Here is a 53,840-nt window from a genome sequence, read left to right as displayed (position 1 = left end):
GGACGAGGTCTCCCAGGCCGCCAACGCCCTGCTCGAACTCGGCGTCCGCAAGGGCGACCGCGTCGCCGTCTACCTCCCGATGATCGCCGAAGCCGTCGTCGCGATCCTCGCCTGCGCCCGCATCGGCGCCACCCACTCCGTGGTCTTCGGCGGCTTCTCCGCCGACGCCGTCGCCTCCCGCATCCAGGACGCCCAGGCCAAGCTGGTCATCACCGCCGACGGCGGCTACCGCCGCGGCAAGCCCTCCGCGCTCAAGCCCGCCATCGACGAGGCGCTCACCAAGGTCGAGGGCGTCGAGCACGTCCTGGTCATCCGCCGCACCGGGCAGGAGATCGCCTGGACCGAGGGCCGCGACGTGTGGTGGCACGAGATCACCGCCCGCCAGTCCACCGACCACACCCCCCAGGCGCACGAGGCCGAGCACCCGCTGTTCATCCTCTACACCTCGGGCACCACCGGTAAGCCCAAGGGCATCCTGCACACCTCCGGCGGCTACCTCACCCAGGCCGCCTACACCCACCACGCCGTCTTCGACCTCAAGCCCGAGACCGACGTCTACTGGTGCACCGCCGACATCGGCTGGGTCACCGGACACTCCTACATCGTCTACGGCCCGCTCGCCAACGGCGCCACCCAGGTCATCTACGAAGGCACCCCGGACACCCCCCACCAGGGCCGCTTCTGGGAGATCGTCCAGAAGTACGGCGTGACCATCCTCTACACCGCGCCCACCGCGATCCGCACCTTCATGAAGTGGGGCGACGACATCCCCGCCAAGTTCGACCTGTCCTCACTGCGGGTGCTGGGCAGCGTCGGCGAGCCGATCAACCCCGAGGCGTGGATCTGGTACCGCGAGCACATCGGCGCCGGCAAGGCCCCGATCGTCGACACCTGGTGGCAGACCGAGACCGGCGCCATGATGATCAGCCCGCTGCCGGGCGTCACCGAGACCAAGCCGGGTTCGGCCCAGCGCGCCCTGCCGGGCATCGCGGCCACCGTGGTGGACGACGAGGCCAACGAGGTGCCCAACGGCTCCGGCGGCTACCTCGTGCTCACCGAGCCGTGGCCGTCCATGCTCCGCACCATCTGGGGCGACGACCAGCGCTACATCGACACCTACTGGTCCCGCTTCGAAGGCCGTTACTTCGCAGGCGACGGCGCGAAGAAGGACGAGGACGGCGACATCTGGCTGCTCGGCCGGGTCGACGACGTCATGCTCGTCTCCGGCCACAACATCTCCACCACCGAGGTCGAGTCCGCCCTGGTCGGACACCCCTCCGTCGCCGAATCCGCCGTCGTCGGCGCCACCGACGCCACCACCGGCCAGGCCATCGTCGCCTTCGTCATCCTGCGCGGCGGCATCACCGAGACCCCCGAACTCGTCGACGAACTGCGCGCCCACGTCGGCCGCACCCTCGGCCCGATCGCCAAGCCCAAGCAGATCAAGGTCGTCGGCGAACTCCCCAAGACCCGCTCCGGCAAGATCATGCGCCGCCTCCTGCGCGACATCGCCGAAGGCCGTGAGGTCGGTGACACCACCACCCTCGCCGACAGTTCGGTGATGAGCCAGATCCAGGCCCAGCTGCCGGCCGCGGACAGCGGCAAGGGCGACAGCAACGGCTGAGCGCACCGAACGGGCTGCGCGGACCCAACGGGCAGCGCTGGCTGAAACGGCGGCTGTGCCCCGGGCGATGGTCATCGCCCGGGGCGCAGCCGTCTCGTCGTCGCGGTCCCGGCATCACGCCACCACGGCGCCCGCGACCGACCGCCGGCTACTGGTCACCTGCGGCAGGCGACCGGCACGGGTTCACCCGAATGCATGCGGCCGAGCCCGTCCGAGGGCCGGATCACTGCTCCTCCGGAGTGCGGAACCGCCTCGCAGGGCTTAAGTCCTTTAACAGGACAATCCGGATGTCACCCAAACGTCCCGTTAGACTGCTAAAGACGCGTAAAGATCCTCGGCCGGGGATCCGGGCGTCACAGGGCGCGCCGGGAAGTCTGGTCGGCAACTACACCACCCGTGTATCCGTTGCCGCTCCCAGCCCCTCAGGAGGTCCCTCCGTGACCGACCAGCCGCCCGTCCACGAGCCGACGACCCGCCGCCGGCAGTTCCTCGGCCGGCTGTCACTGCCCGAGCGCACCTTCATCACCGACGCCCTGCGCACCGAAACGGTCGGCGGCATACTGCTGCTGGGCGCCGCCGTCATCGCGCTGATCTGGGCCAACGTCTGGCCGCAGGCGTACGAGAGCATGCTCGACTACACCATCGGGCCGTCCGGGCCGCTGCACCTCGACCTCTCCCTGTCCACCTGGGCCAAGGACGGGCTGCTGACGATCTTCTTCTTCGTCGCCGGGATCGAGCTCAAGCGCGAGTTCGTCGCGGGCGAGCTGCGCACGCCGCGCGCCGCGCTGCTGCCCGTCATCGCCGCCGTCTGCGGGGTCGCGCTGCCCGCGATCCTGTTCGCCCTGGTGAACTCCGGGAGCGGCGGGCACCCCGGCGGCTGGGCGATCCCGACCGCCACCGACATCGCCTTCGCCCTCGGCGTGCTGGCCGTGGTCGGCAGCCACCTGCCCTCGCCGCTGCGCGCCTTCCTGCTCACCCTGGCCGTCGTCGACGACCTGATCGCGATCCTGATCATCGCGGTCTTCTACAGCTCCGGCATCAAGTTCTGGGCGCTCGGGCTGGCCTTCGCCGGGCTGGCGCTGTTCTGGTTCCTGCACCGACGCGGGGTGCACGGCTGGTACCTGTTCGTGCCGCTGGCCCTGGTCACCTGGGCGCTGATGCACGAGAGCGGCATCCACGCCACGGTGGCGGGCGTCGCGATGGGCCTGATGCTGCGTTGTCACCGGGAGGGCGACGAGCAGCACTCCCCGGGCGAGCACATCGAGCACCTGGTCCGCCCGCTCTCGGCCGGTCTGGCCGTCCCGCTGTTCGCACTGCTCTCGGCCGGGGTGACGCTCTCCGGTTCGGCACTGCGCGAGGTGTTCACCCAGGCCACCCCGATCGGCATCGTGATCGGCCTGCTGGTCGGCAAGTCGGTGGGCGTCTTCGGCGGCACCTGGCTGATCGCCCGATTCACCCGGGCCGAGCTGAACCCGCAGCTCAAGTGGGCCGACATGGTCGCCGTCTCGGTGCTCGCGGGCATCGGCTTCACCGTCTCGCTGCTCATCAGCGAGCTGGCTTTCCCGGACGACCAGGCGCTCGCGGACCGCTCCAAGACGGCCGTCCTGATCGGCTCGCTGCTCTGCGCGATGGTCGCCACCGTGCTGCTGAAGCTGCGCAACCGGCACTACCGCGCGCTGTGCGAGGAGGAGGACCGGGACCTGGACGAGGACGGCATCCCGGACGTCTACCAGCAGGACGACCCGGCATGGCAGGCCCGGGTCGCGGAGCGGGCCCGAATCACCGAGGCGGCCGAGCCGCTGCCCGGCGGGGAGCCCGAGACCCCCGGGAACGCCGGGACCTCGGGCAGCTCCGAAGCCTCCGGGGACCCCGGGAACCCCGAGGCCTCCGGGACGGGCCGCTGACAGTCCCTCCGGGGAACTCCGCGCAACCGGCCCGGGAGCCCCGTCCGCGCCCCGTCCGCGCCCCGTCCGCGCCCCGTCCACGAACCCGTCCGAGCCCCGTCCACGAACCCGTCCGCGAACCCACCCCGGAGAGCCCGTCCCGCAGCCCGCCCGCGAGCCCCCGGAGGCCTTCCGCGGCCAGGACACGTCCCACCGGCAGGGCCCCGGAGTGGTGTCCGACTGACCGGTAGGGGCATGATCTGAGCTGTCGACAATCCACTGACGCCTCCGGACCCCCCACCGGCCCGGACCCGCAGACCCGCGGTGGCGTCATGCCGTACAGCCGCAGAGGAGAACCGCTGATGCCCGCAGGAGCCGCAGACCCGTCCAGCAACGGCCGGGCGCCCTACGAGGGCGAGCGTTCGGTGGGGCAGCTGTTCGCGGCGGCTACCGCCGACCTGTCCGCGCTGGTCCACGACGAGATCGCGCTCGCCAAGGCCGAGATCCGGGCGGACGTCAAGCGCGGCGTCTCCGGCGGCGTCTCGCTGCTGGTCGCCGGCGTGGTGGCGCTGTTCTCGATCCCGATGCTGAGCGCCGCCGCGGCCTACGGCATCCACGCGCTGGGCCTGTCGCTGGGCTGGTCCTTCCTCATCGTGGCCGGTGCCTACCTGCTGCTCGCGGTGCTGCTCGGCGTGCTGGCGTACCGCTCCTTCAAGAAGATCGAGCCGCCCCACCGCACCATCGAGGGCGCCCAGAAGACCGCCGACGTGCTGAAGAACGCCCGGCCGCGCCCGGCCACCCAGGAGGAGATCGACCGGGCGCTGGGCCGCATCCCGTAAGCGGTCGCGCCAGTGGTCGCGCCAGTGGTCCCGTCAGTGGTCCCGTCAGTGGTCCCGTCAGCGGTCGCGCCAGCGCTCCCGCCGACGGCCCCGGTGGCCCTGGCGGCGGGCCGTCAACGGACCCGCCGACAGTGAGTGCCGGGCACGTATCGGGCGCGCGGATGTGACACGCTCTCGGTATGCCGCTTGACCAGAAGCCCGTGCCCGCGCAGCCGTCCGCCGTTTCCGGCCCCGACTCCGGCCCCGGCCTCGTCCCGGGGGGCTCCGGCCCGGTCTCCGAGCAGGGGCCCGTCGGGGCGACCACCGGGGCGACCGCGACGGTGCCGGCCGAGGCGTGGAGCATCCGGCAGGCCGGCCCGTGGACGCACCGCGACCTCGCGGCCAACGGCGCCCGCTTCCACATCGCCGAACTGGGCTCGGGACCGCTGGTGCTGCTGGTGCACGGCTGGCCCGAGTACTGGTGGGCCTGGCGCCACCAGCTGACCGCGCTCGCCGAGGCCGGCTACCGGGCGGTGGCGCTCGACCTGCGGGGCATCGGCGGCAGCGACCGGACCCCGCGCGGGTACGACCCGGGCAACCTCGCCCTGGACATCACCGGGGTGATCCGCTCGCTCGGCGAGCGCCGGGCCCACCTGGTCGGGCACGCCTCCGGCGGCACCCTGGCCTGGGTGGCGGCGGTGATGCGCCCGTCCGTCATCCAGAGCCTGACCGTGGTCTCCGCCGCGCACCCGAGGGACCTGCGCCGGGCGCTGCTGACCGACCGCCGCCAGTTCGCCGCCTTCGAGCACGTGCTGGGATTCCAGCGGCCGTGGATACCGGAACGCCGGCTGGTGGCCGACGATGCCGAACTGGTCGGCCGCTACCTGAACTCCTGGACCGGCCCGAACGGCCTGGACGAGGCCGCGGTGCACGCGTACCGGCAGGCGATCCAGATCCCCAGCACCGCGCACTGCTCGATCGAGCCGTACCGCTGGCTGCTGCGGTCGCTGGCGCGGCCGGACGGCATCCAGTTCGCCCGGCGGATGAAGAAGCCGATCACCGCGCCGACCCTGCACGTCCAGGGCGCGGCGGACCCGGTGCTGCTGTCGCACACGGCGCTCGGCGGCGGCGAGTACGTGGCGGCGCCGTACCGCTGGCGGCTGCTGCCGGGGGTCGGGCACTTCCCGCACGAGGAGGCGCCGGAGGAGTTCACCGCCGAGCTGCTGGACTGGGTCGGACGTCACAAGGAGTGACACCTGGTGGTCCCCGAGGAGGCCCCGGGCCCGGAGGGGCCGAGCGTGTCATGTCACGGAAGAGTCCTTGGGCCCAACTCCCTTGACACTTCGCTCATATGACAAGCGCATAGGCCAATTTCGGCACACCCCGGGCGATTACCTCCACCGGCCCAGGGGCATCCATTCCGGTATGAGTTGGATGCCCGATCGCGGCGCCGCCCCGCACGGCCGACGCCAGAAGAGCCCGCAGCGTTCCGCCCACCGCCCCGACCGGGCGGACGACCTCGGCTTCGACGGTTTCGACGGCCTCGACGGCCGTCTGCGCGCGGAGCGACGGCAGCTCGGCATCCCGCGCATCCTCGGCCGACGCGCCCGCTGGGTCGGCGCACGACTGCGGCGCGAGACCTGAGGCCTCGCGCCGCGTGAGTCCGGTGGCGTGCTCCGCCGGAGCGTGCCACCGCAGTGCACCGCCGCGACGCGCAGCCGCAGCGGCGCGCCGCTCAGTTCGTGATCGGCGACAGCGCGGTGAACCAGAGCAGGACGAAGGTCGCCACCGACATGATCGGCACCAGCACCTTGGTCTCGACGTCGTTGCCGCTGCGCTTGATCAGCACGACCTCGTAGCGCTCCTTGTGCGGCCAGAGCAGCGGCGCGCCCTTCTTGGTCAGGCAGTCCCCCAGCAGGTGCGCCAGCGTGCCCAGCGCCACCGCGTACGGCAGCCAGCCGGGCGAGTTGGGCATCCAGGTGTTCATCCCGAAGGTGCCCAGCGCGGACAGCCCGATGATGGTGATCCAGGTCTGCGGACCGTCGCCCGGCGGGCAGAGCCGCAGCGCCCTGATCGCGAGCGCCAGCAGGAAGAACGTCAGCGCGAGCGTGAAGTTGCGGCCCAGGAAGGTGACCCCGGCCCAGGTGCCGCCGCCCATCAGCCCGACGAACAGCAGCGAGTGGGTGGCGTGCCGGTGCCCGCCGGAGGCCCAGGCCACGAAGCGGCAGAGCGCCTTGGAGACCGGGCCGAGGAAGTTGGCGATCGAGCCGTCGTGGTGGTCGAGGTCCGGCAGCAGGGCCGCACCCGCGCACAGCACCGTGCCCATCAGTATGTCCGCCGGCTGCAGCGTGGTGTGCAGCAGCAGCGGGGGCAGGAAGGGAGCCGATGCCGCGTACAGCATCGCCCCGCTCACCGCGTGCGAATGACCCATCATCGGACTGCCACGACCTCCCGTCGGGCCCACGCCGGGACGGCGCCCGGTTGAGCCGAACGGGTGAGCGCGGCCGAGGCTACCAGGGCGGACTGACGGCACGACGGATCTCGGACGGCCCGGCCCGGCGCGTCCCGGTCCGACGCACCCGGGCCGGGCCCGCCGCACCACCGGATGCCGGGCCCGCCGCACCACCGGATGCCGGGCCCGCCGCACCACCGGATGCCGGGCCCGCCGAACCTACCGGCCCCGGGACCCGCCGCACCTGCCGAGCACCGAGCACCGAGCCCGCCGGACCTACCGGCCCCCAGCCCTACCAGGCCCGCGCCCCGCCGGTCGGGGCGTCCCCGTCAGAGCGCGCAGCCCTGGGTGTCCACCCGGGTGGTCGCGGCGCCGCCCTGCTGGGCGTCCTCGCGCACCTCGGCCGCGGTCAGCACGTAGCCGGTGTCGGCGCTGTCCAGGGACTTGGCGAACACCACGCCGTACACCTGGCCGTCCGGGGTGAGCAGCGGCCCGCCGCTGTTGCCCTGGCGGACCACCGAGCGCACCGAGTAGACGTCGCGCACCACCTGGCCGCGGTGGTAGATGTCCGGGCCGTTGGCCTGGATCCGGCCGCGGATGCGGGCCGGCTGGACGTTGAAGGCGCCGTTCTCCGGGAAGCCGGCCACGATCGCGCTGTCGTTGGTCTTCGCCTCGCCCGCGAAGTTCAGCGCCGGCGCGTTCAGCTTGGGCACGTCCAGGACCGCGATGTCGCGCTGCCAGTCGTAGCGGACCACCGTCGCGTCGTACAGCTGCCCGACGCCGCCGATCTGCACGGTCGGCTCGTTGACCCCGCCCACCACGTGGGCGTTGGTCATCACCCGGTGCGGGGCGAAGACGAAGCCGCTGCCCTCCAGGGTCTTGCCGCAGGAGGTCGCCGTGCCGACCACCTTGACCAGGCTCTGCCTGGCCCGCGCGACCGCCGGGCTGGCGGCCAGCGCCGGGTCCGGGGTGTCGACCTGGGTGATCGGCTCGTGCTCGAAGGGGTTGAAGACCTGCGGGAAACCGTTGCGGGCGAGCACCTTGGAGAAGTCCGAGAACCAGTTCGGTGCGTCGGCGGGCAGCGCGTTCTGTACCCCGCCGAGGACCGCCGAGGAACGGACCTGCTTGGAGACCGTCGGCAGCGAGGCCCCGGCCAGCGCCGAGCCGATCAGCCAGGCCACCAGCAGCATCGAGACCACGTTCACCACCGCGCCGCCGGCCGCGTCCAGCACCCGGGCCGGACGGCGGTCGATGTGGCCGCGCAGCTTCCAGCCGAAGTGCGCGGTGACCGCCTGGCCGATCGCGGCGAAGACGATCACCACCACGACGGCCACCACCGAGGCCGTGGTGCCGGGGCTCAGGTGGTCGAGCAGCAGCGGAAGCAGCTCGACCGCCAGCAGGCCGCCGCCGAGGAAGCCGACCAGCGACAGGACACCGACCACGAAGCCCTGCCGGTAGCCCGACACGGCGAAGCCCACGGCAGCGGCGATCAGCAGCACATCCAGCACGTTCACTCCGACACCCTCCCACGGTCCGGCGGCCGGTCGTGCCGACGGCCGGTCACGAGGCTCCGGCGTCGCCGCCCGGCAGCGCGCGGGAGTGTTCGAGGTCTCCCTGGACCAGCGCCAGCGCGTCGTCCGAGAGCGCGACGACCCGGGACGGGTCCCAGGGCAGCTCCAGTCCGCTGTGGTGCAGCACCCGGTCGATCACCCCGGCGGTGAAGCCCCAGACCAGCCGTCCGGCGACCGCGAAGGCCGGGCCGATGTGCCCGGACGGGTGCCGCAGCCGCACCCGGTTCGCCGGATCGGCCAGGTCGGCGATCGAGACCCGGAACACCGCGCCGGTCTCGCCCCGGTCCACCGGGTGCACCGGCGACTCCTCGCGCCACCAGCCGAGCACCGGCGTCACCACGAAGCTGCTCACCGGGATGTACAGCCGAGGCAGCGCCGCGAACACCTGCACCCCGGCCGGGTCCAGCCCGGTCTCCTCCCAGGCCTCGCGCAGCGCCGCCGCGATCGGGCCCGGGCCCTCCGGGTCGCCGTCCTCCGGGTCCAGCGCACCGCCCGGGAAGGACGGCTGGCCGGCGTGCGAGCGCAGCGAGCGGGCCCGCTCGATCAGCAGCAGGTCCGGCCCCTCCGGGCCCTCGCCGAACAAGATCAGCACGGCCGCCGCCCGGCCGCCCTCGACCGGCGGCAGGAAGCGGCTCAGCTGCTCCGGCAGCACCCGCTCGGCCGCCTCCCGGACCGGCTCCAGCCACGTCGGCAGGTCGTCCCGCTCGATTCCGCGAACGATCATTGCGCCACCGCCAGGTCCGCGACCTGCCCGCGGTGCGCGGCGGCGTCGGCCCGGGCGGCCGCCTCGCCGGGGAAGTCCGCCGGGGGCCTCAGCCGTTGCCCGGGCTGCCCGCCCATCTCGTACTTGAGCAGCTTGCGCGCCTTCTCCGGGTCGGTCACACCCTCGCCGTACGCGGGGCAGAGCGGCGCGATCGGGCAGGCGCCGCAGGCCGGGTTCCGGGAGTGGCAGATCCGGCGGCCGTGGAAGACCACGCGGTGCGAGAGCATCGTCCACTCCGACTTCGGGAAGATCTCGGCGACGGCCGCCTCGACCTTCACCGGGTCCTCCTCGGCGGTCCAGCCGAACCGCCGGGCCAGACGGCCGAAGTGGGTGTCCACGGTGATCCCGGGGACTCCGAAGGCATTGCCCAGCACGACGTTGGCGGTCTTGCGGCCGACGCCCGGCAGGGTCACCAGATCGGCCAGGCGGCCCGGGACCTCACCGCCGAACTCGTCGCGCAGCGCGATCGAGAGGCCGATCAGCGACTTCGCCTTGTTCCGGAAGAAGCCGGTCGGGCGGATGACCTCCTCCAGCTCCTCCGGGTTCGCCGCCGCCATGTCCTCCGGCGTCGGGTACTTCGCGAACAGCGCGGGGGTGGTCTGGTTCACCCGCAGGTCGGTGGTCTGCGCCGACAGCACGGTGGCCACCAGCAGTTGGAAGGGGTTCTCGAAGTCCAGCTCCGGATGCGCGTACGGGTACAGCTCCGCCAACTCGCGGTTGATCCGCCGGGCCCGCCGCACCATCGCCAGGTGCGACTCGGGCTTCCTCGGCTTCACGGCGGGCTTCTTCGCCGCCTTCGTCACCGCCGGCTCGGCCTTCGGCGCCGCCGCGTTCCGGACCTTGCTCTCTGCCATGCACGAAGGCTACGCCGACCGGCGGGCGGGGTGGGAGCGATCAAGCACGGAAAGGGGCTTGGGCCAGGGCGTGTTGTCCGATGGGGGCCTCCGTGCGGCGGTCGCCTGGTAGGGGGTGCGGGTGGTCGGGGTCCGGCCGGCCGAGGCCATGAGCAGGGGCTCGGGTCGAGCGCCGGGGTCGAGCGCCGGGGTCGAGCGGCTGGAAGAAGTTTCGGCGGGAGCGATGAGTTCTGCGGTGAAGTCCGGTCTATCTCTGTGACCGACTCGAACGACGGACCGAAGGAACACCCCATGAGCACCGTGGTCTCCGCCGATGGCACCCTCCTCACCTGCACCGTCACCGGGTCCGGGCCGGCCGTCGTCCTGGTGGACGGGGCGATCACCCACCGCGCCTTCGACCCGGGCGTCGCGGTCGCCGAGCGGCTCTCGGCCCGCCACACCGTGTGGGCCTACGACCGGCGCGGTCGCGGGGGCAGCGGGGACACCGCGCCGTTCGCCGTGGAGCGCGAGGTCGAGGACCTGGCCGCCGTGGTCACGGCGGCCGGCGGTTCGGCGGCCGTGTTCGGCATCTCCTCGGGTGCCGCGCTCGCGTTGCGGGCCGCCGCGGCGGGCGTCCCCATGGCCCGACTGGCCGTCTACGAGCCGCCGTTCAGCACCGAGGCCGGGCAGAGCGCCCGCTTCGTCGGGTACGTGACCGAGCTGGAGGCGGCACTCGCCGAGGGGCGGCGCGGGGACGCCGTCGCGGCCTTCATGACCTTCGTCGGGATGCCCGCGGAGATGGTGGACGGGATGCGCGCCGCGCCGGTGTGGCCGCTGTTCGAGGCGGTCGCGCCGACCCTGGCCTACGACGCGGCGGCGCTCGGGGCGCGGACCGGCGCGACCGTCCCGGTCGACCTCCTGGCCCGGATCGCCGTGCCGACCCTGGTGCTGGACGGCGGCGCCAGCCCGGAGCTGCTGCGGGCCCCGTCCGCCGCGGTGGCCGCGGCCGTGCCGGGCGCCGGGTACCGGACGCTGGCCGGCCAGACCCACGAGGTGGCGGCCGAGGTGCTGGTGCCGGAGCTGGTGACGTTCGTCGCCTGACCCCCCGGCGCCTGAGCCCCCGGCGCCGGCACCCCGGTGGTGGCCGACGGCTGAAGGCCGCCCCCCCCCCGGCGTGGCCGTCAGCCCCGGTAGAGCCCGTCCAGCTCCCCGAAGCCGAGCGCCCCGTCGAGTTCCGTCAGCGTCCCGGCGCCGAGCAGTTCGGCGGCGGCGCGGCGGGCCGCGGTGTACGCGAGCTGGGCGAGGCCGGTGCCGAGGCTGATCCGCCGCACCCCCGTGGCGGCGAGTTCGGCGACGGTCGGCCCGCCCGGGACGGCCATCGCGTTCACCGGCAGCGCCGAGCGCTCGCACAGCTCGGTGAGGACGTCGAGGTCCAGCAGCCCGGGGACGAAGAGGCCGTCGGCGCCCGCCCCGGCGTAGGCCTCGGCCCGGGCCAGCACGTCGTCGAGCCCGCCCAGCCCGAACAGGAAGACGTCGGTGCGGGCGTTGACCACCAGCTCGGGCAGCCCGGCCGCGGCCGCCGCCGTACGGGCCGCGCGCAGCCGCTCGGCCTGCGCGGCGACCGGGAAGAGCGGGCCGCCGACGGCCGTCGAGTCCTCCAGGTTGACGCCGACCGCGCCCACGCCGACCAGGGCGGTCACGGTCTCCGCCACGTCGGCGGGCAGCGGCCCGTATCCGCCCTCGGCGTCGACGGTGACCGGCAGGTCCACCGCCGCGACGATCCGGCGGGCCGCCTCGACCGCCGCCGCCCGGTCGAGCCGCTGGCCGTCGCCGTGCCCGAGCGACCAGGAGACGCCGCCGCTGGTGGTGGCGACCGCTCGGGCGCCGGCCGAGGCGATCACGGCCGCGCTGCCCGCGTCCCAGGCGTTGGGCAGCACGAGCGCGCCGTCCGCGACCAGTGCGCGCAGTCGCAGCGCCCGCTCGCGGGACTCGGGGGTGGTGGACATGGGTGTCACCGGCTTTCGTACGGATCGGTGGGGACGGAGGCATCCTGCGCCCGGCGCACCCGCCCGGACCAGTGATTAAGCTGGGACTGAATCTTCCGCGGAGGGGGCCCGCTTGCGAACCGAACTGCACTTCTCCGCCCAGGACTTGGCGCTGACCCGGTTCGCCGTCTCCCCGATGCAGGAGGTGGTGACCAGCCTGCGCGCCCTCGCCGGCTCCCCCGTCCCGGCGCTGCACCGCCGCTGGGCCGGGGAGGTCCGCGGGCGGCTGGCCGCCGCCGGGCCCGCCCTGGAACGGCTGACCGCGCTGGTACCGCCCACCGGCCACCTGCCGGACTTCCTCGACCCCGCCCCGGCTGGCTTCTCCCCGACGCTCACCGAGGAGCTGGCCGCGATCACCGCCACCGGCACCGAACAGGTCCGGGCCGACCTCGACATCCTGGCCGCCGAGGCCGGCGGCCGGCTGCCGGCCGTCCTCGCACCGCTGCACCGCGACCCGGCCGGGCAGCTGCCCCGGCTGGCCGCCGACCTCGCGGCGTACTGGGAACTGGCGCTCGCCCCGTACTGGGCCCGGATCCGGGCCCTGCTCACGGCGGACGTCTTCCACCGCTCCCGGCAGGCCGCCGAGCACGGCACCGCGCGGATGCTGGGCGAGCTGCACGACACCGTCCGCTGGGACGGCACCGCGCTGCTGCTGGAACAGCGGCACTGCGCGGTCGCCCGGCTGACCGCCGGGGCCGGGCTGCTGCTCCTGCCCTCGGCCTTCGCCTGGCCCCGGGTGCTCACCCGGGTGCTGCCGCCCGACCCGCCACAGCTGATCTACCCGGCCCGCGGCACGGCCACCCTGTGGGAGCGCCGGCCGGACGCGGCGGCCCGCACCGACGCGCTGGCCGGCGTCCTCGGCCGCTCCCGCGCCCGGCTGCTGGCCGAGCTGGACTCCCCGGCCTCGACCACCGAGCTGGCCCACCGCACCGGACTGTCCCCGGCGGGCGCCTCGCAGCACCTCACCGCGCTGCGCACGGCGGGCCTGACCAGCGCCCACCGCGCGGGCCACACCGTCCTGCACGCCCGCACGGCGGTCGGCGATTCGCTGTTCGACCGGGGCGGACCGGCCTTCGGCTAGCGCGGCTCCGGGGCCTCCCGTCGCCCGTCCCGGCCGATGACCCGCCGGTACGAATGGCCCCGCACGGCGCACCTCGGCACACCCCCTCCTCATATGATCGGAGCGACATGCGCCATGCTTGGTGACGCAGAACACTGAACGGAACTTGCGCCGGACGGCCCACCCGCCGCACGGCCGAGAAGGAGGAAGCACGTGGACGACGTTCTGCGGCGCGCCGCACTCTTCGCGGCACTCGACGACGAACAGGCCGGCGAGCTGCGCGCTTCCATGACCGAGGTCACCCTCGCCCGTGGGGAGTCGCTGTTCCACGAGGGCGACCCGGGCGACCGGCTGTACGTCGTCGCGGAGGGCAAGGTCAAGCTGCACCGCGCCTCGCCGGACGGCCGCGAGAACATGCTCGCCGTCCTCGGCCCCAGCGAGATGATCGGCGAACTGTCGCTGTTCGACCCGGGCCCGCGCACCGCGACCGCCAGCGCGCTGACCGAGGTCAAGCTGCTGGGCCTGGGCCACGGCGACCTGCAGCCCTGGCTGCACGCCCGCCCCGAGGTCTCCATCGCGCTGCTGCGGGCCATCGCCCGCCGACTGCGCCGGACCAACGACGTGATGTCCGACCTGGTCTTCTCCGACGTGCCCGGCCGCGTCGCGAAGGCCCTGCTGGACCTCTCCCGCCGCTTCGGCGTGCAGTCCGAGGAGGGCATCCACGTCGCCCACGACCTCACCCAGGAGGAGCTGGCCCAGCTGGTCGGCGCCTCCCGCGAGACGGTCAACAAGGCGCTCGCCGACTTCGCCGGCCGCGGCTGGCTGAAGCTGGAGGCGCGCGCGGTGGTCCTGCTGGACGTCGAGCGGCTGTCCCGCCGCTCGCGCTGACGCTCCGCTCAGCGCACCGCGAAGGGCCCGTCCGGACGGACGGGCCCTTCGGCGTTCGGACGGTCGGGCCGCGGGGTCGGGCACCGGGGCACCCCGGAAGCCTGGTCGGGCGCGCGTCGGCCGGACGCCGTCAGCCCCGTTCCGGGATCAGCCCGTGCTCCTCCAGGTAGTCCAGCTGGGCCCGGACGGAGAGCTCCGCGGCCGGCCAGAGCGCCCGGTCCACGTCGGCGTAGACCCGCGCCACCACCTCGGGAGCCGTCCGGAGGCCCGCCTCGACCGCGGTCTCCACCTGCGCGAGCCGGGTGGCCCGGTGCGCCAGGTAGTAGTCGACGGCGCCGAGCGCGTCCGCCAGCACCGGGCCGTGGCCGGGCAGCACGGTCCGCACGCCATGGTGGGAGGCCATGGTGTGCAGCCGGCGCAGCGAGTCCAGGTAGTCCCCGAGCCGCCCGTCGGGGTGGGCGACCATCGTGGTGCCGCGGCCGAGCACGGTGTCCCCGGTGAGGATCGCGCCGTCGTCCGGCAGGTGGAAGGTCAGCGAGTCCGAGGTGTGGCCGGGGGTGCCCACCACCCGCAGGTCCAGGCCGCCGACGTCCAGGCGCTGACCGACCACCAGGCCCTCGGAGCCCAGCCGGTGCGCCGGGTCCAGGGCCCGCACCTCGGTACCGGTGAGCTCGGCGAAGCGGGCCGCGCCCTCGGAGTGGTCGGCGTGCCCGTGGGTGAGCAGGGTCAGCGCGATCCGCTTGCCCCGCTCCTCGGCGAGGTCGATCACCCGGCGCAGGTGCCCCTCGTGCAGCGGGCCCGGGTCGATCACCACGGCGAGGTCCGAACCGGGCTCGGAGAGCAGCCAGGTGTTGGTGCCGTCCAGCGTCATCGGCGACGGGTTGGGCGCCAGCACGCACAGCGCCCGGGGGGTGGCCTCGCCGCCGACGACGGCGGCGGGGTCACCCGGCAGGAGTCCGCTCACCGGCCGCCCTCGATGTCGCGATGGAGGGCCCGCAGCGGCAGCGCCCGGACGAGGGCGCGCTGCGTCACCTCGGCGAACGGGACCTGGCCGGTACAGGCCGGGGTGCGGGGGGTCAGACTGCGGGCGGGCATCTCGGGTGCCGTCCGGCGAGCCACCTCGTCGTGGGTCATCGGGCGTCGGTCCTTTCTCTGCGGTGGTGCGGGTCTTCTTACGGGTGGTCCGGCGGATGGTCCGACGGACGGTCGGCAAACAGCCGGTCGGCAGGCGGCCGGTCGGTCGGCGGCCGGTCGGTCGGCGGCCGGTCGGTCGGCGGCCGGTCGGTCGGCGGCCGGTCGGTCGGCGGCCGGTCGGTCGGCGGCCGGTCGGTCGGCGGCCGGTCGGCGGACAGCGGCTCCGGCGGACGGCTCAGGGACCTTCGGGGAACTCCCCGTCGATGGTCAGCTCGTCGTACCCGGGCCAGCGGACCGTCACGCGGTCCCCGCGGACCTCGGCCCGGCCCAGGACGGGCTCCAGCGCACGGCCGGCGGCCACGGCCAGCGCCTCGGCGGCGGTGCGTACCGGCGACAGCTCGCGCAGCACCGTCACGGTCGGCGGCAGCATCCCGAACCGGCCCTCCCGGTAGCCGAGCACCGCCTCGGCCGGGCTCAGCCAGGCGACCCGGTCGGCCTCGCCGACCTCCAGGGCCGCCCGCTGGCCGGCCGGCAGGGCCGCCACGAAGAACCAGGTGTCGTAGCGGCGCTCCTCGAACTCCGGGGTGATCCAGCGGGCCCAGCCACCCAGCAGGTCGCTGCGCAGCACCAGCCCGTGGTCGCGGAGGAACTCGGCGAAGGACAGCTCGTGCGCCTCCAGCGCGGCCCGCTCGGCGGACCAGTCGCGCGGCGCGGCGACGCTCCGCGCGTCCGGGCCGGCCAGCAGCACGCCGGCCTCCTCGAAGGTCTCGCGGACCGCCGCACAGACCACCGCCCGGGCCGTCCGCTCGTCCACCCCGAGCCGACCCGCCCACTCCGCGGGCGAGGGCCCGGCCCAGCCCGGCTCGACCTCGGCGTCCCGCGGGTCCACCCCGCCGCCCGGGTAGGCGTACATCCCGGCCGCGAAGGCCATCGAGGTGCGCCTGCGCAGCAGGTAGGCCTCCGGCCCGGCGGCGGCGTCGCGCAGCAGCACGACGGTGGCGGCGGGCCTGGGCACCGGCGGGGTCAGCTCGCCGGAGTCGACCGCCCGGATCCGGGCAGGCCAACCGGGCGGCATCGGGAGCGTCGTTGCTCGATGGTCCATGCCCGGATGCTAAGCGCACGAAGGCGGGGTCGGCCAGAGCCGACCCCGCCCCGATGACCGGACTCAGACGGTCTTGACGCGCACCTGGATCTCGATCTCGACCGGGGCGTCCAGCGGCAGCACCGCGACGCCGACCGCGCTGCGGGCGTGCACGCCCGCGGCGCCGAGCACCTTGCCGAGCAGCTCGCTGGCGCCGTTGACGACGCCCGGCTGGCCGGTGAAGTCGGGGGCGGAGGCGACGAAGCCGACGACCTTGACGACCCGCTCGATCCGGTCGAGGTCGCCGATCACCGACTTCACGGCGGCCAGGGCGTTCAGCGCGCAGATCTGCGCGAGCTCCTTGGCCTCCTCCGGGGACACCTCGGCGCCGACCTTGCCGGTGCTCGGCAGCTTGCCGCCGACCACCGGGAGCTGGCCGGAGGTGAACACGAACTCGCCGGTCTGCAGGGCCGGCACGTACGCGGCGACCGGGGCGGCCACCGGCGGCAGGGTCAGGCCCAGCTCGGCGAGCTTCGACTCGACGGCGCTCATGCGTTCTTCTCCCGCTTGAAGTAGGCCACCAGCTGCTCCGGGTTCGGGCCGGGCACGACCTGGACGAGCTCCCAGCCGTCCTCGCCGAAGTTGTCCAGGATCTGCTTGGTGGCGTGCACGAGCAGGGGCGCCGTCATGTATTCCCACTTGGTCATGGCCAGACTCTAGACGAGCCGTCGCGGCGATCGGCGCCGCGCGGCGGGCGACGTGTGAGGTGGAGCACAAAGAGGGCATGATCAGGCCTGGCAACCCCCGGTGCTCCGGGCATCCGGCGCGGTCCCTGGTTACCCTCGCGAGAGGGCACCCTGGTGAGGGGCACCCTCGCCAGGAGGGGACGCCCGTAGGACGGAGACGGACGGAGACGGAGCGTGGCACGCACCCCCGGCCAGGCGGACCGGCGCGATCCCGACTGGGAGGGCGTCCGGCTGCACGTGGTCAGCGGCAAGGGCGGCACCGGGAAGACCACGCTGGCCGCCGCGCTGGCCCTCGCGCTCGCCGCGGAAGGCGGCCGGGTGCTGCTGATCGAGGTGGAGGGCCGGCAGGGCATCGCCGAGCTGTTCGGCATCGCCGCGCTGCCGTACGAGGAGCGCCGGATCGCCTCGGTCTCCCGCCGGCAGCTGGGGCTGCCCGCCGGGGAGGCGCCCGCGGGCGGGGCCCAGCCCGGCGAGGTCTTCGCGCTGGCGATCGACCCCGAGCAGGCGCTGCTGGAGTACCTGGAGATGTTCTACAAGCTGGGCCGGGCCGGCAAGGCGCTGCAGAAGGTCGGCTTCGTCGACTTCGCGACCACCATCGCGCCCGGCGTCCGGGACGTCCTGCTCACCGGCAAGGCCTGCGAGGCGACCCGGCGCAAGGACCCGGACGGGCGGCGCCGCTACGACGCGGTGGTGATGGACGCCCCGCCGACCGGGCGGCTGACCCGCTTCCTGAACGTCAACGCCGAGGTCGCCGGGCTGGCCCGGATCGGCCCGATACACACTCAGGCGCAGGCCGTGATGCGGGTGCTGAAGTCCCCGGAGACCGCGGTGCACCTGGTCACCCTGCTGGAGGAGATGCCGGTGCAGGAGACGGTCGACGGCATCGAGGAGCTGCACGCGGCGAAGCTCCCGGTGGGCGGGGTGCTGGTCAACCTGGTCCGGCCGCCGGTGCTCGACGCGGCGGCGGTGTCCGCCGTGGACGGGGACCACCGCGAGGACGTCGCCCTGGCGCTCGGGGAGGCCGGGCTCGGCGGCCGCTCGCGCAAGCCGGAGACGGTCCGGGCCGCGGTGGAACCGCTGATCGACCCGCTGCTGGAGCAGGCCAGGGAGCACGCCGAGCGGGTCGAGCTGGAGCGCGCGCAGCGCGCCGACCTGCAGCAGCTGCGGATCCCGACGTACGAACTGCCGCTGCTGGGCGAGGGCGTGGACCTCGGCGGGCTCTACCGGCTGGCGGGCGAACTGAAGCGGCAGGGGGCGGCATGACCTCGAACGGGGTGCGGAGCACCGGGAAGCGGCTCGCGGTGGACGAGCTGATCGACGATCCGGGGACCAGGATCGTCGTCTGCTGCGGCTCCGGCGGCGTCGGCAAGACCACCACCGCCGCGGCGATCGGCCTGCGGGCCGCCGAACGCGGCCGCAAGGTCGTGGTGCTGACCATCGACCCGGCCCGCCGGCTCGCCCAGTCGATGGGCCTGACCGAGCTCGACAACACCCCCCGGGTGGTCAAGGGCGTCGTCGGGATGGCCGGGGCGCCGCTCCGCGACCCGGACCAGGACGGCGACGGGCCGCGGGAGGGGGAGCTCCAGGCCATGATGCTGGACATGAAGCGAACCTTCGACGAGGTCGTGCTGGCCCACGCGGAACCCGAACGGGCCCGGGCGATCCTGGAGAACCCGTTCTACCAGTCCCTGTCGGCCGGCTTCGCGGGCACGCAGGAGTACATGGCGATGGAGAAGCTCGGGCAGCTGCGGGACGCCGAGGAGTGGGACCTGATCGTCGTGGACACCCCGCCGTCCCGCTCGGCGCTGGACTTCCTGGACGCGCCCAACCGGCTCGGGTCCTTCCTGGACGGCCGGGTGATCCGGATCCTGACCGCCCCGGCCAAGGTCGGCGGGCGCAGCGCGATGCGGTTCCTGAACGCCGGGATGGGCCTGCTCACCGGCACCCTGGGCAAGATCTTCGGGGCCCAGCTGCTCACCGACGTGCAGACCTTCGTCAGCGCGATGGACTCGATGTTCGGCGGCTTCCGCGAGCGCGCCGACCGCACGTACCAGCTGCTCAAGGCGCCGGGCACGGCGTTCCTGGTGGTGGCCGCGCCGGAGCGGGACGCGCTGCGCGAGGCGGCGTACTTCGTGGACCGGCTCGCCGCGGACCGGATGCCGCTGGCCGGGCTGGTGCTCAACCGGGTGCACGGCACGGGTGCCCCGCAACTGACCGCGGAGCGGGCGCTGGCGGCGGCCGAGGCGCTGGAGGAGAACGGCTCGGAGCACTCCTCGCCGGAGGCGGAGCTGCTCGCGGCCGGGCTGCTGAGGCTGCACGCCGAGCGGATGCAGATCATGGTGCGGGAGCGCCGCACCCGCGACCGCTTCGTCTCGGTCTACCCGGACGTGCCGATCGTGGAGGTCCCGGCGCTGCCGGGCGACGTGCACGACCTGGAGGGCCTGCGGGCCATCGGGGACCGGCTCAGCGGCACGGCTCCGGGCGGCACGGCTCCGGGCGGCGCCGCGCGGGACGGCGGTGGCACGGCGGCGCGACAGCGGTAGACGGCAATGGGACGGCACGGGCGGTGCGGCGTGTCCGCCCGCCCGGTGCCACCGGCCCGGACCCCCCGGTTCGGCCGGTGCGGCCCTGCTCAGCCCGCCTGTGCGTAGTCCGTCAGTATCACACCGGTCGCGAGGGACTCCTCGTACTCGGTGCGGGCCGTCTCCAGCAGCCGCCGCCACGAGATGACCGTCGGGCGGCGGCGCAGCAGCGCCCGGCGCTCGCGCTCCGTCATCCCGCCCCAGACCCCGAACTCCACCCGGTTGTCCAGGGCGTCCGCGAGGCACTCCGTCCGCACGGGGCAGCCGCTGCACACCGCCTTCGCGCGGTTCTGCGCCGCCCCCTGGACGAACAGTTCGTCCGGATCACTCGTGCGGCAGGCGGCCTGCGCACTCCAGTCGTCAACCCAGCCCATCCCGGCGCCGTCCTCTCCCGATATCGAGGCTCCCCCACGGCGGCAACGGCGAGTTCACCGTTGCCAGTTGAGGACGTTACGGAAGAACGACAGCTTGCAACAGCCCCTTCGGGCTCAATCTCGAATGACCCGATTGGACTATGGGTATCGGTCAGCTCACTCGTTGGAGTGATCGCAGGTCGTGCGCCTTGCCAACGGCGGAGCCCCCACTCTCGCCACAGGAGCCATCACGGAGCGCAACGGTTCACGCGGGTACAGCAGCCCACAGCTGCCTCAAAACCCGGCCATCCCTGGGCAATCCGGGCAACCCTCCGCACTCACAAGAGTGAACGATGTTGACGCACCGAAGCTGTGCCAAGCTTGTGACAAGCCTAGGCGAACACCTGCCCCCGTGTACGGGAATCCGCGACGTAGGGTTCTCCTCATGGCACCGAAGCGCCCCCAGGCACCCCAGCCCCCAGGCAACGCCGGAGCTCCGCGCGGCCGGACCGCGGGATCCCCGTTGGAGCACGCCGGCAACGGCGTGAAGTTCCTGGGCGTCAGCGTGCTCTCCGGAGTCCTGCTGGCGGGGCTCGCCCTGCCGGCCGTCGGCGCCATCGGGCTGACCGCCAAGGACACGGCGGAGAGCTTCGACAACGTCCCCGACGACTTCAAGACCCCGGCGCTCACCCAGGCGACGCAGATCTTCGACGCCAAGGGCGGGCTGATCGCCAAGGTCTACGAGCGCGACCGAACCGTCCTCACCGCCGACCAGATGTCGCCGTTCATGCGGCACGCCCAGGTGGACATCGAGGACGCCCGCTTCTACGAGCACGGCGCCGTCGACCTCAAGGGCATCCTCCGCGCGGTCAGCAAGAACGCGGAGAGCGGCACCGCCTCCCAGGGCGCCTCCACGCTGACCCAGCAGTACGTGAAGAACGTCAACGTGGAGAAGGCCGGCGACGACCAGGCCGCCGTCCTGGAGGCCCAGCGCAAGACCCTGGGCCGCAAGATCCAGGAGCTCAAGGTCGCGATCAAGCTGGAGGAGGACCTGAGCAAGGATCAGATCCTCACCAACTACCTCAACATCACCTTCTACGGCCACCAGGCCTACGGGGTCGAGGCCGCCTCCCAGCGCTACTTCAGCAAGAGCAACAAGGACCTGACCGTCGCCGAGGCCGCCACCCTGGCCGGCATGGTGCAGAACCCGTCGTCCTACGACCCGGTGCGCTACCCCGAGAACACGGTCAAGCGCCGCAACGTCGTGATCGACAAGATGCTGGAGAACAAGCACATCACCGCGGACCAGGCGAAGGAGGCGAAGGCCGCCCCGCTGGGTCTGAAGTACAAGGACCCGCAGAACGGCTGCATCACCGCCCAGGCCGGGATGGGCTTCTTCTGCGACTACGTGCGCCACGTGGTCAAGCAGGACCCGGCGTTCGGCAAGAGCGCCGAGGAGCGCAAGAAGCTCTGGGACACCGGCGGCCTGAACATCTACACCACGCTGGACCCGGACAAGCAGGCCGCGGCCCAGAACGCCGTCACCAAGAAGGTCAACGTGACCGACCAGGTGTCGGCGGCCGCGACCATGATGGAGCCGGGCACCGGCAAGATCGTGGCGATGGCCCAGACCCGCCCGTACGGCCTGGACCCGAACAAGAACCAGACCGTCGTCAACCTCAACGTGGACGCCGCGATGGGCGGCGGCAACGGCTTCCAGACCGGTTCGACGTTCAAGCCGATCCTGGCCGCGGCGGCGCTGGAGTCGGGCATGCCGCCCACCCAGGCGTTCCCCTCCCAGAACAAGATCGAGTACCCGCAGATGTCCACCTGCTCGGGCACCTGGAAGAACGTCGCGGCGCCGGGCGAGCAGAAGGCCACGGTCAAGAACGAGCAGGACAGCGAGGTCGGCCCCTACCAGCTGAAGGAGGCCATGGCCCGCTCGGTCAACACCTACTTCGTGCAGATGGAGCAGCAGGTCGGCCTCTGCGCGATGAAGCAGATGGCGAACAAGCTGGGCATCACCCAGTCCGCGAAGGGCGACGCCTTCCGCGAGGTGCCCTCGATGGTCCTGGGCACCCTGGAGCTCTCCCCGCTGACCATGGCGAACGTCTACGCGACCTTCGCCGCGCGCGGCAAGTACTGCACCCCGATCGCGATCAACAAGATCAGCACGGTGGACGGCAAGGAACTCCCGGTCCCGCAGACCCAGTGCAGCCAGGCCTTCTCCGAGGACACCGCGGACAAGCTCAACACCGTCCTGCTGAACGTGACCGAGAAGGGCACCGCGGCCGCGCTCGGCCTGGACGGCGGCCGCAAGATCGCCGGCAAGACCGGTACCACCGACGAGAAGAAGGCCGCCTGGTTCAGCGGCTACACCCCGTCGCTGGCCACCTCGGTCTGGCTCGGCGGCCCGGCCGGCGGCGTCAAGATGAAGAACATCACCATCGGCGGCAAGCACTTCGACGAGGTCTTCGGCGCCGACGGTCCCGGTCCGATCTGGCAGATGGCGATGAACCAGGCGCTCCAGGGCTCGCCGATGGAGCCGATCCAGACCGTCGACATCCCGGACCCGCAGCCGGCCACCCCGCCGGCCGGCGCCTCCGCGCCCGCGGCCGACCCGAACCCCCAGCCCCCGGCGGGCAACCCCCCGCCGGCCCAGGGCGGCGGCAACCCCGGGGGCGGCGGTCCCGGCGGGGCCGGCGGCGGCCCCGGCGGCAACGGCGGGATGATCGGCGGCGGGTTCACCTTCCCGCCGGGCGTGATCGGCGGCGGCGGGAACAACGGCGGCAAGCACGGCGGTGGCAACGGCTGACCGGCTGACCGGCTCCCCGGCGAACACGGCGAAGGGGCGTCCTCCGATTCGGAGGACGCCCCTTCGGCGTGGCGCCGAGGTGGCGCCGGGGTGACGGGGGCCGACGGGGCCGCGGGGCCCATCAGGGCCGTCAGGGGCCACAGGAAGCCGTCCGGGGCCGTCCGGGGCCATCGGCCCTGGAGAGCCTGTTACCGGGCGTTCCCGGCGCAGGACGGCGCGGCCATCCGGGCCCGAACCGTGCGGCCGCCCGAGGTCAGGACAGCGCGGCCTTCACGGCGGCGGCGACCCGGCCGCCCTCGGCCAGGCCGTCCACCTGCGGCTTCACCAGCTTCATCACGGCGCCCATCCCCTGCGGGCCGGTCGCGCCGCTCTCGGCGACGGCGGCCGCCACGATCGCGGTCAGCTCCTCGTCGGAGAGTTGCTTGGGCAGGTAGGTCGCCAGCACCTCGCCCTCGGCCCGCTCGCGGGCGGCCTGGTCGGTACGACCGGCGCCGTCGAAGGCCTCGGCGGCCTCCCGGCGCTTCTTCGACTCGCGGCCGATGACCTTCAGCACCTCGGCGTCGGACAGCTCGCGCTTCTGCTTGCCCGCCACCTCCTCGCTGGTGACGGCGGCCAGCGTGAGCCGGATGGTGGACGACCGAAGCTCGTCCCGGTCCCTGATGGCAGCCGTGAGGTCCTCGTGCAGCTGCTCCTTGAGCGTTGTCATTTCCTCTTCTTATCCTTCGGCTGTGGGCGGTCTCAACCAGGTTTCCACCGGGTATCCACTGCGGCTTGCGGGCTTGCGCAGGTGAACGAGTATGCCGTGTCACGGGCGGCCGACCGTCGAGTGACGTCACGTCAGGCCGGTGGTCGGTCGCGGCCGGGAGGGGACGTCTCCGCCTCCGTCCCTCCGAGGACGTCACCCGACGGCCGGAACCCGGCGCCTGTAACCCCTTGACCCGGTTACATCTATCCTGACCCCATGACCGACGGAGCCGACCGGAACACCACCCCGCCCGGGCTGGTCCTCACCACCCCCGCGGGCGCCCGCTTCCACTTCGACCCCGGCGCCCTCTGCCTCGAACTGCTCACCACCGGCGGCCCCGGCGAGTACGCCCGCTACGAGGTGCTGCACCGGCCCGAGGACCTCACCGCCTGGCTCCCGCAGTCCCGCCTGCGGCTGCCCGCCGACGCCGTCCGGGTCACCGCCCCCGACCTCACCGCCGCCCGCGCCCTTCGCGACGCGCTCTGGCGCCTCGCCGCCGCCCACGCCCACGGCGGCCCGGGCACGGCCGAGGACTACGCCGCCCTCAACCGCGCCGCCGAGCACCCCCCGCTGGTCCCCCGGATCGCCCCGGACGGCACCGCCGCCGCCCCGCTGCCCGCCGACGGCTCCCAGCTGGTCTCCACCCTCGCCCGGGACGCCATCGCCCTGCTCACCGGCCCGCACGCGGACCGGATCCGCGAGTGCGGCGCGCACAACTGCCGGCTGGTCTTCGTCGACACCTCACGGCCCGGGCGGCGCCGCTGGTGCTCGATGGAACGCTGCGGCAACCGCCACAAGGTCCGCGCCCTGCGCGCCCGCCGCGAATCCGGCGCAACGCCCCCACCACCCCCGGCCGCCCCCGCCCCGCCGTCCGGCTCCGCGCCCGGCTCGGCCCCCGCCGGGCGTCAACCAGCTGATCGACCGTCTGAGAGCATGGGCTGATGCGACCGCTGTACTCCGTTCCCCTCGGCTTCGCCGCCGCCGGCGCCGCCTGCCTCGCCTACTCCGCCGGGTACGAGGTGCGGGCCTTCCGCCTCCGCCGGGTCGAGGTCCCCGTCCTCCCCCGCGGCGCCCGGCCCCTCCGGATCCTGCAGGTGTCCGACATCCACATGGTGAGCGGCCAGGGCAAGAAGCAGCGCTGGCTGAAGAGCCTGGCCGGCCTGCGCCCCGACCTCGTGGTCAACACCGGCGACAACCTCTCCGACCCGCTCGGCGTCCCGGCCACCCTCGACGCGCTCGGCCCCCTGATGGAGTTCCCCGGCGTCTACGTCTTCGGCTCCAACGACTACTACGGCCCGGCCCGCAAGAACCCGGCGCGCTACCTCCAGGCCATGCGCAGCGGCATCCACGGCATGAACAACCCCGACGGCTCCGCCCGCCGCGGCATCACCGGCGCCGTCCACAACCCGTGGGAGAAGCTCCGCGACGGCTTCGACGCGGCCGGCTGGCTCGACCTCACCAACACCCGCGGCCGCCTCACCGTGAACGGCCTCGACCTCGAATTCACCGGCCTCGACGACCCGCACATCCGCCGCGACCGCTACAGCGAGGTCTCCGGCGGCCCCTCTCCCGACGCCGACCTCTCGCTCGCCGTCGTCCACGCGCCCTACCTGCGCGTCCTCGATGCCTTCACCGCCGACCGCTACCCGCTGATCCTGGCCGGCCACACCCACGGCGGCCAGCTCTGCATCCCCTTCTACGGCGCCCTCGTCACCAACTGCGACATCGACACCCGCCGCGTGAAGGGCCTCTCCACCCACACCGCCGGCGGCCACCGCTCCCACCTCCACGTCTCCGCCGGCTGCGGCACCAACCGCTACACCCCCGTCCGCTTCGCCTGCCCCCCCGAAGCCACCCTCCTCACCCTCACCCCGGCCCCCCGCTGACCGCCACCGGACGCCCGCGCGAAACCGGATTTCGTGTCTCGGCGAGCGTCCGGTAGAGTTCTACTCGTCGCGAAGGAGACAGAGCGACAAAACGCAAGACCGGGGTGTGGCGCAGCTTGGTAGCGCGCTTCGTTCGGGACGAAGAGGCCGTGGGTTCAAATCCCGCCACCCCGACCCAGTGCAGAGGCCCTGCCGGAGAAATCCGGCAGGGCCTCTGTCGTTGTTGTGTGACCGACTGAGTGACTAGGCCTCAGTCGGATCGGCTCGCCGGGTGATGGGTGCGGGTGGGTGGGCGGCCTTCGTGTTGCCGCCGTGATCCGCCGGGCCGTGTCCCGGCGTGGCGGACGGGCTGCTCCGGGGCCGGGTGCCGGGCCGCCGTGCGGGAATCGTCCGGAGGTGACGGCGGCTCGGGGCGGGGCCGGGCCGGGTGGAGCTCAGAGGACCGTGGCGAGTTCGGTGCGGGAGGTGATGTTGAGCTTCGGGTAGGCCTTGTAGAGGTGGTGGGCGACGGTGCGGGGGCTGAGGAAGAGCTGGGCCGCGATGTCGCGGTTGGTGAGGCCCTGGGCGGCCAGGCGGGCGATCTGGAGTTCCTGGGGGGTGAGGGGGGACTGCGAGGTGCCCTTGAGGGGCGAGGCGGGGGCCGGGGTGCCGGTGGCGGAGAGTTCGGTGCGGGCGCGGGCGGCCCAGGGGTGGGCGGCGAGGCGGTCGAAGGTCTCCAGGGCGGCGCGCAGGTGGGGGCGGGCGTCGGTGCGGCGGCGGGTGCGGCGCAGCCACTCGCCGTAGAGGAGGGCGGTGCGGGCCTGTTCGAAGGGGCGGTGGCCGGTTCGGTGCAGGTCGAGGGCGGCGCGGTAGGCGGCTTCGGCGAGTTCGTCGGGGCCGAGCAGGGCCTGGCAGCGCAGGCGGAGGGCTTCGGCCCACGGGCGGTCGGCGGCGGCGGTCCAGCGGGCGAAGCGTTCGTACGGCTCGGCGGCGCGTTCGGGGGTTCCCAGGCGGACGGCGGCTTCGACCAGGTCGGGGACGGCCCGGGTGGCGCTGACGTGGTGCCGGTGGGGGCCGGTGGTGAGGGTGTGCAGGCGGTCGGCGGCGTCGCCGGCGCGGCCCTGGCCGAGGTCGAGCAGGGCGAGCGCCCACTGGGCCCAGGGGAGGCCCGCCGCGGGGGCGGCGGTCTGCGGGCCGGTGGTGGCGAGGGCGGTGGCGGCGAGTCCGGTGCAGTGGTCGGTGCGGCCGTCCAGTGCGGCCAGGTGGGCGAGCAGTGCGGTGAGTTGGCTGACCCACTGGTGCTGGCCGGTGTCGCGGGCGAGGCCGAGGGCCTCGGTCGCGGTGAGTTCGGCATCGCGGTGGCGGCCGTGGAAGAGCTCGGCCTCGGCGAGGAAGAACTGCAGGGTGGGCATCACCCCGACGGTGCCCTTGGCGCGGGCTTCGGCGATCAGTTCGGCGCCGAGTTCGGCAGTCTCCTCGTCGCGGCCGAGGACCAGGGTGGCTCCGCACAGTTGGACGAGGTCGACCGGGCTCTCGGCGCCGGCCCGGCGGGCGGCCTCGGCGGCTTCCCGGACGGGCGGCGCCGGTGCGGCGGGCCTGCCCAGGGCCGGGAGGACGGCGGCGGGCAGGTGGCGGGCGAGCGGGGCGAGGGGGTCGTCGTCGGGCAGGGCGAGGGCCGCGAGGCGGTCGAGGACGGCGATCACCGGCTCCTGCCCCGCGTACCAGGCGGTGTGGAAGGCCTGGAACAGCATCCGGGCGGCGTGCCCGGGCTCGATGTCGGTGCCGGCGGCGTCTAGCAGCAGCCGGTAGGCGGTCGGGTACGAGCCGCGCCAGAAGTGCGCGGTGGCCCGGACCTGGTCGAGCAGGGCGTGCGCGAGGACGCTGTCGGTACGGCCGGCGGCCTCGTCGGCGAGCGCCTCGGCCCGAGCCAACTCGCCCTCCTCGGTGGCGGCTTCGGCGGCCAGGACGAGCCGACGGGTGGCGCCGTCGCGGTCGGGGGTGAGCCGGGCGGCGCGCTCGTACGCGGCGGCACCGCCGTGGCCACCGCGGCGTTCGGCGCGGACGGCGGCGCGTTCCAGTGCGTCGGCGAGGTCGGTGTCGGGGGCGGTGGCGGCGAGGGCGAGGTGCCAGGTCCGACGGTCGCCGTCCGGCAATGCCCCGGCCAGCGCCCGGTGGATCGTCAACTTCTGCTGGTGCGGAGCACGTTGGAGGATGGCCGAGCGCAGCAGCGGGTGCCGGAAGGCGATCCGGCGGTCGGCGGTGACCGTCACCAGGCCGGATTCCTCGGCGGGGGTGAGGTGTTCGGCGGCGACGCCGAGCGCGGCCGCGGCGGGCAGGACGACGTCGAGTTCACCGCGCTCCTCGGCGGCGGCGACCAGAAGCAGCGTCTGGGTGGCCGCGGGCAGGCCGGTGACCTGGCCGTGGAAGGCGATCAGCAGTCGGCTGGTGAGCGGGAGGCCGCCGCCGGACGCGTGGGCCTGCGGCCCGGTGGCGACGGGGAGTTCGGTGAGCGCGAGCGGGTTGCCGGCGGCCTCGGCGAGCAGCCGGTCGCGGACGGGAACCGGCAGGTCGGGGCCGGTCCGCCGGGCCAGCAGCCGGGCGGCGTCGGCCGCGGCCAGGGCGGTCACCTCCAGCTCGGGGAGGCCGAGTCGGCGCTGCGGGGAGACTCCGGTGTCGGTACGGGAGGCCAGCACCAGGGCCACCCCTTCGGCCTGGAGCCGCCGGGCGGCCAGCAGCAACGCGTCCAGTGAGGCGCGGTCCAGCCACTGCACGTCGTCCAGTACGCACAACAGGGGCTGCTCGGAGGCGAGTTCGGCGAGCAGGGCGAGCGTGGCCAGCCCGACCAGCAGTCGGTCGGCCGGCCTGCCGGTCGGCTCGGGGGACTCGCCCGACCCGCCGGGGGAATCCCCGTCGTCGGCGAGCCCGAACGCCGCCTCCAGGGCCCGTCGCTGCGGCCCGGGCAGGGCGTCCAGCCGGTCGAGGCCGGGTGCGAGCAGCATGCTCAGCCCGGCGTACGGCAGCTCGGCCTCGTACTCGACGCCCGCCACCCGGATCACCCGGAACGCCTCTCCCGCCCGTGCGACCGCGTCGTCCAGCAGCGCGGTCTTGCCGATGCCGGCCTCGCCGTGGAGCAGCAGCACACCGCTGCGCCCGGCCCGCGCCGCGCCCAACAAGCCGTCCAAGGCGGCCTGTTCGCGTTCCCTCCCGTACAGCATGCCCCGACCCTACCCATCGGGCCCGCGCCGCACCGGCGCACCTCCGTGGTGGCGTCCAGGCGGTGGCCGGGCACCGGGGCATCGGCAACCCCGCCCGGGCGTACGTACCCGCATGCCCATGCGTGACGGATTCGCCGCCCGCCTGCCAGTCCCTACCGTGGTGAGCACCGGGAACGACCGGCCAACACCACACCTGAACACGGGAGATGACGATGACCGAGATCACCACCGCCACCCTTCAGCAGCTCGCCGAGCGCTACCTCGCGGTGTGGAACGAGACCGACCCGGCGGCCCGCCGCAAGCTGGTCGACGAGGCGTGGGCCGAGGACGGCCGCTACACCGACCCGCTGGCGGCGGTCGTCGGCCGGGACGCGATCGACGCGCTGGTCGGTGCGGCCCAGGCCCAGTTCCCGGGGCTGGAGTTCACCCTCGGCGCGGTGGACGCGCACCACGACATCGCCCGCTTCACCTGGCACCTCGGCCCGGCGGGCCCGGCGAACGGGGAGGGCGCAGCGGGTGCGGCGGGCGCGGAGCCGGTGGTGATCGGGTTCGACGTGCTGGTGGCCACCGCGGACGGTCGGATCGGCGCGGTGTACGGCTTCCTCGACCGCGTGCCGGGCGCCTGAGCTCGCAGACCGAAGCCACCCACCACCACCGCGCAGGAACCCCGCAGGCTCGAACCCCGTGCTCACACCCCGGCAAGGGCCGTACGCGAAGCGCCCCCGCGCGCCCCGCGAGCCCTTCGTGAACACCCCCGGACCACCGGGCGGGTGGGCCAGGGGCCACCCGCCCGTTCCATTCCCTCCCCCCGATCGGGTTGGATGGTCGGATGAGCGAGGAGAAGAGCGCCGTACCGGCGTGGGAGCAGCGGTTCAGGGCAGCACGGGTGTCGCTGCCCGACTGGGCCGAGGACGCCCCCGACCGGGCGCTGTACGTGTCCAACGTGACCGGCACCTACGAGGTCTACGCCTGGGACCGCACCACCGGCGCCCACCGCCGGGTCACCGACCGCCCGAACGGCACCACCGACGCCGAGCTGTCCCCCGACGGCGCCTGGATCTGGTGGTTCGACGACCACGACGGCGACGAGTTCGGCGTCTGGCGCCGTCAGCCGTTCGCGGGCGGCCCGGACGAGGAGGCCGTGCCCGGCCTCGCCCCCTCCTACTCGGCCGGCCTGGCCCTCGGCCGCGACGGCACCGTGGTCGTCGGCCGCTCCACCGACGAGGACGGCACCACCCTGCACCTGCGCCGCCCCGGCGACGCCGAACCGGTCGAGATCTACCGGCACGCGGAGTACGGCGGCGTCGGCGACCTCAGCCACGACGGCACGCTGCTCGCGATCGACCACACCGAGCACGGCGACGCGATGCACTCCGCGATCCGGGTCGTCCGCCTCACCGAGGCCGGCACCGACGGAACCACCACCGCCACCGTCGAGACCGTCGCCGAACTGGACGAGGTCACCGGCCGGGACGAGCCGCGCGGCGTCGCCTGCCTCGGCTTCGCCCCCGTCGAGGGCGACACCCGCCTGCTGGTCGCCCACCAGCGCACCGGCCGCTGGGAGCCGATGATCTGGGACGTCGCCACCGGCGCCGAGACCGCCCTGCCGCTGCGCGACGAGCAGGGCCGCGAGCTGCCCGGCGACGTCTCCGCGCAGTGGCGCCCCGGCGCCGAGGAACTGCTGGTCGAGCACGAGTACGAGGCGCGCAGCGAGCTGTTCTCGTACGCGCTCGCCGACGGCCGGCTCACCCGCCTGGACACCCCGCGCGGCACCGTCGGCGGCGCCACCGCCCGTCCGGACGGCACCGTCGAGTACCTGTGGTCCTCCGCCGCCGAGCCCTCCGCCGTCCGCTCCACCGCCGGGTCGGTCGTGCTGCGGGCGCCCGGCGCGGTGCCGCCCGCTTCGGTCCCGGTCGAGGACGTCTGGGTCGACGGGCCCGGCGGGCGGGTGCACGCCCTCGTGCAGCGGCCGGCCGGGACCACCCCCGAGGACGGCCCGCTCCCGACCGTGTTCGAGATCCACGGCGGCCCGACCCACCACGACAGCGACTCCTTCGCCGCCGGCCCGGCCGCCTGGCTGGACCACGGCTTCGCGGTGGTCCGGGTCAACTACCGTGGCTCGACCGGCTACGGCCAGGCCTGGACCGACGCCCTGCACGAGCGGGTCGGCCTGATCGAGCTGGAGGACATCGCGGCGGTCCGGGAGTGGGCGGTCGGCAGCGGCCTCGCCGACCCGCGCCGGCTGGTGCTCACCGGCGGCAGCTGGGGCGGCTACCTGACCCTGCTCGGCCTCGGCGTGCAGCCCGACGCCTGGGCCGTCGGCGTCGCCGCCGTGCCGGTCGCGGACTACCACACCGCGTACGCCGACGAGATGGAGGCGCTCAAGTCGCTGGACCGCACGCTCTTCGGTGGCACCCCGGAGGAGGTCCCGGACCGCTTCACCGCCTCCTCGCCGCTGACCTACGTCGAGCGGGTGCGGGTGCCGGTGTACATCAGCGCCGGGGTCAACGACCCGCGCTGCCCGATCCGGCAGATCGACAACTACGTCGAGCGGCTGGAGCAGCTCGGCAAACCGCACGAGGTGTACCGGTACGACGCCGGGCACGGGTCGCTGGTCGTCGAGGAGCGGATCAAGCAGCTCCGGCTGGAGATCGACTTCGTCCGGCGGCACCTGGCCCCGGCCGCGGACAACGCGGACGGGGAGTCGGAGTGAGACGTGTGCTGATGCTCGCGGGGGCGGTGGTGGCCGGGGCCCTGGTGCTCACCGGCTGCTCCGGATCGCACAGCGACAACGCCTCCTGCCCGCCTCCGGCCGGCCCGCCGACCGCTCCGCCCGGCGGGCCCGCGCCCAGCGCTCCGGCCACCGCGCCGGCTGCCGCTCCGCCCACCGCGCCCCCCGTCCCGGCCACACCGCTCGCCACCGCGACCAAGGCGAGCGCACCCGGGGCGAGCGCGGCCGGGGCAGGGGCAGGGCCGGGGGCCTCCGTCGTGCCGGCGGCGTTCGTCGTGCACGAGCCGGCCCCCGGGGACGGCACGGTCCAGCTCGCCAAGGGCTCGAAGGGATCGAGCGGCTCCAAGGGCTCGTCGGGCTCGAAGGGTTCATCGGGCTCGTCGGGGTCGTCCGGCTCGTCCGGCTCGGGCTCCAAGGGCTCCAAAACCGGGCGCACCGTGCACCACCACATCGAGCACTACGGCTCGAACGACGACTCCGGCGGCGGCCGCGGCCACTGCTCCGGCAACCCCACGCCGGTACCCGCCGGATCCACGGCACCGGCCCAGCCGCCGGGTCAGCCGCCGTTCCCGACGCCGACCCCGGCCCTGCCGACCCCAGCACCGCCGGCTCCGGCCCTGCCACCGGTCAAGCCGACGCCGGTACCGCCGCTGCCGACCAAGCGCTGATCCCACGAGCACCCGCGAGCACCGCGAGCGCCGGGAACACCGAGTGCACCGGGCGCACCCCGAGCCGGTCCGCCGGCTGCCGCTCGGCCGGTCAGTCCAGGACCGGGTCCAGTCCCAGGGCCCGGTCCTGCTCCGCCTCCGCCTCGCGGCGCACCAGGCGGAACCACATGAAGACGACGAAGCCCGCGAAGACGAACCACTCCAGGGTGTAGCCCAGGTTCTGGAACGCGCGCAGGGTGAGCCCGTCCCCGCCCTGCGGCTGCACGGTCGGTACCGGGGTCAGCCCGGCGGGGGCCTCGTCGACGGCCACCCAGCCGTCGTACCAGCCGTCGTACTCCAGCACGTTCAGCAGCGAGGCCCGGTTGATCATGCCGAGCTGCCCGGCCGGCAGGCCACCGGCCACCGCGCCGTTGGCGCCCACGGCCTCGTTGGCCTGCAGCCGCCCGGTCACCGTCACCGGCCCGTCCGGCGGCGGTCCGACGGGCGTTCCCGCGGCAACCCCCGCGGCCGGCGCCCCGGGCGCCCAGCCGCGCACCACGGCGACGGCGTGCCCGTCGGCGGTGCGCAGCGGGGTGAGCACGTAGTAGCCCTGTTTGCCGTCCACCACCCGGTTGGGGACGAGGAGCTGGTGCTCAGCGTCGTAGCTGCCGGTCACCGTGACGGACTTGCCGACGGTCTCCGTGGTCACCTGCGGGGTCGCCCGGTCGAGCAGGGCGTCGATCGGCCTGGCGTCACCCGAAGCGGTGACCGCCTGCTTGGTCTCGTTGTGCGTGGACACCCGGTCCTCGAACCGGCCGAGCTGCCAGGAGCCCAGCCACAGGCACACCGCCACGGCCGCCACGGCCAGAGCAGTGCCGCCCAGCCAGCGCGGAGTCAGGAGGAACCGGTACACACCCCCACGGTAACCATTCCTCACACCCACCCGGCCCCCAGGGCCCGGTCGAGCCCCGCGAGCCCGCCAGGGCCGGCCGTCAGGCCCCGACCACCGAGGCCCGACCGCCGAAGGCCCGGCCACACCCGAGCGCCCCGAGCTGCCGCCTCGGCCCGCTCACCCCACTCACCCGCTCACCCCGCCGACGGCGAACCCGACGGCTGCGGCGCCGGACCCCCCACCGCCTGCACCCCACCCCGGTACAGCGTCCCGCCGCAGGCCACCGGCAGCGTCACGGTGGCGGCCGTGGGACTGCCCGGGGCCGGGGTGTGGGCGATGGTGGCGGTGGCAGCCGGGGTGGTGGGGTTGCCGGTCGGGGTGGCGGTGGGGCTGGGCGCCGAACTCGGGACCGACGAGGGGGACGAGCTCGCCTGGGGGTTGCCGCTGGGCGCGCCGGTGGCGCCGGCCGCCGAAACGCCCGAGGTCGCGGGGGTCTTGGAGTTCAGGGAGGCCTGGCTGGCGCCGGACGGCGCGCCGGTGGGGCCGCCGGTGCAGCTCTGGTCGGGGATCCAGGCGAACGGCACCCGGTACCCGGCCTGCGGGGCGAGCACCGGCGGCTCGGCGTCCATCGCGGTCAGGCCGCCGGCCGCGTCGCCCGGGGCGTGGTCGGCGGTCCGGACGCGGTTGCGGTCGCCGCTGCTGACGCCGGTGACGGCGACCGCGCCCGGCCCGCCGAGGCGGCAGCTGTGTCCGGAGACGTTGTAGACGGTGAACGAGCCGTAGATCCGTCCCGTCGCGTCGGCCGAGCCGACCTGCGCGGTGCCGTCGCCGAGGTCAGGGCGGGTGCAGAGCGGGACGATGCCGCCGTCGCCGGCTCCGGCGGTGCCGGTGGGCGGGACGGTGCCGTCGACGCGGGTGGCCCCGGTGCCGGGGGTGCGGGAGACGGTGGCCGCGCCGGTGGCCGTCGAGGTGTCCCCCGTGCCGCTCGCGCCTGCGGGCGGGGTGCCGTGGCCGATGGTGCCGGTGGCGGTGCCGCTGGGGGCCGTGGCGGCGGGGCTCTTGGCGGCGGCCGAGCCGGGGCCGCCGGAGAGCCCGAGGTGCTCTCCCCCGTGCAGGACCGGCAGGGCGATCGCGACGGCGAACGCGAGGGCGGCGGCCCCGGTCCAGGCTCCGCGCCGGGCGGCCCGCCGACGGGGGACGGCCCGCCGGATCCGGGGCAGTCCGCCGGGCGAGGGCTGGATCCCGGCGACGGCGTGGTGCATCAGCTCCCGCACCGCCCGTTCGTCGGTCGACAGCCCGCCCAGCCCCGAGAGCTCCGAGGCCTCCAAAACCCCCGAGGCATCCGACGCATCCGACGTATCCGCTGCCGCTGCCGCCCCCGGGCCGTCCACGGCCTCCGGGCCCTGCGCCGCCCCCGGCCCCTCCGACGGCAGGCCGTCCGCCACCCGCCGCCGGACGCCGTCAGCCTCAGCCATGACCGGCCTCCATCTGCGTGCGGAGGGCGGCGAGTCCGCGCGATCCGTACGCCTTCACCGAGCCGAGCGAGATGCCCAGGGTTTCGGCGGCCTGCGCCTCCGTCATGTCCAGGAAGTAACGCAGCACCAGAACCTCCCGCTGACGGCGTTGCAGTCCACGCAGCGCGGCCTTCAACTGGTCGCGCTCCAGGGCATCGTAGGCACCTTCTTCTGCACTGGCCATGTCAGGCATGGGCTTCTGCAGCAGTCTCAGACCGAGGATCCGGCGACGCAGCGTGGAGCGGGACAGGTTGACGACCGTCTGCCGCAGGTAGGCCAGGGTCTTCTCCGGCTCGCGCACCCGGCGCCGGGCGGCGTGCACCCGGATGAAGGCCTCCTGGACGACGTCCTCGCAGGTCGAGAGGTCGTCCAGGAGCAGCGCGGCGAGCCGCAGCAGCGAGCGGTAGTGCGCCTGGTAGGTCTCGGTGAGCAGGTCCTCGCTGGTACCCGCGTCGGTACCGGCACCGGAGTCCGCCGCACCGGGTGCGGCCGCCGTCATCTGGTCGTCTTCCGGCCTACTCGCAGGCCTCGGGGCGCGCGAGGGGAACGACACCGCGGCCCTCGCCGGGATGCCCACCCTTGCCCCCACCATCACGTCCGCCACGCCCGTTGGACACTCGATCCCCTGTCATGGTTGCCCAGCCCGGGGCCCATTCTTCCGCATGGGCAGAAGCTGCCTCCAGCGGATTCCCTCGGGATTCCGGACGGATTGTGTCGAGGAGCGGACACAGGTATGGACACAGGTGCGGACACAAGCAGACACATCGGAAGCGGCGCAGGGGATCTGACCCCCACTCGGCGCGCGACCGGAGCCCGCGCGGCCCACCGCGCGGAGCCCACGCGGCCGTGCGACCCCCGGCCCGCGCTGCTCCCGCGCTGTTCCGGCCTATTCCACCGTCAGTTCACTCGCCACCAGTTCCGCGATCTGCAGCAGGTTGAGCGCCGCCCCCTTGCGCAGGTTGTCCCCGCACAGGAACAGGTCCAGCGCGTCCGGCTCGTCCAGGGCCCGGCGCACCCGCCCGACCCAGACCGGATCGGTCCCGACCACGTCGTTCGGCGTCGGGAACTCACCGGCCGCCGGGTCGTCGTAGAGGACGACGCCGGGGGCGTCCCGCAGGATGTCCTGCGCGTGCTCCTGGGTGACCTCCCGTTCGAACCGCGCGTGCACGGCCAGCGCGTGGGTGCGGAGGACGGGGATGTGGACGCAGGTCGCGGAGACCGTCAGGGCGGGCAGGCCGAGAATCTTGCGGGACTCGTCCCGGATACCGAGTTCCTCGGCGGCCCAGCCGCCCTCGCGCAGTCCGCCGGTCCAGGGCACGGCGTTGAACGCCAGCGGGGCGGCGAACGGCCCGTGGTCGGCGATCACGGCGCGCAGGTCGCCGGTCTGCCGGCCGACCTCGGCCCCGGCCACCAGCGCGGTCTGCTCGCGCAGTGCCGCCTCGCCGTCGCGGCCCTCGCCGCCGGCGGCCTGGTAGGAGGCGACCACGAGCTGTGCCAGCCCGTACTCGGCGTGCAGCGCGCCGACCGCCGCGATCATCGCGAGGGTGGTGCTGGCGGGGCTGGCGACGATGCCGCGCGGGCGGATCCGCAGCGCGGCCGGGTTGATCTCGGGGACGACCAGCGGCACGTCCTCGGCGGAGCGGAAGACGGCGGAGTCGTCGACCACCACGACGCCCTTGGCCACCGCGATCGGCGCCCACTGGGCGGAGACCGCGTCGGGGACGGCGAACACGGCGACGTCGATCCCGGCGAAGGCCTCCTCGGCCAGCGGGACGACTTCGACGGCCTCGCCGCGCACGACCGGCTTGCGGCCGGCCGAGCGCGGGGAGGCGACGAGCCGGACCTCGCCCCAGACGTCCTGACGGAGTGAGAGCAGGCCGAGCAGCACCTCGCCGACCGCGCCGGTGGCGCCGACGACGGCGAGGTTCGGCCGCCGGGTCATCGCCCGGTGCCCCCGCTCCGCTCCCGGGTCATCGCCCGGTGCCGCCGTAGACGACGGCCTCGTCCGTCTCGCTGTCCAGGCCGAAGGCGCTGTGCACGGCGCGGACGGCCTCCGGCACGTCCTCGGCGCGGGTGACGACCGAGATGCGGATCTCCGAGGTGGAGATCAGCTCGATGTTGACGCCCGCGGCGGACAGCGCCTCGAAGAAGGTCGCGGTGACGCCCGGGTTGGAGCGCATGCCCGCGCCGACGAGCGAGATCTTGCCGATCGCGTCGTCGTAGCGCAGCGACTCGTAGCCGATGCCGTCCTTGACCCGGCCGAGCGCGTCGATGGCCTTCTGGCCCTCGGTCTTGGGCAGGGTGAAGGAGATGTCGGTCAGGCCGGTCGACGCGGCGGAGACGTTCTGCACCACCATGTCGATGTTGACCTCGGCGTCGGCGATGGCGCGGAAGATCCGGGCCGCCTCGCCCGGCTTGTCGGGCACGCCGACGACCGTGACCTTGGCCTCGGAGGTGTCGTGGGCGACTCCGGAGATGATGGCCTGCTCCATCTCGCCCCCTTCGGGCTTGTTCGGGTTGTCGTTGCTGACGATCGTCCCGGGGAGACCCGAGAAGGACGAGCGTACGTGAATCGGGATGTTGTAGCGCCGCGCGTACTCCACGCAGCGGTCGAGCAGCACCTTGGAGCCGGAGGACGCCAGTTCCAGCATGTCCTCGTAGGCGATCCAGTCGATCTTGCGGGCCTTCTTCACCACGCGCGGGTCGGCGGTGAACACGCCGTCCACGTCGGTGTAGATCTCGCAGACCTCGGCCCGGAGGGCGGCCGCGAGGGCGACGGCGGTGGTGTCCGAGCCGCCCCGGCCCAGCGTGGTGATGTCCTTGCTGGTCTGGGACACGCCCTGGAAGCCGGCCACGATCGCGATGTTGCCCTCGTCCAGGGCGGTGCGGATCCGGCCCGGCGTCACGTCGATGATGCGCGCCTTGTTGTGGACGGAGTCGGTGATGACACCGGCCTGGCTGCCCGTGAAGGACTGGGCCTCGTGACCCAGGGATTTGATCGCCATGGCCAGCAGCGCCATGGAGATGCGCTCTCCAGCGGTCAGCAGCATGTCGAACTCACGGCCGGCAGGGATCGGTGACACCTGCTCCGCGAGTTCGATGAGCTCGTCCGTCGTGTCGCCCATCGCGGACACCACGACGACGACCTCATGGCCGGCCTTCTTGGCGTCAACGATTCGACGGGCCACGCGCTTGATGCCCTCGGCATCCGCAACGGATGAGCCGCCGTACTTCTGCACGACAAGGCCCACGTGCGCTCCTCGACTTGTGTCGTTTTCCGGGGGCTCCAGGCCCCCGTACCCCCGGGGGAGGGGGGTGTGCGGTCGGCGCCAGTCTACCGAGCAGGGGTGCCCCGACCGGCGCTTTCCACATGGTGAGACGCCCGTTTCAGCAGGTGATCGGCGGGTCGGGCGTCCGTACCGGCAGGTCTGCGGGCGATCCGGTACGGCCCCGAAGAATCGGCGGACCCGCGGACGGGGATCCGGCCGGATTTCCCTTCCCGGCGGATCCCTGAGGCATCCGTCACAGTCGGTGCCGTGCCGCCGCGGCCGCCGACTCCCACCACCTGGCCCGGGCTCTACCTGGCTCTGCCTTGGCCCTGCCTGGCCCTGCCTCGCTCTACCGCTGCAGCCCCAGCTCGGCCGCCATCAGGTCGCCCGCCTGCTGCTCCAGCTGCTCGTCGGTGAGCCCGTCGTCGTCGGTGTCCGCGCCGTCCGGCACGGCGCCGATCGGGCTGTCCAGCCGGACGTGCGCGATCAGCGACTGCAGCGCCCGCAGCACCGCGGTGCAGGTCGTGCCCCAGTTGGAGAGGTAGGAGAACTGCCACCACCACAACGCCTCGCTGACCCGGCCCTCGCGGTAGTGCGTCAGCCCGTGCTGGAGCTCGCTGACCACACCGGCCAGGTCGTCCGAGATCCGGAAGGCGTTGGGCTTCTCCGGCGGGCCGTACGGGTCGAAGACCTCGTGGTAGACGTCGATCGGCGCGAGCAGCTCGGCCAGCCGCTCGCGCAGCTGCTCGCCGTCCGGCTCCGGACCGGCGTCGGGCTCGAAGCGGTCCTCCGGGACGACGTCCTCGATGGCACCCAGCCGGCCGCCGGTCAGCAGCAGCTGCGAGACCTCCAGGAGCAGCAGCGAGACCGCGCTGCCCGGCTCGTCGCCCTTGGCGACCTCGGTGACGGCGAGCACGAAGCTCTCCACCGAGTCGGCGATCTGCACGGCGAAGTCGTCCGGCTCCGAGCCGTGCCCGTGGGCGTGCTGCTGGTTGATCGTCTGGTTGAGCGTCCGGTCAGACATCGAGCAGTCGTCTCCCTTCGAAGGCGCGGCCGAGGGTGACCTCGTCCGCGTACTCCAGATCCCCGCCGACGGGCAGGCCGCTCGCCAGCCGGGTCACCTTCAGGCCCATCGGCTTGCAGAGCCGGGCCAGATAGGTGGCGGTCGCCTCCCCCTCCAGGTTGGGGTCGGTGGCCAGGATCAGCTCGGTGACCGTGCCGTCGGCGAGGCGCGTCAGCAGCTCGCGGATGCGCAGGTCGTCCGGGCCGACGCCCTCGATGGGGCTGATCGCGCCGCCCAGCACGTGGTAGCGGCCGCGGAACTCACGGGTGCGCTCGATGGCGACGACGTCCTTGGGCTCCTCGACCACGCAGATGACGCCGAGGTCGCGGCGAGCGTCCAGACAGACCCGGCACTGCTCGGCCTCCGCGACGTTGCCGCAGACCGCGCAGAAGCGGACCTTGTCCTTGACCTCCAGCAGCGCGTGCGCGAGCCGGCGCACGTCCGTCGGGTCGGCCTGCAGCACGTGGAAGGCGATCCGCTGGGCGCTCTTGGGCCCGACGCCGGGCAGCCTGCCCAGTTCGTCGATCAGGTCCTGAACCACGCCCTCGTACAACGTCGCGCCTTCCTTCGGATGGTCGGTGGTGCTCCGGTGCCATCATCCAACGAATCGGGCGTCGGACACAGCGCCCGACGCCCGACTCCCACATAAATCACATGGGTCCGTCGTCTGAACTCCGGACCCACTGGGCCGTCGGCCGGCCTCGTCGTCCCCCTGGCCTCAGAACGGCAGGCCGGGGATGCCGCCGCCCAGGCCCTGGGTCAGCGGGCCCATGCGGTCGGACTGCAGCTTCTGCGCGGTCTGGGTCGCGTCCCGGACCGCCGCCAGGACCAGATCGGCCAGGGTCTCGGTGTCCTCCGGGTCGACTGCCGCCGGGGCGATGGTCAGCGCCACCAGCTCACCGGCACCGGTCACCGTCGCCTCGACCAGGCCGCCGCCCGCCGTACCGCTCACCTTCGTCTCGGCCAGCTCCTGCTGGGCCTTCGCGAGATCCTGCTGCATCTTCTGCGCCTGCTTCAGCAGCTGCTGCATGTTGGGCTGGCCACCACCGGGGAACACGGCTCTCTCCTTGCTGTCATGGCTGTCTGCGGTGCGTCGTGCGTCACCGCCGAGCCTACGCGTGCTGCCTCCGCGGCTCAGCCGCCCCGGTGGTGGATCTCCTCCAGCACCGTCGCACCCAGCTCGCGGATGATCAGCTCCTGGCCGGAGAACGCCTCCTCGTTGAGGTCCGGGTCGTCCTCCTCCGGGATGTCGTCCTCCGGGGCCACCGACCGCACCGGACGGGCTGGCGGCGCCGCGACGGGCGGCGGGGCCTGCACCGGCGCGGACCGCACGGGCGGGGCCTGCACCGGCGGAGGCGCCATCACGGGCGCGGGCGCCGGAGCGGGCGCCGCGACGACCGGCGGGGCCGCAGCCGGACGGGCCGGGGCTCCCCAGCCCCCGCCGCCGCCCTGGGCAGCAGCGGGAGCAGCCCCACCCGGGGCGGCGCCGACACCACCGGACGGGTCGACGATGCACTCGATCCGCCAGTCCACGCCCAGCGCGTCGGCCAGCGCGGCGCGCAGCACGTCGTCGCTGTTGCTGCCGACGAAGCTGTCCCGGGCGCCGGCGTTGATGAACGAGACCTGCAGCACGCTGCCGTCGAACCCGGCCACCTGACCGTTCTGGCTGAGCAGGATCCAGGTGAAGCGGCGGCGGTTCTTCACCGCCTCCAGGATCTGCGGCCACAGCTGCCGGACCTGCGCGGCGCCCTGCTGCGCGGCGGCCGACGGCTGCCCGCCGGGAGCGGCGGGAGCGGCAGCCACGGGGGTCGTCGCAGGAGCCGGGGCGGGCGCGGGCACCGGGGCCTGGGCCGGAGCGGCCTGCGGCTGCGGTGCGGCGGGCGCGCCGCCGCCACCGGCGGGCGGGAAGCTGCGTGGGATCGGCCAGGCGCCCGGGGCCGGCCCGGCGGGCGCGGCCGGAGGCGGCGGCGCCTGCACGGGAGCCGCGGCCGGTGCCTCCATCGCGGGCGCGGCAGCGGGGGCGGCGATGGGGGCGGCCACCGGTGCGACCGCAGGTGTGGCCACGGGCACCGCCACCGGCGCAGCCGCCGGCACCACCCCTGGCACCACGCCTGCCCCCGGTGCCGCGAACCCGCCCGCCGCCGCCCGCCGCTCCAGCTTGTCCAGGCGCGCCTGCAGCGACAGCTCGTCGCTGTACGCGCCGGGCAGCATCACCCGGGCGCAGATCAGCTCCAGCTGCAGCCGGGGCGCCGCGTTGCCGCGCATCTCGGTCAGCCCGGTGTTGACGAGGTCCGCGGCCCGGCTCAGCTCGGCCGCGCCGAACGCGTCCGCCTGCGCCTGCATCACCGCGATCCGGTCCGCCGGGGCGTCGATCAGCCCCTTCTCCCCGGCGTCCGGCACGGTGGCCAGGATCACCAGGTCGCGCAGCCGCTCCAGCAGGTCGGCGACGAACCGGCGCGGGTCGTGCCCGCCCTCGACCACCCGGTCGATCACCTGGAACACCGTCGCCCCGTCGTGCGCGGCGAAGGCGTCCACCACCTCGTCCAGCAGCGCGGAGTCGGTGTACCCGAGCAGCGCGGTCGCCATCTGGTAGGTCACGCCGCCCTCGCCGGCCCCGGCCAGCAGCTGGTCCATGACCGACATCGAGTCACGCACCGAACCCGCCCCGGCCCGGACCACCAGCGGGAACACCGAGTCCTCGACCTCGATGGCCTCGCGACCGCAGACGTCCGCCAGGTAGTCGCGCAGCGTGCCGGGCGGGACCAGCCGGAACGGGTAGTGGTGCGTCCGGGACCGGATCGTCCCGATCACCTTCTCCGGCTCGGTGGTCGCGAAGATGAACTTGAGGTGCTCCGGCGGCTCCTCCACCACCTTGAGCAGCGCGTTGAAGCCGGCCGAGGTCACCATGTGCGCCTCGTCCAGGATGAAGATCTTGTACCGGCTGTGCACCGGCGCGAAGAAGGCCCGCTCGCGCAGCTCGCGCGCGTCGTCCACACCACCGTGCGAGGCGGCGTCGATCTCGATCACGTCGATCGAACCGGGCCCACCGGTCGCCAGGTCACGGCAGGACTGGCACTCCCCGCAGGGCGTCGGCGTCGGCCCCTGCTCACAGTTCAGGCAGCGGGCCAGGATGCGCGCGCTCGTCGTCTTGCCACAGCCGCGCGGCCCGCTGAACAGGTACGCGTGATTGACCCTGTTGTTGCGCAGGGCCTGCTGGAGCGGAGCGGTCACGTGCTCCTGCCCGATGACCTCCGCGAAGGTCTCGGGGCGGTAGCGGCGGTACAGGGCTAGGGACACACCACCGACGATATCGGGACGGACCGACAAACGCGTCGCCCCGCACTCCCCCACCCCCGCCCACCGGGCCCCCGGGAACGCAAAGACCCCCCGTGCACCCGCCAGAGCCCTCCTACCCTTGCTGCCTTCCGGCCCTGGGGGGGTTCAGAGAGATGACGCCACACGAGGGGCTGGCCCCCACACTACCGGATCCCGGCCCCGACGATCCACAGGCCACCCCCACCCCCCGGCCTGCGAGACAGGTGGTCGCGACCACCCCGAAACATGTACTAAGCTCTCCCTCGGAGGATTCGCCTAGAGGCCTAGGGCGCACGCTTGGAAAGCGTGTTGGGGGCAACCCCTCACGAGTTCGAATCTCGTATCCTCCGCCGGCAGAAGGCCCGGACCGCACCGCGGTCCGGGCCTTCGTCGTTTCCCCTCCTCCCACAGCCGCCCCTCGACCATCTCGGCGGCCCACCGGGGCAACGGCGCGGTGCGCGACATGGAGCCTGCCCCCCCAGAGTTGCCAAGCATCCTCGCCGCTCCCGTGTGAGTGAGTGCGGGTAGGCCCCGGCCAGCATCTGCTGGCGGCCGGGGCCCATGGACTTGGCTCGTCAGGTGCTCTCGACCGGTCCGCTTCGGAGCATGCTCACTGATCCGATCAGTTGGGACCTCTCCAACTGACCCAGCACATCTTCGAACGTGGCCGGCTCCCGTCGCCGACTACCCGCAATCTCCATGACGCAGCCGTAGACCACACGGTCGTCCAGGTCGATCAAGTCCATGACGAAGTCGTCGGCGGTCTTCTGCTCGATGCCCCACTCCGCCACGTACTCGGACGGGAAATCCTTGCTGTTGTCGGTGACGATCACTTGCGCGCCGGCCCTGATCGCCGCCGCGAGGACGTGACGGTCGTCCGGATCGGGGAGCTTGAGCCCGTCAATCAGAGGCTCGTAGCCGGTGACGATGCAGTCCCGCACAGCTGCGTTCATGCGGCGCCGCAGCTCCGCACGCTTCTCGTCGTCGCCGATGTCGTTGCGGCGGAGTGCAGCTTCCACCTCGTCGAGGATCTGCTCGGTCCACTTGGCTTGGACGATACCGTGCCGAGCCAGACGGATGAGCAGATCCCGCACCGTGTTCGGGTAGAGCACGTTCGAGTCGTACAGAACGATGAAGGCCATGTCAGAGCAGCCCCAGCTCCTCGTCGAGGGCCGTGAGCGAGTCGGCTGCGTCCTTACGTTCGCGGTCGTCTCTCCGCTTGTACTCCATGACATCGTTGAACTTGATGCGCCGATGGCGCCCGACCCGTTCGAAGGGGATGTCTCCCTTCTCCAGGAGACCGATTAGGTAGGGCCTGGAAACGTTGAGCATGTCGGCGGCGACCTGGGTGGACACGATGGCATTGACTGGCATGATCTGCACGCCTTGCCCGTTCGCCAAGGCGGCGAGCATGGCGGCGAACATCTCGACCGTGGGGCGCGGCAGCACGAGAGGATCGTCGATGCCGACCTCACCGACGATGGTGATGTCTGTGGTGGCGTCCGTGTTGTGCGCGAGGTAGTCACGAACCCTACGCAGCGCCCGTTCGGCGCTTTGCGCGTCTACGGTGCCCGGCGCGATCTTCCGGCCTTCTGTGGCGGTTGCCATAGTCGAACCTCCTAGCTTCCCAGCGTAGTCGCAGCATCCGAATTATTCGAAGTATTCGCAACACCTTCCCGGATAACGATTCGGCGAACCGCTGGCTACTGTCGGTTCACTCGATCAGGGGAGCGATGGCTACCCCCGGGCCACGCCACTCTGGTCGGGCTGCAGCCGACGGGTGACCGGACCGACGCCTGCGACAGGGCGGACGCTCCCCAAGAGCCGCCTGCACGCTTGGTCTCAGTTTTGGTCTCGTTCACCCCCGTCCGGCAAGGTCCAGAGTCTCCCCCAAGGACCACTCCGTCGCAGGTCAAGACAAGGGTGAACCCCGGCGGACACCGTTCGGGAGAATTGGAAAGCGTGTTGGGGGCAACCCCTCACGAGTTCGAATCTCGTATCCTCCGCCTTATCGAAGGCCCGGACCGCTCCGTGTGGTCCGGGCCTTCGACGTTGTCCGGCCCCGTTGTCGGCCGCGGTTGGGATCGGGGCTCAGCCTGGGGGCGCGGGGAACCTCCTCGGCTGAGGCGGTGGGTGAAGGTGGTGCGGTAGGCGGTGGGGGTCAGGCCGGTGCGTCGGGACAGGTGGTGGCGCAGGGAGTCGGGGGTGGCGAGGCCGCTGAGCCGCGCAACCTGGTCCATCGGCAGGTTGGTCGTCTCCAGGAGTTCCTGGGCCCGGATCACGCGCTGGTGGAGGAGCCACTGCAGCGGGCTCAGGCCAGTCTCCTCGTGGAACCTGCGGGTCAGGGTGCGGACGCTGGTTGCCGCGTGGGCGGCGAGGTAGGTGCGGGTGAGCGGTTCGTGCAGGCGGTCGAGCGCCCAGGCCCGGGTCGCGGCCAGCGAGGTGCCCGTCGCGGGCGGCAGCGGTGTCGCGATGAACTGCGCCTGCCCGCCGGGCCGCACCGGTGCCGCTACCACCAGCCTGGCAACCGCGTTGGCCGTCGCGGCGCCGTAGTCGGTACGCACCAGGTGCAGGCACAGGTCGATGCCGGCGGACAGCCCGGCCGAGGTCAGCACGTTGCCGTCCTCGACGTACAGGACGTCGGGCCGCAGCCGGACCGATGGGAAGCGCGCGGAGAACTCCTCGGACTTGGCCCAGTAGGTGGTGGCGCTGCGCCCATCGAGCAGTCCGGCCTGGGCGAGGACGAATGCTCCGGTGCAGATGGAGGCAACGCGTTTACCCGCAGCCGACGCGCGGCGGAGTGCTGCGAGGACGCGCGGTTCGACGTCCTCGCGGGCCCCGGTCCCGGTCACGATGACGGTGTCGGCGTCGTCGACGGCCTCCAGCCCGTGGGGGATGGTGACCTCCAGACTGCCGCTGGTGGCGACGAAACCAGGGCGTGCGGTGCAGGCGCAGACCCGGTAGCCGGGGCGGCCGTCGACGACCGTCTCGCCGAGGACCAGCTCGGGGATGGACAGGTCGAAGGTGGTAGCAGGGGGGACGGCGACGACGGCAACCCGGTGCATGGCCCGAACCTCCAGATGTTTGGCATTCGGGCCACTACCTTACGAACACCCCGCAGCGGAGAGTGGAGCAGTCGGGGCGGCCTGCCCCTTCCCGTAGACCATCAACCAGGGAGTGGGAGCGTGTCCTTGTACGTCATCGTGGGAGCCGGAGCCACCGGAGCGACCGCGGCGCGGCTGTTGGCGGACGCCGGTGAGCGGGTCCGGCTCGTCACCCGCCGGGGAGGCGGGCCGTTGCACGAGCGGATCGAGCGAGTGGCCGCGGATGCCAACGACACCGGCCGGCTGGTCGAGCTGACCCGCGGTGCGGCGGTCATGTTCAACTGCGCCATGCCGGCCTACGACCGCTGGCCGGCCGAATTTCCGCCGCTGGCCGCCTCGTTGCTGGCGGCCGCGGAACGCGGTGGGGCGGACTACGTGATGCTCGGCAACACCTACGGCTACGGGCCGGTCGACGGGCCCGTCACGGAGGACCTTCCGATGGTGCCCAGCAGCGTCAAGGGCCGCGTCCGGGCGCGGATGTGGCACGACGCGCTCGCCGCGTACGAGGCCGGCCGGGTGCGGGTGACCGAGGTCCGGGCGAGCGACTACCTCGGTGCGGGCGCCTACTCGCCGTTCACCCTCATGGTGGGGGCGCAGGTGTTGAGCAGCGCGCCCGTCGCCTACCCGGGGGATCTCGACGCCCCGCACAGCTGGACCTACACCGGTGACGCCGCGCGCACGCTGATCGCCGCGTCCCGGAGCGAGGAGTCGTGGGGCCGGGCCTGGCACACGCCGTCCACCTCTCAGGCCCCGGTCCGTGAGCTGGCCGTGTCCCTGGCGCTGGCGGCCGGTGCGCCCACTCCCGATCTGGCCCACATGACCAGGGCCGAACTGGAGGAGATCGGCCGGACCGACTCCGTCATGGCCGAGTTCCCGGAGATGCTGTACCTGTACGACCGTCCCAACCTCCTCGACGCAGCGAACACGTCGGCGGTCCTGAACCTGACTCCCACACCGATCCGCGCCGTTCTGGACGAGATGGCCTCGGAGCACCTACGTACTACTTGCTGAGGACCAGAGCCCACCGGGCGTCTCCACATGGCGGCCAGGCAACGTGAGGATCAGATCCTGGTTGCAGTTCTGGTTGCGTCCATCCCCGTCCAGAGCCGTTCAGACTCCAGCCCACGCGTCGCTTCACTGCAGGTCAGGACGCATGCAACCACCCCCGGACAGCCGGACGAACATGTGGAAAGCGTGTTGGGGGCAACCCCTCACGAGTTCGAATCTCGTATCCTCCGCCTCCGCCCGCCAGGGCAGCACGAAGGCTCCGACCGCCCAGCGGTCGGGGCCTTCGTCGTTCCGTGGCTGCAGGTGCCGTGACCAGCCTTCAGCGCTGGCAACCCGACCAGAACACAGGTGCCCGGACCGCCGCGATCGTCGCGGAGCCGGCCTGCGGCGGGCGATCGGTACGGAGTGGTGGGCGGACCTGCCGCACGGATCCGCGACCACGCGCTCCTCCTGCCGAGGTAGCCGGGCTGACCGCCGACTTCGCGCGGCGTCAACGTCTTGCCGGCGCGCACGGACTTCGAATGGGCCGGACGAACCCATCCCGGCTTCGGGGAACCCGGCGGGCAATCCGTCATACGAGATCAAGGCCGGACACCGCCCGACGGTAATTGACGAGGAGAAGTCAATAATCGATGGGATTTCACCGGCCGACCGGCCGGCCGGTTCGCGGGAGTTCCGGTGGTGATCATTGCCGACTTGTGGTGTCCATGGAGGCGGAGCCGGCCCGGCCGCGACCGGCCCTGCGAATCGGCGGACAGCGACACGCGTTCTCGGTAGTCTCTACCCGCGAAACGTGTTCGGTCCGCTTCGCCGGGATCTCGAATGCGCATGGTCTTCTGACCGCGACAGGCAGGGTGGGAGAACACCTTGTCGTGCAGTCGGACGGCCTGACGCTGTCCCGTCGAGAGCTACGATCCGGTGCGACGGTGGGATTCGAGCCCACGCTCGGTTCTCCCACGCTCGGGGACGCGCTACTGCACCTGGATCAGAACATCCAGCGACTTCGTGACAGGTCGCCCTCCCCGGTACCCGACGACGGCCGGCCGAACGGAGCGCCACCCGCCCCCATTCGCGAAGAGATCGGCATCTTCGAGGGATTGAACGCGGAGATCCTGCAGCGGCGTACCGGCGGCGACTCGGGACGAGCCGAAGGATGACCACCACCGTCACGATCCCGGATCGGTTCCGCACCGAGGTCCTGCAGCATCTCATCCTGAGCTACATCAACCTCCCGGAAGAGCCTCTCATCATGGGAATCTTCGGATATCCCGGTGAGGGGAAGACCTTCCAGCTCAGAACAGTTCTCGCCCAGAGTGCCGTGGAGGTGTATTCGGTCAACGCGGCCGACCTGGAAAGCGACCGCGCGGGAGCTCCTGGAAAGCTCATTCTCGAGCGGTACGTCACGGCAGCCCACCGCATCGGCGCCGGCAGGCCGTGTGCACTGTTGATCGACGACGTCGACACGACCATCGGCGAGTGGTCCCAGAACACCGGCACCGTCAACCACCAGCAGGTGCTCGCCCAGTTGATGCACCTCGCCGACCACCCGACCTTCATCGAGAAGATCGGCAGCGTGCGGCGGGTTCCCGTGTTCGTGACCGGCAACGACCCGGCGAAGCTCTATCCACCGCTCAGGAGGCCTGGGCGCATGGGATTTCTCTACTGGCAGCCGACCGACGCGGAACGCGAGGCGGTTCTGACCTCGGTTTTCGAGGGGCTCCTCACCGCACCCGAGGTGGCTCGCCTGATGAAATCCTACGCGCACCGCCCGGTCTCTTTCTTCGCCCAGGTGCGCGGCGCCGTGATCCGCGACGTCTGCGCGACCCTCGTCGGCAGCTCCGCAGCCAATCTCGCGGCGGTCGTGGACGCGCCGGAGAAATATGCTTCATTCGTGAGCGCCACGATGAACTCCCTGGGTCCCGATATCGCGGCACGGACGGAAGCCCAGGCCCGCAAGCTCGACTGCGGTTTCGATTCGGCGGATCGTGCGTATCTGACCGGTCCATAGGCCGGCGATCGGGCCGAGAAAGCAGCCTACCCGGAGCGAGGGAAATGCCGACGACTTCGACGTACACCGAGACGAGAACGCGCACCGAATCAGTACTGGACCAGTTCGAGATATTCCTGCGCTACACGGGAGTCAGCAAGAAGATCCGGACCGGCTTCCTTCGCGGCATCGAAAACCGCTGGTTGGCGGCCATCGGCGTGTTCCTCGTGAACGGTGACGGCCTGCGCATCCTGGAGGCCGAAATCAGCGTGGACTGGACGCTCCATTCGGACCTGGGGGCCCTCATGCCGACCGTGCGTACCGATCTACCCGGCTGGGAGGGTGGCGCGGCACCGGAGATCACCGTGATCGGCAACCGGTTCGGCCGCAAAGCCCAGGAGCTGAACCTCACTCCTCGTGCGTGGGCGAGATTCACCAGCGCGATCATTGCCGACGGAAAACGCCATGCGGACCTCTGCGGGCAGGTCGGCGTGGTTTTCCGGGGTGCGCCCCCCGGCTGGGCCTCATCACCGGAAGAGCGCTCCTACACCGTCCAGGATCTGAACGAGGTGGCCACCACCTTGCGTCAGGCGTAGGAGCGTCGGCACGGGGGCCTCCAGCGGTCGTTGCCACACCCGTCGATGGGCCATCCTGGTGGTCCCGGTCGGCTTCGGTAGGGCCTGGCCGTCCTCCTACGTGGTGAGGTGTCCCCATCGGTACGAAGAGCGGATCGGCGCTGGCCTCGTGGCTGCGCGGTCTCGATGCGGCCGGGTTGGAGCGGGTTCTGGCGGCGCGTCCGGACGCTGCGGCGGCTCCGGAGCCGCGGTCGGTGGGTGAACTGGCGGACCGTGTTCAGCGGCCGGCGTCGGTGGCGCTGGCCCTGCCCCGGCTCACGCTGCCGTGCCTGCAGGTGGCGGAGGCCGTCGCCGCACTGCCGGGTGCGTCACGGGAGGGGCTGGCGGACCTGCTGGGGGCAACTCATGGTGAACGCGCCCTCGGACTGGCCGCCGCCCTGGAGGTGCTGGCCGATCGCGCCCTGGTGTGGCCGGACGGCAACGGCGTGCTGCGCATGGCGGCGCCGCTGCGGAACGCGTGGGACTCGCCCCTGGGGCTCGACGCACCGCTCGTGCGACTGCTCGCGGGCTCGAACTCCGACGAACTGGGCCGCGTGCTGGCGAAGATCGACGTCAAACCCGCGGCGAACCGGAAGGCGCAGCGGCTGGCGGCGCTGGTCGACCATCACAGCGATCCGGCGCGGGTCTCCGCACTGGTGGCCACCGCGCCCGCAGCCACCCGGAAGCTCCTTGAGCGGCTCGCGCACAAAGCTCCGGAGCGGCCGGGCTTCATCATGTTCGGGACTCCGCAGGCGGATTCCAAGCCCGGCGAACAATGGGCGCTGGACCGGGGGCTGCTGATCCGGGACCGGCACCGGTACGGGCCGGCCCGGATGCCCGCGGAGGTGACACTCGCACTGCGCGGCCCCGACTGGCACGCCCCGTTCACCCCGCTCCCGCCCGACGTGCGGTCGGTGCCCGCCACCGCCTCGGCCGTCGAACGGGAAGCCGCGGCCGCCTCGATGGCGTTCGCCGCGCACGCCGTGTCCGTCCTCGGGGTGTGCGCCGCCGCTCCGCCGGCCCGGCTCAAGGCCGGCGGGATCGGCGCCCGCGAGCTGTCCCGGATCGGCAAGGCGGCGCGGTGCGACGAGATGGTGGTACGCCTCGTGCTGGAGGCGGCGAGCGCGGCCGGACTGCTGGCCCGGGACGGCGACCGGGTCGCGGCGACCGCGGGCTACGACACCTGGGCCGGGCAGGAACCGGCCGACCAGCTCGCCACGCTGCTCCGGGCGTGGTGGGCGCTGCCGCTGACCCCCGGCGGGAGCCGCGACGAGGACGGGAAGGCCCTGCCCGCGCTCGCCGGGACACCGCCCTGCGGAGGCTGCGTCCAGGCCCGGCACGGGCTGCTCACGGCCGCGGCCCAGCTCCCGGCCGGCGAAGGCGCGGCGAAATCGGCGGACCTGGCGGCGCTGCTCGTGTGGCTCCGCCCGCTCGTCGACCAACTGCCCCAGGACGCCACGCCGTTCGCCACCCTGATCCGGGAGGCGGAACTGCTCGGCGCGCTCGCCCTCGGGGCCGTGTCCCCGATCGGGGCCGCCCTGCTCGCCGACGGCTCCGACGGCTCCGACCACGCCGGCGCCGACGACAGCGACGACGACAACGACAGTGACGCGCTGACCGTGGCCTGTCGGCGGCTGCTGCCCGCCGCCAGTGGGACCGCCCGCTTCGGCAGCGATCTCACGGCCGTGGTCGCCGGTACGCCGTCGGCGCACCTCCTCGCGCTGCTGGACTCCGTCGCGGACCGGGAGACCGCCGGCGCGGCGTCCGTCTGGCGGTTCAGCCCGGGCAGCGTCCGCCGCGCCCTCGACGCGGGCCTCACCCCCGACGCCCTCACGGCCGACCTGGTCGCCGTCGCCGTCGATCCGCTCCCGCAGCCGCTCTCGTACCTGATCCACGACACCGCGCGCAGCCACGGCCGGGTGCGCGTCGTCTCCGCAGCCTGTGTGATCCACGGTCAGGAGCCCGCCCTCCTGGCCGAACTGGCCGCCCACCGCAAGCTCGCCCCGCTCGGCCTGCGGCAACTGGCACCGACGGTGCTGATCAGCCGGTCGCCCGCGGACAAGACGCTCGCGGCACTGCGGTCCGCCGGCTACGCCCCGGTCGCCGAGAAGCCCGACGGGACCGTCCGGATCGAACGGGCTCCGCGCCCCCGCTCGGCGAGCCCGGTCCCGCCCCCGGCGCTGCCCGGCGGCAGGTCCCGCCCGCAGCGGACGGACGCCCGGATCGGAGCCCCCCGGACGGCCGTCGACCTGTCCGCCCTCGCCACCCGGCTCCGGGGCGCCCCGGCGGACCTGCCGGAGCCCGACCCGGAGAGCAACCGCCCGTACGACACCGACACCGAGGAGATCATCGCCGCGTACGCGCGCAACCTGTCCTTCACCGACGTCCGCCAGCTGGCCCATGCCGTCAACGACGGGCGGGCCATCACGATCGAGTACCTCGCCGCCTCGGGCAACGCGACGGTCCGCACCCTCAGCGAGCTCGAACTGGACGCGCCCCACCTCTACGCCTGGTGCCATCTGCGGGACGACGAGCGCGTGTTCACCATCTCCCGCATCCACGGCGTGATGCCCGCCTAGCGCCCCTAGCCCGCCTAGGGGCGAACGAAGACCCAGGCGCCGCGGGAAACGTCACGGCGGTTTCCCGCGGTCCTTCGGCGCCCCCGGTTCGCACCCAGCCGCCCACGATGGCGGCCGGAACTCCCCCTCCGCAACCCACCTTCCTTGACTTCGGAATGTATTCCGAAGTGGCGTCGCCCCATGTCCACTCCCACCGTGTCGTTCTCCGACCTCTCGAAGAACTCCAAGCGCGTCGCGGACACCGTCGAGCAGGTCCAGCGCGTTCACGTCACACGTCGCGACGGTGAGGACCTGTACCTGACCACAGAGCGTCACGACCGGCAGCGTGAAGAGACCGCCGATGTCACGGCCCGACTGTTCGCCGCGCTGATCACCAGCGACGAGGGCGCGCGCGCCGTCCTCCTCGCGCTCCCCGAGGTCTTCCCCTGGAGCCGGCACCTGTCGGCCGAGGAAGTCCGGGAGTTCGTCGTCGACCTGGTGAACGCCACCCGCGATGCGGTGGAGCTGGACGTGCACGGCAACCTGCACCGGGTGATCGTCGAGTGGCGCGCCACCGCCCGGATCCTGGCGGATCCCGAACTGGCCGTGCAGCTCACCAGACCGCTCACCGGTGACGACCACGGCGAGGTATTCGAGCCATGAGCCCCAAGCGCGGCGACGACGTCCCATCGCCACCGATCGGTGACGAGTGGAGACCGCGGTTCGCCACCAATGAGGCGGCCAAGGGATGGGGCGACCTCTGCACGGAAGCTCCCGGGAACACGCGTCGCTGCTTCGAAGCCCTCCGCACCGATCCGCTGTCCACGAGCGACCCGGACCGCCGGCACCGACTGCGCGGCCGCCTGTCGACCCGAGCCCTCGGAGGACGCGAGCTTCCGCAGTGGGAGTTCGAGGTGACAGCCGGCGGGCGCGTGCGCTACCTCGTCGACGAGGCCGGCCAACCGTCCACCTCGTCTACGCCTCGCCTCGGCATCCCAAGGACACCGACAACTAGCCGCACCGTCGGTCAGCCGACCGGGCGACGCACTCCGGCACTCCGTTGCGATCTCGCGCACTCGCGTCCTCCTGCGCCGCCGCCACGCCGCTCGGGCGAGGCCCCCGACCGCAGGCCGTTCGGGGGCCTCGTCGGATGATGGGGGCCACAGACGACGTGAGGGGCGGCGCAGTGACTGACAGCGGATCCATCGGGCCGGAGTCGGACCTCCGGCCGGGCGGCGGGGAGTACGGGGGCGTCGTGGCCACCGCCCGGCCCGAGGACGTGGCGGTTCCCGCGTCGGGTGCGGGGACCCCGCCGAGCGCGGAGGCACCGGGTGGGGGCGCGCGGCGTCGGGGGGCCCTGTTCCGGCGGCTGGCCGTCCTCGTGCTCGTCCTCGTGGTCCTGTGCCTCCCGCCCTGGTGGACGCTCTTCGCCTCCGGCGCCGACTGGCCGCTGCCGGTCTTCCTGGCCGGCACGACTGTCTTCGCCGCCTGGATGGTCTCCTTCCCCTTCGTGATGGTCGCGGGCCACGGGTCGCGGCAGGTCGACCGGGCCGCCCGCCTCGCGGACACCAGCCTCGGGGTGGTCTGGGTACTGTTCACCTGGTCGGTGCTGGGCGGCCTGGTGAACCTCGCGCTGGCCGGGTTCGACGTCGGCGGCGCCGGCCGGGCCAGGATCGTGGCGGTGGCCGTGGCCGCGGTCTCGGCCGGGCTGCTGGCCTGGGGGCACCACGAGGCGATGCGCGTGCCCCGGGTGAAGCGGCTGGACGTCCACGTCCCGCGACTGGGCGGGGGCCTTGACGGGACCCGGGTCGTGGTGCTGGCCGACACCCACTACGGGCCGATCGACCGGGCGGACTGGTCGGCGCGGGTCGCGGAGGCGGTCAACGCGCTGGACGCGGACGTCGTGGTCCACGCCGGTGACATCGCCGACGGCACCCCCGCCCGGCGCCGGGAGCAGTCCGCGCCGCTCGGGACGATCCGCTCGCGGCTGGCCAAGGTCTACGTCACGGGGAACCACGAATACGGCGGGGAGGCCCAGGGCTGGCTGGACCGGATGGCGGAGCTGGGCTGGGAGCCGCTGCACAACCGCCACGTCGTGGTGGAGCGCGGCGGGGACGCCCTCGTGCTCGCCGGTGTGGACGACGTGACCGCGGAGCACTCCGGCCTGGCCGGGCACCGCGCGAACCTGGCCGGCGCGCTGGCGGGGGCGGACCCGACGAACCCGGTGCTGCTCGTCGCCCACCAGCCCAAGTACGTCCCGCAGGCCGCCGCCGCCGGCATCGACCTGCAGATCTCCGGGCACACGCACGGCGGCCAGATCTGGCCGTTCAACTTCCTCGTCCGGATCGACCAGCCGGTGGTGCACGGCGTGAGCCGGCACGGGGAGCGGACCCAGCTCTACACCAGCCGGGGCACCGGCTTCTGGGGGCCGCCCTTCCGGGTCTTCGCGCCGAGTGAGATCACCCTGCTCACGCTGCGCTCGGGCGCCGCGGAGGCCGCCGAGTAGGACACCGGAGCCGTCGCCACGGGCGGCTCGACCGAAGGCCCCGACCGGTCCGCGCCGGTTCGGGCGCCGACCGCTGCCTGGGCGGGTGCGATCAAGTCGAGCAGCACGTCCTCGGCGCTGACGCCACGAGCGAGAAGGTCCAGGACGAGCGCCACGGCG

47 protein-coding genes, 2 tRNA genes and 1 other RNA gene are annotated in these 53,840 nt (G+C 73.2%); 24 read left to right on the top strand and 26 right to left on the bottom strand.

The features are described from left to right. From acs to AB0Q99_RS31190, 5 genes are all read left to right on the top strand, one after another. Nucleotides 1-1,624: acetate--CoA ligase (acs, locus tag AB0Q99_RS31210; RefSeq protein WP_363577085.1), on the top strand; the 1,624-nt coding region annotated here is incomplete at its 5' end. Between the two features lie 437 nt (nt 1,625-2,061). Next, complete coding sequence (nhaA, locus tag AB0Q99_RS31205; RefSeq protein WP_363577083.1) at nt 2,062-3,528, top strand: Na+/H+ antiporter NhaA; 1,467 nt, start codon at nt 2,062-2,064, stop codon at nt 3,526-3,528. Nucleotides 3,529-3,869: 341 nt separating this feature from the next. After that, on the top strand, nt 3,870-4,346 hold the full coding sequence (locus AB0Q99_RS31200; protein ID WP_363577081.1) for a phage holin family protein: 477 nt from the start codon (nt 3,870-3,872) through the stop codon (nt 4,344-4,346). A 179-nt stretch (nt 4,347-4,525) separates the two neighbouring features. Then, the gene (locus tag AB0Q99_RS31195; RefSeq protein ID WP_363577079.1) at nt 4,526-5,578 is read left to right on the top strand and encodes an alpha/beta hydrolase; all 1,053 of its coding nucleotides are present in this window, start codon (nt 4,526-4,528) and stop codon (nt 5,576-5,578) included. A gap of 172 nt (nt 5,579-5,750) precedes the next feature. Next, nucleotides 5,751-5,969 carry a hypothetical protein gene (locus tag AB0Q99_RS31190; RefSeq protein WP_363577077.1) on the top strand — a complete coding sequence of 73 codons (219 nt, stop codon included), beginning with the start codon at nt 5,751-5,753 and terminating at the stop codon, nt 5,967-5,969. 91 nt (nt 5,970-6,060) lie between these two features. Here AB0Q99_RS31190 and AB0Q99_RS31185 read toward each other — a convergent pair whose 3' ends face one another. The 4 genes from AB0Q99_RS31185 to nth all read right to left on the bottom strand — a co-directional run bounded on the left by AB0Q99_RS31185 (nt 6,061) and on the right by nth (nt 9,965). Continuing rightward, complete coding sequence (locus tag AB0Q99_RS31185) at nt 6,061-6,756, bottom strand: metal-dependent hydrolase (RefSeq protein ID WP_363577075.1); 696 nt, start codon at nt 6,754-6,756, stop codon at nt 6,061-6,063. Between the two features lie 350 nt (nt 6,757-7,106). Next, nucleotides 7,107-8,291, bottom strand: coding sequence for a MarP family serine protease (locus tag AB0Q99_RS31180; RefSeq protein ID WP_363577073.1), 1,185 nt, complete (start codon nt 8,289-8,291; stop codon nt 7,107-7,109). A 46-nt stretch (nt 8,292-8,337) separates the two neighbouring features. After that, nucleotides 8,338-9,072, bottom strand: coding sequence for a CoA pyrophosphatase (locus AB0Q99_RS31175; protein WP_363577071.1), 735 nt, complete (start codon nt 9,070-9,072; stop codon nt 8,338-8,340). Then, complete coding sequence (gene nth / locus AB0Q99_RS31170) at nt 9,069-9,965, bottom strand: endonuclease III (RefSeq protein ID WP_363577069.1); 897 nt, start codon at nt 9,963-9,965, stop codon at nt 9,069-9,071. Before nth ends, AB0Q99_RS31175 begins: the two co-directional genes overlap by 4 nt. 291 nt (nt 9,966-10,256) lie before the next feature. Here nth and AB0Q99_RS31165 point away from each other — a divergent pair, with 291 nt between their 5' ends. After that, nucleotides 10,257-11,045 carry an alpha/beta fold hydrolase gene (locus tag AB0Q99_RS31165; RefSeq protein ID WP_363577067.1) on the top strand — a complete coding sequence of 263 codons (789 nt, stop codon included), beginning with the start codon at nt 10,257-10,259 and terminating at the stop codon, nt 11,043-11,045. An 80-nt stretch (nt 11,046-11,125) separates the two neighbouring features. On the opposite strand, the gene AB0Q99_RS31160 is transcribed toward AB0Q99_RS31165, so the two are convergent. Beyond that, nucleotides 11,126-11,950 (bottom strand): isocitrate lyase/phosphoenolpyruvate mutase family protein, encoded by an 825-nt coding sequence (locus AB0Q99_RS31160; RefSeq protein WP_363577065.1) that lies wholly within the window; start codon nt 11,948-11,950, stop codon nt 11,126-11,128. 112 nt (nt 11,951-12,062) lie between these two features. On the opposite strand from AB0Q99_RS31160, the gene AB0Q99_RS31155 reads away from it, so the two are divergent. Then, a complete protein-coding gene (locus AB0Q99_RS31155; RefSeq protein WP_363577063.1) occupies nt 12,063-13,070 on the top strand; it encodes a winged helix-turn-helix domain-containing protein in 1,008 nt (335 codons plus the stop codon). A 192-nt stretch (nt 13,071-13,262) separates the two neighbouring features. Then, nucleotides 13,263-13,937: a Crp/Fnr family transcriptional regulator gene (locus AB0Q99_RS31150; protein ID WP_030288117.1), complete on the top strand. Its 675-nt coding sequence runs from the start codon at nt 13,263-13,265 to the stop codon at nt 13,935-13,937. 130 nt (nt 13,938-14,067) lie between these two features. Here the strand turns inward: AB0Q99_RS31150 and AB0Q99_RS31145 are convergent, their stop codons facing one another. The 5 genes from AB0Q99_RS31145 to AB0Q99_RS31125 form a co-directional block, all read right to left on the bottom strand. Then, nucleotides 14,068-14,901: an MBL fold metallo-hydrolase gene (locus AB0Q99_RS31145; protein ID WP_363577061.1), complete on the bottom strand. Its 834-nt coding sequence runs from the start codon at nt 14,899-14,901 to the stop codon at nt 14,068-14,070. Beyond that, complete coding sequence (locus AB0Q99_RS31140) at nt 14,898-15,071, bottom strand: hypothetical protein (RefSeq protein ID WP_363577059.1); 174 nt, start codon at nt 15,069-15,071, stop codon at nt 14,898-14,900. Before AB0Q99_RS31140 ends, AB0Q99_RS31145 begins: the two co-directional genes overlap by 4 nt. A 235-nt stretch (nt 15,072-15,306) precedes the next feature. After that, the gene (locus AB0Q99_RS31135; RefSeq protein ID WP_363577057.1) at nt 15,307-16,173 is read right to left on the bottom strand and encodes an NUDIX hydrolase; all 867 of its coding nucleotides are present in this window, start codon (nt 16,171-16,173) and stop codon (nt 15,307-15,309) included. Between the two features lie 63 nt (nt 16,174-16,236). Further along, nucleotides 16,237-16,704, bottom strand: a complete 468-nt coding sequence (locus AB0Q99_RS31130; protein WP_363577055.1) for a RidA family protein — start codon at nt 16,702-16,704, stop codon at nt 16,237-16,239. Further along, nucleotides 16,701-16,859 (bottom strand): DUF4177 domain-containing protein, encoded by a 159-nt coding sequence (locus tag AB0Q99_RS31125; protein WP_094743074.1) that lies wholly within the window; start codon nt 16,857-16,859, stop codon nt 16,701-16,703. Before AB0Q99_RS31125 ends, AB0Q99_RS31130 begins: the two co-directional genes overlap by 4 nt. 213 nt (nt 16,860-17,072) lie before the next feature. On the opposite strand from AB0Q99_RS31125, the gene AB0Q99_RS31120 reads away from it, so the two are divergent. Together AB0Q99_RS31120 and AB0Q99_RS31115 are read left to right on the top strand one after the other, a co-directional pair. After that, nucleotides 17,073-18,161 (top strand): ArsA-related P-loop ATPase, encoded by a 1,089-nt coding sequence (locus tag AB0Q99_RS31120; protein WP_363577053.1) that lies wholly within the window; start codon nt 17,073-17,075, stop codon nt 18,159-18,161. Beyond that, nucleotides 18,158-19,441: an ArsA family ATPase gene (locus AB0Q99_RS31115; RefSeq protein ID WP_363577051.1), complete on the top strand. Its 1,284-nt coding sequence runs from the start codon at nt 18,158-18,160 to the stop codon at nt 19,439-19,441. Before AB0Q99_RS31120 ends, AB0Q99_RS31115 begins: the two co-directional genes overlap by 4 nt. Before the next feature lie 89 nt (nt 19,442-19,530). On the opposite strand, the gene AB0Q99_RS31110 is transcribed toward AB0Q99_RS31115, so the two are convergent. Beyond that, complete coding sequence (locus AB0Q99_RS31110) at nt 19,531-19,854, bottom strand: WhiB family transcriptional regulator (RefSeq protein WP_030240986.1); 324 nt, start codon at nt 19,852-19,854, stop codon at nt 19,531-19,533. A gap of 424 nt (nt 19,855-20,278) precedes the next feature. Between AB0Q99_RS31110 and AB0Q99_RS31105 the strand changes: the two genes are divergently transcribed. Beyond that, the gene (locus AB0Q99_RS31105; protein ID WP_363577049.1) at nt 20,279-22,648 is read left to right on the top strand and encodes a transglycosylase domain-containing protein; all 2,370 of its coding nucleotides are present in this window, start codon (nt 20,279-20,281) and stop codon (nt 22,646-22,648) included. A gap of 253 nt (nt 22,649-22,901) precedes the next feature. On the opposite strand, the gene AB0Q99_RS31100 is transcribed toward AB0Q99_RS31105, so the two are convergent. Further along, nucleotides 22,902-23,354 (bottom strand): GatB/YqeY domain-containing protein, encoded by a 453-nt coding sequence (locus AB0Q99_RS31100; protein WP_363577047.1) that lies wholly within the window; start codon nt 23,352-23,354, stop codon nt 22,902-22,904. Nucleotides 23,355-23,609: 255 nt separating this feature from the next. Between AB0Q99_RS31100 and AB0Q99_RS31095 the strand changes: the two genes are divergently transcribed. The 3 genes from AB0Q99_RS31095 (at nt 23,610) to AB0Q99_RS31085 (ending at nt 25,453) form a co-directional block, all read left to right on the top strand. Further along, entirely contained in the window at nt 23,610-24,335 is a 726-nt protein-coding gene (locus AB0Q99_RS31095) for a CGNR zinc finger domain-containing protein (protein ID WP_363577045.1), read from the top strand. Then, nucleotides 24,335-25,279 (top strand): metallophosphoesterase, encoded by a 945-nt coding sequence (locus AB0Q99_RS31090; protein WP_363577043.1) that lies wholly within the window; start codon nt 24,335-24,337, stop codon nt 25,277-25,279. Before AB0Q99_RS31095 ends, AB0Q99_RS31090 begins: the two co-directional genes overlap by 1 nt. 100 nt (nt 25,280-25,379) lie before the next feature. After that, nucleotides 25,380-25,453: transfer RNA gene (locus tag AB0Q99_RS31085), tRNA-Pro, on the top strand. A gap of 260 nt (nt 25,454-25,713) precedes the next feature. Here the strand turns inward: AB0Q99_RS31085 and AB0Q99_RS31080 are convergent. Next, nucleotides 25,714-28,473 (bottom strand): AAA family ATPase, encoded by a 2,760-nt coding sequence (locus AB0Q99_RS31080; protein WP_363577041.1) that lies wholly within the window; start codon nt 28,471-28,473, stop codon nt 25,714-25,716. A gap of 212 nt (nt 28,474-28,685) precedes the next feature. Here AB0Q99_RS31080 and AB0Q99_RS31075 point away from each other — a divergent pair, with 212 nt between their 5' ends. The 3 genes from AB0Q99_RS31075 (at nt 28,686) to AB0Q99_RS31065 (ending at nt 31,872) form a co-directional block, all read left to right on the top strand. Next, nucleotides 28,686-29,099: a nuclear transport factor 2 family protein gene (locus AB0Q99_RS31075; RefSeq protein WP_363577039.1), complete on the top strand. Its 414-nt coding sequence runs from the start codon at nt 28,686-28,688 to the stop codon at nt 29,097-29,099. A 203-nt stretch (nt 29,100-29,302) separates the two neighbouring features. Next, complete coding sequence (locus AB0Q99_RS31070) at nt 29,303-31,186, top strand: prolyl oligopeptidase family serine peptidase (protein WP_363577038.1); 1,884 nt, start codon at nt 29,303-29,305, stop codon at nt 31,184-31,186. Beyond that, the gene (locus AB0Q99_RS31065; RefSeq protein WP_363577036.1) at nt 31,183-31,872 is read left to right on the top strand and encodes a hypothetical protein; all 690 of its coding nucleotides are present in this window, start codon (nt 31,183-31,185) and stop codon (nt 31,870-31,872) included. Before AB0Q99_RS31070 ends, AB0Q99_RS31065 begins: the two co-directional genes overlap by 4 nt. Nucleotides 31,873-31,963: 91 nt before the next feature. Here AB0Q99_RS31065 and AB0Q99_RS31060 read toward each other — a convergent pair whose 3' ends face one another. The 10 genes from AB0Q99_RS31060 to ffs form a co-directional block, all read right to left on the bottom strand. Continuing rightward, nucleotides 31,964-32,764, bottom strand: a complete 801-nt coding sequence (locus AB0Q99_RS31060; protein ID WP_363577034.1) for an SURF1 family protein — start codon at nt 32,762-32,764, stop codon at nt 31,964-31,966. A gap of 173 nt (nt 32,765-32,937) precedes the next feature. Continuing rightward, complete coding sequence (locus AB0Q99_RS31055; RefSeq protein WP_363577032.1) at nt 32,938-34,218, bottom strand: hypothetical protein; 1,281 nt, start codon at nt 34,216-34,218, stop codon at nt 32,938-32,940. Continuing rightward, on the bottom strand, nt 34,211-34,756 hold the full coding sequence (locus AB0Q99_RS31050) for a SigE family RNA polymerase sigma factor (protein WP_363577030.1): 546 nt from the start codon (nt 34,754-34,756) through the stop codon (nt 34,211-34,213). The genes AB0Q99_RS31055 and AB0Q99_RS31050 overlap by 8 nt, the downstream gene beginning before the upstream one ends. Nucleotides 34,757-35,143: 387 nt before the next feature. Beyond that, nucleotides 35,144-36,199, bottom strand: a complete 1,056-nt coding sequence (locus tag AB0Q99_RS31045; RefSeq protein ID WP_363577028.1) for an aspartate-semialdehyde dehydrogenase — start codon at nt 36,197-36,199, stop codon at nt 35,144-35,146. A gap of 28 nt (nt 36,200-36,227) precedes the next feature. Next, entirely contained in the window at nt 36,228-37,508 is a 1,281-nt protein-coding gene (locus AB0Q99_RS31040) for an aspartate kinase (RefSeq protein WP_363577026.1), read from the bottom strand. 367 nt (nt 37,509-37,875) lie between these two features. Then, nucleotides 37,876-38,550 (bottom strand): DUF5063 domain-containing protein, encoded by a 675-nt coding sequence (locus AB0Q99_RS31035; protein WP_363577024.1) that lies wholly within the window; start codon nt 38,548-38,550, stop codon nt 37,876-37,878. Continuing rightward, nucleotides 38,543-39,142 (bottom strand): recombination mediator RecR, encoded by a 600-nt coding sequence (gene recR, locus AB0Q99_RS31030; RefSeq protein WP_363577022.1) that lies wholly within the window; start codon nt 39,140-39,142, stop codon nt 38,543-38,545. The genes AB0Q99_RS31035 and recR overlap by 8 nt, the downstream gene beginning before the upstream one ends. A gap of 165 nt (nt 39,143-39,307) precedes the next feature. Next, on the bottom strand, nt 39,308-39,646 hold the full coding sequence (locus AB0Q99_RS31025; RefSeq protein WP_363577020.1) for a YbaB/EbfC family nucleoid-associated protein: 339 nt from the start codon (nt 39,644-39,646) through the stop codon (nt 39,308-39,310). Nucleotides 39,647-39,723: 77 nt separating this feature from the next. Further along, on the bottom strand, nt 39,724-41,886 hold the full coding sequence (locus AB0Q99_RS31020) for a DNA polymerase III subunit gamma and tau (RefSeq protein WP_363577018.1): 2,163 nt from the start codon (nt 41,884-41,886) through the stop codon (nt 39,724-39,726). A gap of 81 nt (nt 41,887-41,967) precedes the next feature. Continuing rightward, nucleotides 41,968-42,058: signal recognition particle sRNA small type (gene ffs, locus AB0Q99_RS31015), an RNA gene on the bottom strand. Between the two features lie 111 nt (nt 42,059-42,169). Between ffs and AB0Q99_RS31010 the strand changes: the two genes are divergently transcribed. After that, nucleotides 42,170-42,254, top strand: a tRNA-Ser gene (locus tag AB0Q99_RS31010). 225 nt (nt 42,255-42,479) lie between these two features. On the opposite strand, the gene AB0Q99_RS31005 is transcribed toward AB0Q99_RS31010, so the two are convergent. The 3 genes from AB0Q99_RS31005 to AB0Q99_RS30995 all read right to left on the bottom strand — a co-directional run bounded on the left by AB0Q99_RS31005 (nt 42,480) and on the right by AB0Q99_RS30995 (nt 44,969). Continuing rightward, on the bottom strand, nt 42,480-43,046 hold the full coding sequence (locus tag AB0Q99_RS31005; protein WP_363577016.1) for a PIN domain-containing protein: 567 nt from the start codon (nt 43,044-43,046) through the stop codon (nt 42,480-42,482). A 1-nt stretch (nt 43,047) separates the two neighbouring features. Then, nucleotides 43,048-43,512, bottom strand: a complete 465-nt coding sequence (locus AB0Q99_RS31000) for a helix-turn-helix domain-containing protein (protein ID WP_363577014.1) — start codon at nt 43,510-43,512, stop codon at nt 43,048-43,050. A gap of 371 nt (nt 43,513-43,883) precedes the next feature. Then, nucleotides 43,884-44,969: a helix-turn-helix domain-containing protein gene (locus AB0Q99_RS30995; RefSeq protein WP_363577012.1), complete on the bottom strand. Its 1,086-nt coding sequence runs from the start codon at nt 44,967-44,969 to the stop codon at nt 43,884-43,886. Nucleotides 44,970-45,089: 120 nt separating this feature from the next. Between AB0Q99_RS30995 and AB0Q99_RS30990 the strand changes: the two genes are divergently transcribed. From AB0Q99_RS30990 to AB0Q99_RS30965, 6 genes are all read left to right on the top strand, one after another. Continuing rightward, nucleotides 45,090-46,019, top strand: a complete 930-nt coding sequence (locus AB0Q99_RS30990) for an NAD-dependent epimerase/dehydratase family protein (RefSeq protein WP_363577010.1) — start codon at nt 45,090-45,092, stop codon at nt 46,017-46,019. A gap of 1,150 nt (nt 46,020-47,169) precedes the next feature. Beyond that, nucleotides 47,170-48,024, top strand: coding sequence for an AAA family ATPase (locus AB0Q99_RS30985; protein ID WP_363577008.1), 855 nt, complete (start codon nt 47,170-47,172; stop codon nt 48,022-48,024). A 44-nt stretch (nt 48,025-48,068) separates the two neighbouring features. After that, complete coding sequence (locus AB0Q99_RS30980; protein WP_363577006.1) at nt 48,069-48,599, top strand: hypothetical protein; 531 nt, start codon at nt 48,069-48,071, stop codon at nt 48,597-48,599. A gap of 233 nt (nt 48,600-48,832) precedes the next feature. Continuing rightward, a complete protein-coding gene (locus AB0Q99_RS30975; RefSeq protein ID WP_363577004.1) occupies nt 48,833-51,196 on the top strand; it encodes a helicase C-terminal domain-containing protein in 2,364 nt (787 codons plus the stop codon). 180 nt (nt 51,197-51,376) lie between these two features. Continuing rightward, the gene (locus tag AB0Q99_RS30970; RefSeq protein ID WP_363577002.1) at nt 51,377-51,838 is read left to right on the top strand and encodes a prevent-host-death family protein; all 462 of its coding nucleotides are present in this window, start codon (nt 51,377-51,379) and stop codon (nt 51,836-51,838) included. Between the two features lie 694 nt (nt 51,839-52,532). Continuing rightward, nucleotides 52,533-53,681 carry a metallophosphoesterase gene (locus AB0Q99_RS30965; protein WP_363577087.1) on the top strand — a complete coding sequence of 383 codons (1,149 nt, stop codon included), beginning with the start codon at nt 52,533-52,535 and terminating at the stop codon, nt 53,679-53,681. Nucleotides 53,682-53,840: the final 159 nt, after the last annotated feature.

Origin of the sequence: Kitasatospora sp. NPDC086791 (genome assembly GCF_040685975.1) — a bacterium.
Taxonomy (GTDB): Bacteria; Actinomycetota; Actinomycetes; order Streptomycetales; family Streptomycetaceae; genus Kitasatospora.
This window is presented reverse-complemented; position numbering and strand designations above follow the sequence as displayed.

What these genes read in the sequence shown, in the direction of transcription:
- AB0Q99_RS31105 (WP_363577049.1), top strand. Translation starts at nt 20,279, where the DNA reads ATGGCACCGAAGCGCCCCCAGGCACCCCAGCCCCCAGGCAACGCCGGA.
- AB0Q99_RS31090 (WP_363577043.1), top strand. Translation starts at nt 24,335, where the DNA reads ATGCGACCGCTGTACTCCGTTCCCCTCGGCTTCGCCGCCGCCGGCGCC.
- AB0Q99_RS31200 (WP_363577081.1), top strand. Translation starts at nt 3,870, where the DNA reads ATGCCCGCAGGAGCCGCAGACCCGTCCAGCAACGGCCGGGCGCCCTAC.
- AB0Q99_RS31165 (WP_363577067.1), top strand. Translation starts at nt 10,257, where the DNA reads ATGAGCACCGTGGTCTCCGCCGATGGCACCCTCCTCACCTGCACCGTC.
- AB0Q99_RS30985 (WP_363577008.1), top strand. Translation starts at nt 47,170, where the DNA reads ATGACCACCACCGTCACGATCCCGGATCGGTTCCGCACCGAGGTCCTG.
- AB0Q99_RS31100 (WP_363577047.1), bottom strand. Translation starts at nt 23,354, where the DNA reads ATGACAACGCTCAAGGAGCAGCTGCACGAGGACCTCACGGCTGCCATC.
- AB0Q99_RS30980 (WP_363577006.1), top strand. Translation starts at nt 48,069, where the DNA reads ATGCCGACGACTTCGACGTACACCGAGACGAGAACGCGCACCGAATCA.
- AB0Q99_RS31005 (WP_363577016.1), bottom strand. Translation starts at nt 43,046, where the DNA reads ATGGCCTTCATCGTTCTGTACGACTCGAACGTGCTCTACCCGAACACG.
- AB0Q99_RS31140 (WP_363577059.1), bottom strand. Translation starts at nt 15,071, where the DNA reads ATGACCCACGACGAGGTGGCTCGCCGGACGGCACCCGAGATGCCCGCC.
- AB0Q99_RS31125 (WP_094743074.1), bottom strand. Translation starts at nt 16,859, where the DNA reads ATGACCAAGTGGGAATACATGACGGCGCCCCTGCTCGTGCACGCCACC.
- AB0Q99_RS31075 (WP_363577039.1), top strand. Translation starts at nt 28,686, where the DNA reads ATGACCGAGATCACCACCGCCACCCTTCAGCAGCTCGCCGAGCGCTAC.
- AB0Q99_RS31195 (WP_363577079.1), top strand. Translation starts at nt 4,526, where the DNA reads ATGCCGCTTGACCAGAAGCCCGTGCCCGCGCAGCCGTCCGCCGTTTCC.
- AB0Q99_RS31045 (WP_363577028.1), bottom strand. Translation starts at nt 36,199, where the DNA reads ATGACCCGGCGGCCGAACCTCGCCGTCGTCGGCGCCACCGGCGCGGTC.
- AB0Q99_RS31190 (WP_363577077.1), top strand. Translation starts at nt 5,751, where the DNA reads ATGAGTTGGATGCCCGATCGCGGCGCCGCCCCGCACGGCCGACGCCAG.
- AB0Q99_RS30995 (WP_363577012.1), bottom strand. Translation starts at nt 44,969, where the DNA reads ATGCACCGGGTTGCCGTCGTCGCCGTCCCCCCTGCTACCACCTTCGAC.
- AB0Q99_RS31110 (WP_030240986.1), bottom strand. Translation starts at nt 19,854, where the DNA reads ATGGGCTGGGTTGACGACTGGAGTGCGCAGGCCGCCTGCCGCACGAGT.
- AB0Q99_RS31095 (WP_363577045.1), top strand. Translation starts at nt 23,610, where the DNA reads ATGACCGACGGAGCCGACCGGAACACCACCCCGCCCGGGCTGGTCCTC.
- AB0Q99_RS31135 (WP_363577057.1), bottom strand. Translation starts at nt 16,173, where the DNA reads ATGGACCATCGAGCAACGACGCTCCCGATGCCGCCCGGTTGGCCTGCC.
- AB0Q99_RS31080 (WP_363577041.1), bottom strand. Translation starts at nt 28,473, where the DNA reads ATGCTGTACGGGAGGGAACGCGAACAGGCCGCCTTGGACGGCTTGTTG.
- AB0Q99_RS30970 (WP_363577002.1), top strand. Translation starts at nt 51,377, where the DNA reads ATGTCCACTCCCACCGTGTCGTTCTCCGACCTCTCGAAGAACTCCAAG.
- AB0Q99_RS31050 (WP_363577030.1), bottom strand. Translation starts at nt 34,756, where the DNA reads ATGACGGCGGCCGCACCCGGTGCGGCGGACTCCGGTGCCGGTACCGAC.
- AB0Q99_RS31130 (WP_363577055.1), bottom strand. Translation starts at nt 16,704, where the DNA reads ATGAGCGCCGTCGAGTCGAAGCTCGCCGAGCTGGGCCTGACCCTGCCG.
- AB0Q99_RS31035 (WP_363577024.1), bottom strand. Translation starts at nt 38,550, where the DNA reads ATGTCTGACCGGACGCTCAACCAGACGATCAACCAGCAGCACGCCCAC.
- AB0Q99_RS31115 (WP_363577051.1), top strand. Translation starts at nt 18,158, where the DNA reads ATGACCTCGAACGGGGTGCGGAGCACCGGGAAGCGGCTCGCGGTGGAC.
- AB0Q99_RS31000 (WP_363577014.1), bottom strand. Translation starts at nt 43,512, where the DNA reads ATGGCAACCGCCACAGAAGGCCGGAAGATCGCGCCGGGCACCGTAGAC.
- AB0Q99_RS31160 (WP_363577065.1), bottom strand. Translation starts at nt 11,950, where the DNA reads ATGTCCACCACCCCCGAGTCCCGCGAGCGGGCGCTGCGACTGCGCGCA.
- AB0Q99_RS31055 (WP_363577032.1), bottom strand. Translation starts at nt 34,218, where the DNA reads ATGGCTGAGGCTGACGGCGTCCGGCGGCGGGTGGCGGACGGCCTGCCG.
- AB0Q99_RS31175 (WP_363577071.1), bottom strand. Translation starts at nt 9,072, where the DNA reads ATGATCGTTCGCGGAATCGAGCGGGACGACCTGCCGACGTGGCTGGAG.
- nth (WP_363577069.1), bottom strand. Translation starts at nt 9,965, where the DNA reads ATGGCAGAGAGCAAGGTCCGGAACGCGGCGGCGCCGAAGGCCGAGCCG.
- AB0Q99_RS31070 (WP_363577038.1), top strand. Translation starts at nt 29,303, where the DNA reads ATGAGCGAGGAGAAGAGCGCCGTACCGGCGTGGGAGCAGCGGTTCAGG.
- AB0Q99_RS31185 (WP_363577075.1), bottom strand. Translation starts at nt 6,756, where the DNA reads ATGGGTCATTCGCACGCGGTGAGCGGGGCGATGCTGTACGCGGCATCG.